General features: G+C 38.6%; 51 protein-coding genes and 5 tRNA genes. 21 read left to right on the forward strand and 35 right to left on the reverse strand.

From position 1 onward, the window contains the following. Positions 1-191: 191 nt before the first annotated feature. The 13 genes from H5084_RS11635 to H5084_RS11695 all read right to left on the reverse strand — a co-directional run bounded on the left by H5084_RS11635 (position 192) and on the right by H5084_RS11695 (position 14,148). Positions 192-674 (reverse strand): CreA family protein, encoded by a 483-nt coding sequence (locus H5084_RS11635; RefSeq protein WP_051369090.1) that lies wholly within the window; start codon positions 672-674, stop codon positions 192-194. Between the two features lie 36 nt (positions 675-710). Beyond that, positions 711-1,487 (reverse strand): Zn-ribbon-containing protein, encoded by a 777-nt coding sequence (locus H5084_RS11640; protein WP_028868354.1) that lies wholly within the window; start codon positions 1,485-1,487, stop codon positions 711-713. Between the two features lie 2 nt (positions 1,488-1,489). Next, entirely contained in the window at positions 1,490-1,834 is a 345-nt protein-coding gene (locus tag H5084_RS11645; protein WP_182690570.1) for a hypothetical protein, read from the reverse strand. A 12-nt stretch (positions 1,835-1,846) separates the two neighbouring features. Next, on the reverse strand, positions 1,847-2,161 hold the full coding sequence (locus H5084_RS11650) for a DUF3301 domain-containing protein (RefSeq protein ID WP_037071322.1): 315 nt from the start codon (positions 2,159-2,161) through the stop codon (positions 1,847-1,849). Positions 2,162-2,179: 18 nt separating this feature from the next. Beyond that, positions 2,180-3,226 (reverse strand): DUF3549 family protein, encoded by a 1,047-nt coding sequence (locus H5084_RS11655; RefSeq protein WP_182690571.1) that lies wholly within the window; start codon positions 3,224-3,226, stop codon positions 2,180-2,182. Between the two features lie 391 nt (positions 3,227-3,617). Further along, positions 3,618-4,022 (reverse strand): hypothetical protein, encoded by a 405-nt coding sequence (locus H5084_RS11660; protein WP_028868350.1) that lies wholly within the window; start codon positions 4,020-4,022, stop codon positions 3,618-3,620. 309 nt (positions 4,023-4,331) lie between these two features. Beyond that, positions 4,332-4,985: a PEP-CTERM sorting domain-containing protein gene (locus H5084_RS11665; protein WP_028868349.1), complete on the reverse strand. Its 654-nt coding sequence runs from the start codon at positions 4,983-4,985 to the stop codon at positions 4,332-4,334. Between the two features lie 422 nt (positions 4,986-5,407). After that, positions 5,408-7,315 (reverse strand): propionyl-CoA synthetase, encoded by a 1,908-nt coding sequence (locus H5084_RS11670; protein WP_310735754.1) that lies wholly within the window; start codon positions 7,313-7,315, stop codon positions 5,408-5,410. A 215-nt stretch (positions 7,316-7,530) separates the two neighbouring features. Then, positions 7,531-8,736 carry a 2-methylaconitate cis-trans isomerase PrpF gene (gene prpF, locus H5084_RS11675; protein ID WP_182690573.1) on the reverse strand — a complete coding sequence of 402 codons (1,206 nt, stop codon included), beginning with the start codon at positions 8,734-8,736 and terminating at the stop codon, positions 7,531-7,533. Further along, entirely contained in the window at positions 8,729-11,344 is a 2,616-nt protein-coding gene (acnD, locus tag H5084_RS11680; protein WP_182690574.1) for a Fe/S-dependent 2-methylisocitrate dehydratase AcnD, read from the reverse strand. Before acnD ends, prpF begins: the two co-directional genes overlap by 8 nt. 11 nt (positions 11,345-11,355) lie before the next feature. Further along, complete coding sequence (gene prpC / locus H5084_RS11685) at positions 11,356-12,498, reverse strand: 2-methylcitrate synthase (protein WP_182690575.1); 1,143 nt, start codon at positions 12,496-12,498, stop codon at positions 11,356-11,358. Between the two features lie 107 nt (positions 12,499-12,605). Next, positions 12,606-13,481, reverse strand: a complete 876-nt coding sequence (gene prpB / locus H5084_RS11690) for a methylisocitrate lyase (protein WP_182690576.1) — start codon at positions 13,479-13,481, stop codon at positions 12,606-12,608. A gap of 4 nt (positions 13,482-13,485) precedes the next feature. Further along, on the reverse strand, positions 13,486-14,148 hold the full coding sequence (locus H5084_RS11695) for a GntR family transcriptional regulator (protein ID WP_051368850.1): 663 nt from the start codon (positions 14,146-14,148) through the stop codon (positions 13,486-13,488). A gap of 366 nt (positions 14,149-14,514) precedes the next feature. On the opposite strand from H5084_RS11695, the gene H5084_RS11700 reads away from it, so the two are divergent. The 5 genes from H5084_RS11700 to H5084_RS11720 all read left to right on the forward strand — a co-directional run bounded on the left by H5084_RS11700 (position 14,515) and on the right by H5084_RS11720 (position 17,437). Beyond that, positions 14,515-14,871: a YqcC family protein gene (locus tag H5084_RS11700; protein WP_182690577.1), complete on the forward strand. Its 357-nt coding sequence runs from the start codon at positions 14,515-14,517 to the stop codon at positions 14,869-14,871. 100 nt (positions 14,872-14,971) lie between these two features. Further along, on the forward strand, positions 14,972-15,751 hold the full coding sequence (gene truC, locus H5084_RS11705; protein WP_182690614.1) for a tRNA pseudouridine(65) synthase TruC: 780 nt from the start codon (positions 14,972-14,974) through the stop codon (positions 15,749-15,751). Positions 15,752-15,753: 2 nt separating this feature from the next. Continuing rightward, positions 15,754-16,587 carry a hypothetical protein gene (locus tag H5084_RS11710; RefSeq protein ID WP_182690578.1) on the forward strand — a complete coding sequence of 278 codons (834 nt, stop codon included), beginning with the start codon at positions 15,754-15,756 and terminating at the stop codon, positions 16,585-16,587. 174 nt (positions 16,588-16,761) lie between these two features. Then, a complete protein-coding gene (locus tag H5084_RS11715; RefSeq protein ID WP_182690579.1) occupies positions 16,762-17,100 on the forward strand; it encodes a hypothetical protein in 339 nt (112 codons plus the stop codon). Between the two features lie 7 nt (positions 17,101-17,107). Next, entirely contained in the window at positions 17,108-17,437 is a 330-nt protein-coding gene (locus tag H5084_RS11720) for an NGG1p interacting factor NIF3 (protein ID WP_310735753.1), read from the forward strand. 161 nt (positions 17,438-17,598) lie between these two features. On the opposite strand, the gene H5084_RS11725 is transcribed toward H5084_RS11720, so the two are convergent. Continuing rightward, complete coding sequence (locus tag H5084_RS11725) at positions 17,599-18,810, reverse strand: MFS transporter (protein WP_182690580.1); 1,212 nt, start codon at positions 18,808-18,810, stop codon at positions 17,599-17,601. A gap of 101 nt (positions 18,811-18,911) precedes the next feature. On the opposite strand from H5084_RS11725, the gene H5084_RS11730 reads away from it, so the two are divergent. After that, complete coding sequence (locus H5084_RS11730; protein ID WP_182690581.1) at positions 18,912-19,781, forward strand: LysR family transcriptional regulator; 870 nt, start codon at positions 18,912-18,914, stop codon at positions 19,779-19,781. Between the two features lie 64 nt (positions 19,782-19,845). On the opposite strand, the gene H5084_RS11735 is transcribed toward H5084_RS11730, so the two are convergent. After that, a complete protein-coding gene (locus H5084_RS11735) occupies positions 19,846-20,349 on the reverse strand; it encodes a YcxB family protein (protein WP_182690582.1) in 504 nt (167 codons plus the stop codon). A 174-nt stretch (positions 20,350-20,523) separates the two neighbouring features. Here H5084_RS11735 and H5084_RS11740 point away from each other — a divergent pair, with 174 nt between their 5' ends. Then, entirely contained in the window at positions 20,524-21,702 is a 1,179-nt protein-coding gene (locus tag H5084_RS11740; protein WP_182690583.1) for a cystathionine beta-lyase, read from the forward strand. 349 nt (positions 21,703-22,051) lie between these two features. Here the strand turns inward: H5084_RS11740 and H5084_RS11745 are convergent, their stop codons facing one another. From H5084_RS11745 to H5084_RS11755, 3 genes are read right to left on the reverse strand one after another with little or no spacing between them, the layout of a single operon-like run. Beyond that, a complete protein-coding gene (locus tag H5084_RS11745; protein WP_028867080.1) occupies positions 22,052-22,558 on the reverse strand; it encodes a GDYXXLXY domain-containing protein in 507 nt (168 codons plus the stop codon). Then, positions 22,548-23,663: a DUF4401 domain-containing protein gene (locus tag H5084_RS11750; RefSeq protein ID WP_182690584.1), complete on the reverse strand. Its 1,116-nt coding sequence runs from the start codon at positions 23,661-23,663 to the stop codon at positions 22,548-22,550. Before H5084_RS11750 ends, H5084_RS11745 begins: the two co-directional genes overlap by 11 nt. Continuing rightward, positions 23,660-24,631, reverse strand: a complete 972-nt coding sequence (locus H5084_RS11755) for a DUF2157 domain-containing protein (protein ID WP_182690585.1) — start codon at positions 24,629-24,631, stop codon at positions 23,660-23,662. Before H5084_RS11755 ends, H5084_RS11750 begins: the two co-directional genes overlap by 4 nt. Positions 24,632-24,960: 329 nt before the next feature. Here H5084_RS11755 and H5084_RS11760 point away from each other — a divergent pair, with 329 nt between their 5' ends. Further along, entirely contained in the window at positions 24,961-26,223 is a 1,263-nt protein-coding gene (locus H5084_RS11760; protein WP_182690586.1) for a hypothetical protein, read from the forward strand. Between the two features lie 85 nt (positions 26,224-26,308). Next, positions 26,309-27,244 carry a CPBP family intramembrane glutamic endopeptidase gene (locus H5084_RS11765; protein ID WP_182690587.1) on the forward strand — a complete coding sequence of 312 codons (936 nt, stop codon included), beginning with the start codon at positions 26,309-26,311 and terminating at the stop codon, positions 27,242-27,244. 160 nt (positions 27,245-27,404) lie between these two features. Here H5084_RS11765 and H5084_RS11770 read toward each other — a convergent pair whose 3' ends face one another. Continuing rightward, complete coding sequence (locus H5084_RS11770; RefSeq protein ID WP_182690588.1) at positions 27,405-27,704, reverse strand: 2OG-Fe(II) oxygenase; 300 nt, start codon at positions 27,702-27,704, stop codon at positions 27,405-27,407. 442 nt (positions 27,705-28,146) lie between these two features. Between H5084_RS11770 and H5084_RS11775 the strand changes: the two genes are divergently transcribed. The 3 genes from H5084_RS11775 (at position 28,147) to H5084_RS11785 (ending at position 30,963) form a co-directional block, all read left to right on the forward strand. Next, entirely contained in the window at positions 28,147-28,902 is a 756-nt protein-coding gene (locus H5084_RS11775; protein ID WP_182690589.1) for a hypothetical protein, read from the forward strand. Between the two features lie 146 nt (positions 28,903-29,048). Then, entirely contained in the window at positions 29,049-30,023 is a 975-nt protein-coding gene (locus tag H5084_RS11780) for a hypothetical protein (RefSeq protein WP_182690590.1), read from the forward strand. Between the two features lie 109 nt (positions 30,024-30,132). Beyond that, positions 30,133-30,963 (forward strand): hypothetical protein, encoded by an 831-nt coding sequence (locus H5084_RS11785; protein WP_182690591.1) that lies wholly within the window; start codon positions 30,133-30,135, stop codon positions 30,961-30,963. A 279-nt stretch (positions 30,964-31,242) separates the two neighbouring features. On the opposite strand, the gene H5084_RS11790 is transcribed toward H5084_RS11785, so the two are convergent. Both H5084_RS11790 and H5084_RS11795 read right to left on the reverse strand, forming a co-directional pair. Continuing rightward, positions 31,243-32,292, reverse strand: a complete 1,050-nt coding sequence (locus H5084_RS11790) for a transposase (protein ID WP_182690592.1) — start codon at positions 32,290-32,292, stop codon at positions 31,243-31,245. Further along, positions 32,289-33,176 (reverse strand): site-specific integrase, encoded by an 888-nt coding sequence (locus H5084_RS11795; protein ID WP_182690593.1) that lies wholly within the window; start codon positions 33,174-33,176, stop codon positions 32,289-32,291. The genes H5084_RS11790 and H5084_RS11795 overlap by 4 nt, the downstream gene beginning before the upstream one ends. A gap of 148 nt (positions 33,177-33,324) precedes the next feature. On the opposite strand from H5084_RS11795, the gene H5084_RS11800 reads away from it, so the two are divergent. From H5084_RS11800 to H5084_RS11810, 3 genes are all read left to right on the forward strand, one after another. Further along, a complete protein-coding gene (locus H5084_RS11800; protein WP_182690594.1) occupies positions 33,325-33,864 on the forward strand; it encodes an ArsR family transcriptional regulator in 540 nt (179 codons plus the stop codon). A 193-nt stretch (positions 33,865-34,057) separates the two neighbouring features. Then, positions 34,058-34,750: a hypothetical protein gene (locus tag H5084_RS11805; protein ID WP_220485951.1), complete on the forward strand. Its 693-nt coding sequence runs from the start codon at positions 34,058-34,060 to the stop codon at positions 34,748-34,750. A gap of 511 nt (positions 34,751-35,261) precedes the next feature. Next, on the forward strand, positions 35,262-36,302 hold the full coding sequence (locus tag H5084_RS11810; RefSeq protein ID WP_182690595.1) for a glycosyl hydrolase family 8: 1,041 nt from the start codon (positions 35,262-35,264) through the stop codon (positions 36,300-36,302). Between the two features lie 296 nt (positions 36,303-36,598). Here the strand turns inward: H5084_RS11810 and H5084_RS19775 are convergent, their stop codons facing one another. From H5084_RS19775 to H5084_RS11840, 6 genes are all read right to left on the reverse strand, one after another. Beyond that, on the reverse strand, positions 36,599-37,291 hold the full coding sequence (locus H5084_RS19775) for a PEP-CTERM sorting domain-containing protein (RefSeq protein WP_259396782.1): 693 nt from the start codon (positions 37,289-37,291) through the stop codon (positions 36,599-36,601). Between the two features lie 844 nt (positions 37,292-38,135). Next, positions 38,136-38,220: transfer RNA gene (locus H5084_RS11820), tRNA-Leu, on the reverse strand. A gap of 6 nt (positions 38,221-38,226) precedes the next feature. After that, positions 38,227-38,301: transfer RNA gene (locus H5084_RS11825), tRNA-Gln, on the reverse strand. Between the two features lie 175 nt (positions 38,302-38,476). Continuing rightward, positions 38,477-38,551 (reverse strand) — tRNA-Gln (locus tag H5084_RS11830). A gap of 55 nt (positions 38,552-38,606) precedes the next feature. Next, positions 38,607-38,691: transfer RNA gene (locus H5084_RS11835), tRNA-Leu, on the reverse strand. 10 nt (positions 38,692-38,701) lie between these two features. Beyond that, positions 38,702-38,778 (reverse strand) — tRNA-Met (locus tag H5084_RS11840). A 245-nt stretch (positions 38,779-39,023) separates the two neighbouring features. Here H5084_RS11840 and sbcD point away from each other — a divergent pair. From sbcD to H5084_RS11860, 4 genes are all read left to right on the forward strand, one after another. Further along, positions 39,024-40,232 (forward strand): exonuclease subunit SbcD, encoded by a 1,209-nt coding sequence (gene sbcD / locus H5084_RS11845; protein ID WP_182690596.1) that lies wholly within the window; start codon positions 39,024-39,026, stop codon positions 40,230-40,232. Next, on the forward strand, positions 40,229-43,930 hold the full coding sequence (locus H5084_RS11850; RefSeq protein ID WP_182690597.1) for an AAA family ATPase: 3,702 nt from the start codon (positions 40,229-40,231) through the stop codon (positions 43,928-43,930). The genes sbcD and H5084_RS11850 overlap by 4 nt, the downstream gene beginning before the upstream one ends. A 152-nt stretch (positions 43,931-44,082) precedes the next feature. Beyond that, positions 44,083-44,868 (forward strand): DeoR/GlpR family DNA-binding transcription regulator, encoded by a 786-nt coding sequence (locus H5084_RS11855; RefSeq protein ID WP_245600336.1) that lies wholly within the window; start codon positions 44,083-44,085, stop codon positions 44,866-44,868. 149 nt (positions 44,869-45,017) lie between these two features. Beyond that, entirely contained in the window at positions 45,018-45,896 is an 879-nt protein-coding gene (locus H5084_RS11860; protein ID WP_182690598.1) for a diguanylate cyclase, read from the forward strand. Positions 45,897-46,021: 125 nt separating this feature from the next. Here the strand turns inward: H5084_RS11860 and ychF are convergent, their stop codons facing one another. The 8 genes from ychF to nadK all read right to left on the reverse strand — a co-directional run bounded on the left by ychF (position 46,022) and on the right by nadK (position 54,501). Then, complete coding sequence (gene ychF, locus H5084_RS11865) at positions 46,022-47,113, reverse strand: redox-regulated ATPase YchF (RefSeq protein ID WP_182690599.1); 1,092 nt, start codon at positions 47,111-47,113, stop codon at positions 46,022-46,024. Positions 47,114-47,136: 23 nt separating this feature from the next. After that, positions 47,137-47,727: an aminoacyl-tRNA hydrolase gene (pth, locus tag H5084_RS11870; protein WP_028866982.1), complete on the reverse strand. Its 591-nt coding sequence runs from the start codon at positions 47,725-47,727 to the stop codon at positions 47,137-47,139. 2 nt (positions 47,728-47,729) lie between these two features. Next, entirely contained in the window at positions 47,730-48,353 is a 624-nt protein-coding gene (locus tag H5084_RS11875; RefSeq protein WP_028866981.1) for a 50S ribosomal protein L25/general stress protein Ctc, read from the reverse strand. A 258-nt stretch (positions 48,354-48,611) separates the two neighbouring features. Then, positions 48,612-49,559: a ribose-phosphate pyrophosphokinase gene (locus H5084_RS11880; RefSeq protein ID WP_028866980.1), complete on the reverse strand. Its 948-nt coding sequence runs from the start codon at positions 49,557-49,559 to the stop codon at positions 48,612-48,614. Between the two features lie 81 nt (positions 49,560-49,640). Next, positions 49,641-50,498 carry a 4-(cytidine 5'-diphospho)-2-C-methyl-D-erythritol kinase gene (ispE, locus tag H5084_RS11885; RefSeq protein WP_182690600.1) on the reverse strand — a complete coding sequence of 286 codons (858 nt, stop codon included), beginning with the start codon at positions 50,496-50,498 and terminating at the stop codon, positions 49,641-49,643. 11 nt (positions 50,499-50,509) lie between these two features. After that, the gene (gene lolB / locus H5084_RS11890) at positions 50,510-51,124 is read right to left on the reverse strand and encodes a lipoprotein insertase outer membrane protein LolB (protein WP_182690601.1); all 615 of its coding nucleotides are present in this window, start codon (positions 51,122-51,124) and stop codon (positions 50,510-50,512) included. A gap of 262 nt (positions 51,125-51,386) precedes the next feature. Further along, on the reverse strand, positions 51,387-53,066 hold the full coding sequence (gene recN, locus H5084_RS11895) for a DNA repair protein RecN (protein WP_182690602.1): 1,680 nt from the start codon (positions 53,064-53,066) through the stop codon (positions 51,387-51,389). Positions 53,067-53,601: 535 nt separating this feature from the next. Beyond that, entirely contained in the window at positions 53,602-54,501 is a 900-nt protein-coding gene (nadK, locus tag H5084_RS11900) for an NAD(+) kinase (protein ID WP_182690603.1), read from the reverse strand. Positions 54,502-54,641: 140 nt separating this feature from the next. Here nadK and grpE point away from each other — a divergent pair, with 140 nt between their 5' ends. Both grpE and dnaK read left to right on the forward strand, forming a co-directional pair. Next, positions 54,642-55,250 (forward strand): nucleotide exchange factor GrpE, encoded by a 609-nt coding sequence (gene grpE, locus H5084_RS11905; protein ID WP_028866976.1) that lies wholly within the window; start codon positions 54,642-54,644, stop codon positions 55,248-55,250. A 413-nt stretch (positions 55,251-55,663) separates the two neighbouring features. Continuing rightward, positions 55,664-57,583, forward strand: coding sequence for a molecular chaperone DnaK (gene dnaK / locus H5084_RS11910; RefSeq protein ID WP_182690604.1), 1,920 nt, complete (start codon positions 55,664-55,666; stop codon positions 57,581-57,583). Positions 57,584-57,671 lie beyond the last annotated feature (88 nt).

The following is a 57,671-nucleotide window of genomic DNA, read 5'->3' on the forward strand; positions in this document are numbered from 1 at the left end:
CTGTAAAACTCTCAATAAACTGTAAAACTCTCAATAAACTGTAAAAGTTAAACAGTAGACGTGACGCAATAGAATTAGGCAATACAAGTTTTACTAAAATCCAATAAAAAACCTCGATTAGTTGTCACTGATCGAGGTTTTTTTATATCCATAAAACGATGCTCAATATGCCTTTTATGACATGATAATTATTATTCTGTTGTTACGTTTTCTGTCACTTGTTTTTGCTCTTGGTAAGCATCTGTACCCCATAGTGGCACAGTTGAAAGACTATGTTTAAAACTACCTGACGTTTCTTTAGTCGAGTATGAAACATACATTAAGGTTTGGTTTTCAGTATCAAAAATACGACGTATCTTCATGTTTTTAAAGAAAATACTTTTTGATTTTTTAAAGACCACATCCCCAGATTTGCTTTTATCAATCTTAGCTATCATTGCTGATGTAATTTCACCTGTTTGACGGCATGAAATCGCACTATCACTTGGGTCTGAAAAGCTTAAATCTGCTTCGATTGACGCAATATGACAGGTGACACCTGACACCAACGGATCTTTTAATATATTGAGTTTAATATCTTGAGTGGTGAATAAGCCTAAGCTGACATCGCCTACTTCATCTTGCGAGCAACCCCTTAGTACAAAGAAGCCAATCACAAGTAGCAATAATACCATTGCCACTAACTTTAATTTTTTTAACATATTCATTTCCTATTTTTTGAAATCCCAAGATAGATTAGATACTAACTGGCATTGATCGCATTTAAAATCAAAAATATCAAACAGTGGTGTTTTTAATCGCCATTCTCCGTTACAGCTAGGGCAAAGTCGGTCTTGCTCTTGTTGTAAGGATTGGCCTGCAACACGGTACAAGTAATAATAAGTAGGCACTTTAGTTATATATTGAATACGTTTGCATAAATTACTACCACGGTGAAAAAATTTACTGCTGACATCACCTAACTCTTTTAAGGCGGCACTTGAAACGGCAGAACCATTCATCTGCAATTCGTCTAAGTTAACCCATTCTTCTTGCCATTTTATTGCGCTTTTACGGTCTCCATTACTAATTTCCTCTGGTGTACGGTAAAGCGGAATAGGGGCTAATGTTTCACCGCAGCGAATAGGTGAACAGGTATCTAAGAAAGTCGTATAAAGAATCTGCCAACTTGGCGTAAAATTAGTTGCGCATTGCTGTGAATTTAAATCTTCTGCAATGGTTTTTATTTTAGGTGAAAGTAGACCTGCTTTGGTTAGTCCTGACAACGCATGGTTAACTTGTGGGCTATTAAAACGTGTACTTAAGCTTTGTTCTTCAGGGCAAACCAATCGTGTTGTAAATATAGCCCCTTGCATGGCGACAGGGAATTCCCTGCCCAAGATTTGCCCATTATAACGTAACATATCTAAGTAGTTGTTAATGGCGCGCTCAACGCTTGCATATTGAGTATCTTGATAACATTCAAAGCTTAATTCTTTAATGAACACAGTTATTCTTCCACAGCGGTAGTTGGGATACTTTTAATCTTTTCTTTGAGCGCTTCAATGTGTAAAGTTAACTCATTGATTTCTTGTTTTAATGGGTTAATTGCTTGCGCAATTTTACTATTGATTATCTCATCGATACTGCCACCAACGGAGTGCATAGTTGTACCAGTTAAAGCCGGCTCAGTCGGTGCCTCTATTTGTTTGTTCGGGTTATCTTGCCACATTTTTAACCCTTGAATAATTGCAGGTAAAGGTATGTTTTTAGGTAAACGGGCTTTAATTAAAGCGGTGTTAGGTGTTTTACCTTCTTTAGCAAGTTGTTGGGCAACTAATATAATACGATCCATGAAATGACCTTTTTAATATAATGTACTTTGATCGTCCACAAGACGATAAGCGGGTAGTTGAAAACGGGGTTTGACTAAACCATTTAAGGTCAATGTCCCTTGGTAGTGATTGGTGCCATCACTACTAAACTCGAAAATAAAACTAGCTTGTAAAAAGTCACTGCCTAATTTGAAATTAAACCGAGAGCGAGCGACGGAGAGAAGCTGTAAATCAAGTTTATTGCAATGCTGTTCGATCAAGGTTTTGGCTAGCTCTGATTGTTGGCGTAATTTCCATACCGTGGTACCAATAAAAACCATACCGAGAATAAACAACAAATCCCACATAATCATCCTTAAGTATTTTTAAGTGTCAGCTTTTAGGCCAGAAAATAATAAACCAATTGCCTCCGATAATGCGGGTGAACGGGCCGTTAAACGTAATTGTTTTAATACTTTATCTCTTAATGACGGGATAGCAACTAAGTCAGCAAAAAGTTGTGGAAACAGTGCTTTATGATGGTTTGCTAATGCCTCAAAGTACCGGTTCAACAAGGTTTCATCTTCTAACTGCATCCAGCAACGTCCGGCTATCGTGATGTACCAATCAGCTTGGTGCACGAGTGGTGATGAAAATTGATCATTTAAAAGCTGTTTCGTGATCCCTTGTGCATTGGCACTGGTTATTGCTCTTAATAATAAAATAGCGGTGCTTTCTTGACCTTGTTGCAAACGTTTATTTGCTTGATTTGCAATATGAGTCGCGAGCTCAGTGCTTATTTGCGTTTGGTTTTCAAGGCATAAAGATAACGTTTGTAGAGGTTGCTCAGGTAAAAAATCCAATGCATCTATTATTTTTTTCTGGTTATTATCATGATTTAAACGTGCCGCAAGATCTGCAAAACCTTGTAAACCTAAGTTTTGCCATTGTTGCCAATCAGATTGATCCGAAAAGTAATGTTGAATAGCGGCATAGAAAGAAGAAGGTGGACGAATAAATGCGCTGTTTATATTGGCATTAAAAATGGCCAGTTTTTCTGCACTAGGTTTAAAAACAAAGGGGTTGCTGGCTAACCTTTCTTGTAATTTATCACTTATATCAGCAGTTAGGTCTTCGCCCATCGCTTCAACTACCATGCGAATAAAGCTTGTCTGCGCGGTTATCTTCATCAAACCTTGTTCATCTAAAGGTAATTTTAAAAACCAAATAAAATGTTCTTTCTGAGCGGCTACCTGCCAAAAAGTTAATGCAATAAAAGCATGTTGTTGAATAGGGAAAGGGTAGGCCATTTCATTTTTAGCTATTTTTTGGAATTCGCTGTTATTAATTTTTTGCACAATACGTCCTAAATCATACGCTCGATATTGGCATTGGGCTTGTTCTAAAAAATCAGTCAGTGTATTCATGCTCATAAAAAGGCTATCTTAGTAATTAATGGTGGGGCGATTATATACAGGTCTGCACAAGACCTCTATCCTGTTATGTCTAACTCTCAGTAATTTGAAATAAAAAGCCGAACAATCAATACCGGTAACTATTATGGTTAATCAATACCAGCAGACATTTCACCCAAATAAAGGATTACATTTGTGTATACCTAATCGGGCAGTTTTGACGTGCTCTATTATATCAATCCCGTTAAATCGTTGTTCAATATTTCTGTCTTAAATTGATACATTTTTTCCTTGCCAATAATTGATCATATACATAATGAAATTTGTATTAATTTGGCTAAAGAGAAAATGCTTGGGTACAGGTATCAACTTAACATATTGTTGTCGGTTGATTGTTAACGGATCTAAATTAAGATAATGACTTTAATGAACGAAGAAATAAGCCTAAACCTCCGATCGCTAACACTAGAATGACAATCAGGTCAAAAGAAGACATGCTATGTAAACTAAAGCGAATTGAAGAAATAACACCAAAAATTAAAGCAGTGATAGAGCCTATAGCGAGTAACCAGCCTAGGATGTTTTTTGCATTATAAAAGATCATGCCGATCCCTAGTATAAAAGGGATCATAATCGTACCGCCAGTAATACCTATGCCACTTCCGAAACTATGTAGATTATAAATACGCGAACTCAAGCCAAAATTTGATGAGACAGTGATTGCATTAAGTAACATGTAAAAGCCACCACACATCATGATTAAACCAATAAAAAAATGTCCAATACCACCAGTATTTCCTCCTGCTCCATTCATTGTTTACTTCCTTTTTATTTTGTTCTTTATATTATCGACACTAGGGATATTGCTATGATTTTAAATCAGCCAAAGTTTAAATTTAAAGCATGCACAAAGAGTAATTTACATTGCTATCACTTTCAAATTATTATTTTGGAACTGATTGCGCTTATTACTTAAATTCAAGGCTACAATTGTCTGATAAATGTTGTCTTTTTAGGTTTGTGGATAAAGTAACGACAGGCAGGACATATTGAACAGCAGGTATAAAAAAGCCCCGTTAAATAACGAGGCTAAAAGAATATTATTAACTGAATTCAGCTTTATTTAGGCTCTTTTTTTACGAGACCAGCCCAAACCAACTAAACCTATCCCAAATAATGCAATTAAAGCAGGTTCTGGAATTGATACTTTACCGAATATTTTTTGTGCAATTTGATCATTCACTTTATTAGTTATTCCTGCAAAATCAGTATTATAAAATGATGAAATATTTCCTGTACCAGCAATAGTCAAGTTCGTTGCTTGTGAAAAATCATGATGTTGGGCTAAAAAATAATTACCTGCAGATAATTCAATATCTAAATTTGAAATTAAAAATGAAGTAACATTAATAGTCCCACCAAATGCGTCTGTAAATAGAGACTGAGATGTTGATGCCTGAATTGTAGCTTCATAAGTTGCCGTACCTAAATTAGCGATACCAGTTGTACTTGGTGCTTCAAATATTTTCCACGTTGTTGATTGATAATTTGCATTACCTACCGATTTTGTATCAACGGCAAAAAAATTAAAACCAGTAATAGTCCAATCAGTAGACGCTGTAAAAGCAGATACTGCCCACCACTCTCCTGTACCATTACAACCCTGTGCTACACACTTTCCAGAATCATAAAATGGGTCACCTGAGTCTAATAAAATACCAGCATTAGCGGTTATGCTAGCAAATAACAAAACAAACATACTTGCGATTCTATTCATAATTTAATTCCTTGGTTTTTGTTTCTACCCTAATAGTAATATGCTTTGCAATTATTGTTCCTATTTTTTAAGTGCATGATTCTAAGCGTCTTAATTTATTTCTATATTAAATACTAATAATGGTGTAAAAATAACTGACACTTTATGATGGTGATATTCGTTTTTTTTACTTTTAAAGCCAAACGCAAATCAACCATGAAGACATGAAGGATAAAGAAGGTTAGATCAAAACAATAATTTCTATACTTTTAGGTTTTTTTCGTGCTCTTCGTGAAGCGTAGCTCTTCGTGGTTGCTTATGCTCTTTTAAAATCAAAAGCTAAATAACCACGAAGGCACGAAGGGTAAAGAAGGTAAGCTCAAAACAATAAATATAACAGCAACTACTACAGCGTTTATTGTTTAGTTTTTCTTCGTGTTAATCTAAATTTTCCTATTTTGATTAAATACATTCTCTATTTCAGTCAAACTCGTTGGATCGTCAATGGTTGATGGCGTGACGTACTGTTCTCCATCTGCAACCTGTTTAATTGTTCGACGTAATACTTTTCCTGAGCGTGTTTTAGGCAAGCGGTTAACAATCACCACTTTTCGAAAGCTTGCCACCGCGCCTATTTCATCGCGCATTTTTTGTAATAACTCTTTTTCTACATTGCCATCTACTGAATAGTGGCCATCTTTGAGTACCACAAAACCAAAAGGGATCTGTCCTTTTAATTCGTCATGAGCTCCAATCACGGCACACTCAGCGACATCATCATGGGCACTCAGTATTTCTTCCATCTCGCCGGTAGATAAACGATGCCCTGCCACATTAATTACATCATCGGTCCTGCCCATCACAAATAAGTAACCGTCAGAATCAATATAACCACCGTCACCGGAAACATAATACCCAGGAAACTGTGATAAATAACCACTTTGGAAACGATCATGGTTACGCCAAACCGTTGCTAAACAACCCGGTGGTAAGGGGAGTTTTATCACAATAATGCCCTGTGTATTAACGGGCACTTGCTCTCCTAGTTCATCTAAAATTTGTACATCAAAACCTGGAGTTGGTTTAGTTGAAGAACCTGGTTTCAATGGAAATTGTTCTAAACCAAGAGGATTACCTGAAATAGCCCAGCCCGTTTCTGTTTGCCACCAATGATCGACCACTGGTCGCTGCGTTTTTTGTTCAACCCATTTTAACGTGGGAGGATCTAAGCGCTCGCCCGCCATAAAGATAGTACGTAATGCAGGCATCGGATATTGCTTAATTAATTCGCCCTCAGGATCTTCTTTTTTAATCGCTCTAAAGGCTGTTGGAGCAGAAAATAAAATATTAACATGGTGTTCTTCACACACTCGCCAGAAAGCCGCTGGGTCAGGTGTTCTGACCGGTTTTCCTTCATACAATATAGTGGTGCAGCCGTGAATAAGCGGAGCGTAAACGATATAGGAGTGTCCTACTACCCAACCCACATCTGAGGCCGCCCAAAATACGTCGCCCGGTTTTGCGTTATAAATTGTCGACATACTGTATTTCATTGAGACAGCATGCCCGCCATTTTCACGTACCACGCCTTTCGGTTTTCCCGTTGTACCGGAGGTATATAATACATAAAGCGGATCATTTGCATTCACGGGCACGCAATCATGTGCCGTGGATTTTTCTAATTGTAACGACCAATCTAAATCACGATCTTCTACTCCTGGGCTGCTGTTAAGTTCAGCTGGGCATTGCTCTCGCTGCAATACAATCACTTTTTCAGGTTTCCAGCGGCTGTCCATGATCGCTTTATTGACCATTGGCATATAAGGAATGATTTTTTGTACTTCGATTCCACAGGACGCAGTCATAATCACTTTTGGCTCTGCATCTTCGAGCCTAATCGCGAGTTCATTGGCAGCAAAGCCGCCAAAGACCACTGAATGTATAGCGCCTAAACGTGCGCAGGCTAACATGGCCATCACGGCTTCTGGTATCATCGGCATATAAATGATCACACGATCACCTTTACTAACCCCCATGTCAGCAAGCATACCTGCTGTGCGTGCAACTTGATCGGTCAACGCTTGGTAAGTGTAATGTTGTTTTTGCCCTGTAACAGGGGAATCATAGATAAGCGCTGTTTGCTCGGCTCGGCCATTGATAACGTGATAATCTAAGGCGAGAAAACAGGTATTTAATTGACCATCTGCATACCAACGGTCTATGCCGTTTTCATCTTTTTGTAAGATGCTTTTTGGGAATTTATACCACTCAATCGCTTTTGCTTGCTCTTCCCAAAATTTCTCTGGGTTGTTTTTAGCTTGCTCAAATTCTTTTTGATATGCAGACATAATTATCTTCCTTTTAATTAATCATGATAAAGAGGCGTTGTGATTGCGCTATTATTAATAACTTCTCATCGCTATAAATTAACCTCGCAATAGCCATTAACACCTGATAATGATGATAACGACCTCTCTTATCTGGCCTAATTTTCTGTTGATACGTTTCCATTGCATGCTAGCCATTATTGTTAATGGCTGTCTGCCGATTGATGCTAAAGCGCCTTTTATATCGTTGATGCAGGCACTCTTACCCAACCTTCCATTAATATACGTGCGCTTCGGCTCATGGTTGCTTTTTCAACAATCCATTGCCCTTGTTGCTGAATCGCTTTTGCACCGACTTTTAAGGTGCCGGATGGATGTCCAAAAGTGATTGATTGATGTTCACCTCCGCCAGCTGCTATATTGACTAGCGTGCCTGGAATCGCTGCAGCAGTGCCAATAGCTACCGCAGCGGTGCCCATCATTGCATGGTGTAACTTACCTATTGATAACGCACGAACATTAAGGTCTATCTGCGCTTTATTAATGCTTTTACCACTTGAGGCCGTGTAGTCTTGAGCTGGGCTGACAAAGGCTATTTTAGGTGTATGTTGACGTGAGGCTGCTTGTGCTAGGTCATCAATGAGTCCCATTTTTAAAGCTGCATAGGCTCGGATTGTTTCAAATTTTTGTAATGCAGCTAGATCTGAGTTAATCGCTTCTTGTCCTTCTGTACCAAGGTAGCCTAACGCTTGCGCATCTAAAAAAACGGTCGCAATGCCGGCGTTAATCATGGTCGCCTTAAAAGTACCAATGTCAGGGACATGTAATTGGTCAACAACATTTGACGTTGGAAACATTGCATTGCTGGCGTCCGAAGGGGCGACAAACTCTACTTTAATTTCTGCAGCAGGGAAGGTCACACCATCTAATTCAAAATCACCAATCTCTTGTACTTGTCCATTACAGATAGGGATATGAGCAATAATGGTTTTACTAATATTCACTTGCCAAATACGCACCACTGCAAATCCATTATAGGGAATACGCGATGAGTCAATAAGACCGGCTGCAATGGCAAAAGCACCGACAGCTGCGGATAAATTGCCACAATTGCCACTCCAATCAATAAAGGCTTTATCAATAGAAACTTGACCAAATAGATAATCTACATCGTGATCTTCTTTGTCGCTTTCAGAAAGGATCACTGTTTTACTGGTACTTGAAGTGCCTCCGCCTAAGCCATCGGTTTGTTTACCGTAAGGATCAGGGCTACCGATAATACGTAACAACAGGTTATCGCGACTTTCACCCGCTTGTTGCGCTGCTTTAGGGAGGTCATGAATATTAAAAAATAGCCCCTTACTAGTACCACCACGCATATAAGTAGCGGGTATTTTTAGCTGTGGTTGAAACGCAGTCGCGTTAGTTGATGGCGAGTTACTCATGTTCCGCTCCTTGTGATGATTGAAGAAAATCCTCTGCGAAACGTTGTAAAATACCTCCTGCATCATAAATCGACACTTCTTCAGCGGTATCAAGACGGCATTTTACTGGGGCATTAACAACGTCTCCATTCACTCGATTGATCACTAAAGTCAGTTCAGCACCGGGACTACGATCGCCAATCACATCAAAGGTCTCTGTGCCATCTATCGCATAACTGTGACGGTTTTCATTATTAATAAACTCTACCGGTAACACTCCCATACCTACTAAGTTGGTGCGATGAATACGTTCAAAGCCTTCTGCTACAATGACTTCAACTCCGGCTAGGCGGACCCCTTTGGCTGCCCAATCACGCGAAGAACCTTGTCCATAATCTGCGCCAGCAACAATGATCAAAGGTTGTTTACGTTGCATGTAGGTTTCAATGGCTTCCCACATTCGTTTAACTTCACCTTCTGGCTCCACGCGTGCTAATGACCCTTGTGTGACTTCACCATCTTTAGTGACCATTTCATTAAATAACTTAGGGTTAGCGAAGGTTGCACGTTGTGCCGTTAAGTGATCACCTCGGTGAGTGGCATAGGAGTTAAAATCAACCTCAGGTAGTCCCATTTTATCGAGGTAAGCGCCAGCTGCACTGTCTAACATAATGGCATTAGAAGGTGATAAGTGATCCGTGGTGATGTTATCGCCAAGCACTGCGAGTGGACGCATGCCTTTTAATGCACGAGCACCTGCTAAGGCACCTTCCCAATAAGGAGGTCGACGAATATAAGTACTTTGTGGTCGCCAGTCATAAAGTGGGTTAATAGCGGCAACGTCATTACCATAATCAACCTTGATATCAAACATCGGCTCATAAACGGCTCTAAACTGTTCAGGTTTAACGCTTTCTTTAATCACTTGATCAATTTCGGCATCGCTTGGCCAAATATCTTTTAAAGTGATGTTATTGCCTTGAGCATCAACGCCTAGCGCATCTTTCTCAATATCAAAACGTATTGTGCCTGCAATAGCATAAGCCACTACAAGAGGCGGCGATGCGATGAAAGCTTGTTTTGCATAGGGATGAATGCGGCCATCAAAATTACGATTACCAGAAAGTACAGCGGTACTATAAAGATCTCGGTCAATAATTTCTTGTTGTATTTTCGGGTCTAATGCACCGCTCATACCGTTACAGGTAGTACAAGCAAACCCCACGATACCAAAACCAAGTTGTTCTAGTTCCGTTAATAAGTTAGCTTCTTCAAGGTATAATTGTACTGCTTTTGAGCCCGGTGCTAAGGATGTTTTAACCCAAGGTTTACGGGTTAATCCCAGCTTATTGGCATTTCTTGCTAATAACGCAGCGGCAATGACATTACGCGGGTTGGAGGTATTAGTACAACTGGTAATTGCTGCAATAATACAAGCGCCATCTGGCATTTTACCACTTTCATTTTCTACTACTCCTGAAATGCCTTTGTTAGCAAGGTCGGCCGTTGCAACGCGGCGATGAGGATTAGAAGGGCCCGCGATATTGCGTCCCACGGCAGATAAATCAAAGCGTAATACACGCTCATATTCAACGTCTTTTAAGGCGTCAGCCCACAGGCCAGTTTGTTTTGCGTAGTTTTCAACTAATTGCACCTGTTTTTCATCTCGCCCTGTGAGGCGTAAATAATCGATAGTCTTTTGGTCAATATAAAACATGCCAGCAGAGGCACCAAATTCAGGCGTCATATTAGAGATAGTAGCGCGATCACCTAAGGTTAAATCTGCGGCACCTTCGCCAAAAAATTCTAAATAACAGGACACTACTTTTTGTTGGCGTAAGAATTCGGTGATGGCTAAAACGATATCTGTCGCGGTAATACCTTCTTGGCGTTTACCAAATAAATTAACACCGACAATATTAGGTAAACGCATATAAGAAGGGCGGCCTAGCATAACACTTTCTGCTTCTAAACCTCCGACACCCACGGCAATCACACCCAGTGCATCAACATGTGGTGTGTGGCTGTCAGTACCAACTAAAGTGTCAGGAAAAGCGACACCATCTCGGCTTTGAATCACAGGAGACATTTTTTCTAAGTTAATTTGATGCATGATGCCGTTACCCGGTTGGATCACATCAATATTTTCGAAGGCTTTTTTGGTCCAGTTAATAAAATGAAAACGGTCTTCATTTCGTCTGTCTTCAATTGCTCGGTTTTTATTAAAGGCATCTTTTTCAAAACCTGCGTGTTCTACTGCTAATGAATGATCCACAATCAGTTGAGTGGGCACCACGGGATTAACTTTCGCAGGGTCACCGCCTTTTGCTGCAATAGCATCGCGTAAACCAGCGAGGTCCACGAGTGCGGTTTGCCCTAAAATATCATGACAGACAACACGTGCAGGGTACCAAGGAAAGTCTAAATCTTGCTTACGCTCTATTAATTGATTCAATGCATCATGTAAATCTTTAGGTTTACAACGACGTACTAAATTTTCTGCTAATACGCGCGATGTATAAGGCAATTTTTGATAAGCACCGGCTTTGATTTCATTTACGGCTTGCTCGGTATCAAAATAATCTAATGTGCTGCCAGCTAATGGTTTGCGGTATTGAGTGTTGTTCATAACCTTTATCCTTACTTCGCTGTTGCTTGGTCACGCGTTTCAATAGGTGTCACTGTGCGCGGTTCGCTACCTGTATAATCAGCACTTGGGCGAATAATACGGTTATTTGAGCGTTGCTCCATCACATGAGCGGCCCAGCCTGTTAAACGTGAACAAACAAAAATGGGGGTAAATAATTTAGTTGGAATGCCGAGGTAGTTGTAGGTGGAGGCATGGAAAAAATCGGCATTACAAAATAGCTTTTTGCTGTCCCACATAAACTCTTCACAGGCCACCGAAATGTCATATAAACTGCTGTCGCCATTTTCTTGAGCAAGTTTTTCTGACCATTTTTTAATAATTATGTTGCGTGGATCTGAGGTTCTGTATACGGCATGACCAAAGCCCATGATTTTCTCTTTGCGTGCGAGCATTTCTGCCATTTTCACTTTAGCGTCCTGTGGCGAATTGAACTTTTCAATCATATCCATGGCTGCTTCATTGGCGCCACCATGAAGTGGGCCACGTAAAGTACCGATCGCACCTGTGACACATGAATACAAATCAGAGAGTGTTGATGCACAGACACGCGCGGCAAAAGTTGACGCATTAAACTCATGCTCTGCATATAAAATAAGGGAAACGTCCATGACTCGCTGATGTTGCTCTGAGGCCGTTTTGCCATTCAATAATTTTAGAAAGTGACCACCGAGACTGTTTTGGTCTGTGACACAGTCTATTTCAACGCCCTCATGTGAGTATCTATACCAAAAACACATGATCGCAGGGAATGCGGCTAATAGACGGTTTGCCGCGTGTGTTTGTTGAGAAAAATCTTGTTCAGGCTCTAAGTTGCCTAAAAATGAACAACCTGTTCTCATCACATCCATTGGGTGTGCATCAGCAGGAATAAGCTTTAATACTGCTTTTAAAGCGGGTGGTAAATCACGTAACGCGAATAGCTCTTTTTTATAAGCATCGAGTTGTTGTTGGGTAGGCAATTCGCCATTAAATAACAGGTAAGCAACTTCTTCAAATGTTGCATTTTCAGCAAGATCTGCAACATCATAACCGCAATAAGTTAAACCGCTTCCAGACTGTCCGACTGTACATAACTTTGTCTCACCAGCGCTTTGTCCACGTAATCCTGCACCGCCAATATTTTTATCACTCATCTTATCTTCCTTAATCGTTGTTGGTCATTTACTTATTGCGTCACTAAAAACTCACTTGTTACTGATTAACTATTACTTATTAACTGTTAATTATTAACTAATACTTGTTACTTCTTTTCACTTGAAAAGAGGGCATCTAACTTCTGCTCATAGTCGTGATAACCTAAGTAATCATAAAGCTCCATACGTGTTTGCATGGTATCGATAACGGCTTTTTGGTCACCGTCAGCGAGCAGCGTTTTATAAACTAGTTCAGCGGCTTTATTCATTGCTCTAAAAGCTGAAAGTGGATACAACACCATTGCACAACCCCATTCACCAAGCTGTTTTTTGTTCCATAATTCGGTTTCACCAAATTCAGTGATATTCGCTAGAATAGGTACGTCTAATGCTTCAGAAAATGCACGATAATGTGCTTCTGTTTTTATTGCTTCTGCAAAAATCCCATCTGCACCCGCTGCAGCATAAGCTTGTGCACGTGCGATCGCCGCTTCTAAACCTTCTTGAGCAAAAGCATCGGTGCGGGCCATAATAAAAAAGTCTTTATCAGTGCGAGCATCAACTGCTGACTTAATGCGATCGACCATCTCCTGCGTTGAAACAATTTCTTTATTTGGGCGATGACCACAGCGCTTTTGTGCCACTTGATCTTCAAGGTGAACCGCTGCTGCTCCTGCTTTTTCCATATCACGAATGGTTTTTGCAATATTAAATGCACCACCCCAACCTGTATCAATATCTACTAATAACGGTAAGTTAGAGGCAGATGTAATACGTTGAACGTCTGCAATTACATCGTTTAAAGAGGTCATGCCTAAATCAGGTAAACCATACGATGCATTAGCGACACCACCACCAGAAAGGTAAATAGCTTGATGACCCAATTGCTCTGCCATCATTGCGCAATAAGGATTAATAGTGCCCACTATTTGCAGTGGTTTATTATTATTAATGGCTTGTCTAAATTTTTTACCTGGACTCATGGTGTTACTCCTCTAACAATTCGTTTTCAATTAATAGTCGGCTGTTCTTGATATGTCTGCGCATCAACATTTCTGCTAATTCCGGATCGCGTGCTTTAATAGCGTTCAAAATAGCAAAATGTTCATATAAGGCTTTTTCTGGGCGAGCGTGTGAACGAGGGGATTGGTAACGATACATTCGCACTAAGTGATAAAGCTGGTCGCATAACAATGCAATCAATTGGTGGTTTTTACTGGCTTGAATGATCAGATAATGAAAGTCAAAATCACCCTGTTGATAAAAATACGACGCGCCATCAACTTCTTCTATATGTGATTGGTGGCGGTTTAATAATGCTTCTAATACTTCTATTTCTGAATCGGTAATATATTTACAGGCTAAATTTGCCGCCATCCCTTCTAATGCTTCACGTACTGCATAAATTTCTACTAATTTCTCTAAACTTAGAGTGACAACACGTGCTCCTACATGGGGAACGCGCTCTACTAGGTTTAATGATTCAACGCGCATCATTGCTTCACGTAAAGGGCCTCGGCTCACGTCAAAGACACGTGCTAATTCAGGTTCAGATATTTTACTGCCCGGCGGGTACTCGCCATTAACGATCGCTTCTATCAAGCGAGCCGTTAAATTATCTGATTTTATTGGGTCTTTGTTTTCTATCATAACTCTTCTTATTGTTGACACTATTTACGATTTATGGACAAATAGTAACCTTTTAAATATGATTATCAACTGTATTGTCAACAATTGTGGGTTTTTAGTTGTTTTGATTTTAAAAGAATCTACTTGATCACAAAATGGGCTGTTATCTTTTTTATATAAAACATTAATCATCTTAAATGAGAGTGAAAGATGCAGCATTAATTATCAATTTGATAAAGAGTAAGAAGGAACTACAACGTGGCGTAAACAGTTGCGGGAATGATATTCATCTGGTTGGAGGATAGAGTGGGTGTTAATTTTCATGCTGACTTTGCATCTTGAGGTATCACGGGTATATTAGCCGCTTATTATATAGGCGCCTAAAACATGTCAACTGCAAATACACTGAATCAATCACTACCTGTAACGTCTGCACTGCTAAAATCGCAACAACTGTTGGACTTATTAGAACAACTCATTCTCCTGTTAAAGCACCGGGGGTACTGGCAAGATGAAGCGCCCAGTCAAGAAAAATTAGCCAGTGTTCAACCTTTTGCAATTGATACTTTAACCTTTCCACAATGGCTACAGTTTATTTTTTTAGTGCGTTTTAAACAGATGCTAAAGCAACCCTCAATGTTACCATCGACACTATGTATTGCGCCGATGGCGGCACAGGTTTTACCTAATGAAGTAGCCATTTTTAAATTATTATCGAAAATCGATTTATTAGTAAGTGAATAATATGACGCAACAAACAATACCAGCAGGCATTGAAGGCCTAGATAACGTTAATCAAGCAGAAAGTTTTGACCATCTAGACAACCTAGATGATATAGAAGGGATGTTAGCAACGGTTGCTGAGCAACAAGATATTAGTGTGCAAAGCAGTACACCTGAATTAGAAATTTTATACCAAGATGATTATGTGGTTGCGATTAATAAACCCTCTGGTTTACTGGTCCATCGAAGTTGGTTAGATACTCACGCCACCGAGTTTGCAGTACAAAAGTTACGTGACCAAATTGGTCAGCACGTTTATCCAGTACATCGTTTAGACAGGCCGACCTCAGGTGTATTGTTATTTGTATTAGACAAAGACAGTGCAAGGCATTTAATGCAGCAGTTTATCGACCAAACCACTGAAAAAAACTATCTTGCCGTGGTTCGAGGTCATCTCGACCAAGGGATTTTAGATTATCCTCTAAAATATCAGTACGATAAAATAGCAGATAAAAAAGCCGATATGACCAAACCTCCTCAGGAGGCAGTTACTGAATACCGTTGTTTAGCTAAAACTGAAATCCCAATTGCTGTTGGGCCTTATCAAGCTTCTCGTTATTCATTGATGGAGCTAATACCTAAAACCGGACGTAAACATCAATTACGCCGACATATGAAGCATTTACGTCACCCTATTGTTGGTGATACCTCACATGGTGATGGTAAACACAATACTATGTTCAGAGAGAACTTTGCTATTCATCGTTTATTATTACATGCTGCATACTTAAGTTTTACTCACCCTAAAACAGAGCAAAAAATTGAGGTACATGCGCCAATAACCGGTGACTTTTTGCGCGTGTTGTCTGATATCAATTTACCTTATAAGTTTAGAGAATAACTATGTTTACAACCTTGAATAAAGTATTACTCGGGCTAGTGTTGATTGTGATAGTTGCTTACTTCTTGCAAAATCGCGCTAACACTCCGGAAGCCTGTGCCAACATTGATGGATTATGGGACGCACAGGAAGCTGTGTGTAAAACCCCAACACAACAGGTGATATTTCAATCTTTATCTAAACCTCATCCGGTTGCTATTGTTTACCCTGATAGTGAACGCTTAGTAAGCTTGGATAAGGTCGAACAAATAGAGGATTACGTTTATTTTCGTGGTCATTATGAAACTTTAGTAAAAGCGGCTAGCGACGCTAATGAGGCCGTTTATGATCGTGGGTCTGTTTACCTCAATATCAGCAAATTAACATTGTTAGATAAGCACACCAAAGACCTCACTTATTTTGCAGCGCCTTTTATTATCAATACTGCTGGGAATAGTGTGTTTGTTTATGTTGGACTTTTTTCTTATGATTTTACTAGCCAGCAAGCCAAACACCTAAGTTCTGCGTTATTGGGGAAGCGCATTCGAGAAGAAGAAATTATATTAAAAGAAAGTAGTGTGGTGAAAAGTAATGTATTTGTACAAGAAGGCTCAATCCAGGTTAACTTTAAAAGTCTAGGGCCAAATCAAACGGCAGCGGAATATCCAACACAACAAAATGAAATAACATTGCAGCTGGTGGCGTTAGATCCCAAGGATGATAAAAATGCGATCTTTAGACGCATTGTTGAGCTCCATGAAAGTTGGGATCTTGACCATGATGGTATTAATGATTGCGAACAACAGGGTAATTGCGATCATACTGTTGATTATTCAAAAGCTAAAGTCGAGTACTAAAGCCGGGTAATAAAGCCGAGTACTAAAGTAAAGCCTGAGCGCTAAAGTGAATCTTAGCTCTATCATTAAAACACAGCAACAGGACACTAGAGATAGTTTAATATGTTAGCGATTATTGCCGATTTGTATTCACCTCTGTTAGCGCTATTTTGTGTGTATTATTTAAGAGCAAAGATGAGTAAAAATTTAGCGTTCTCTTTTATCGTTGCTTATTTGGCTGTGTATGGTTTTGCTTTCATAGAGTTTCATTTTGGCTGGTGGTTAGCAATGGGGGCTAACTTTAGCTCACATACCGCCGTGGTTATGGTGATAGTCTGTGCGCTATTAAGCTTTAGTTTTAGCGTTGGATTTTATGCGTTTATCAGTGTCTTCATCTATGGGTGGTTGATGACCGCTTTACATTACCATTCATGGTTTGATATTTTCTCGACGATGATCCTTTGTTTACCTTGCTGGGGGCTGTTTTTTATTGCTAAGCGAGCAAGTTCTCAACACGCTAACGTAAAAGTATAGGACGTGTATGCTGTATCAAATTTATTTTTATGTACCTGAAAACGCACTCGATTTAGTGAAAAAAGCGATGTTTGATGCGGGAGCAGGCGAAGTTGGCGAATATCAACAATGTGCCTGGCAAATATTAGGGCAAGGGCAATTTAAACCATCAGGAAATGCGACTCCACATATTGGGCAACCAGAACAGTTAACCAAATTAAACGAATACAGAGTTGAAATGGTGTGTAAACAAAATCAACTTAAAGCAGCACTAAGCGCATTAATTAAGGCACATCCTTACCAAGAAGTCGCCTATGGTGCGCTGCCTATCATTACCTTAGATAACTTTAATGAATAACATCAATACAGAGTCTAAGTGAATAACCTAAGTAGGCAACCTAAATAGAGAGCCTAAGCAGAGAAGTTAATAAATAGATAAGCTTAACAACGATAGCTGCGTAATATCAATTAAGTCAACGGTGTTTAGTCAGCAGTATTTCTCCCCTTTAGATCTATAAGTTACTGTGCCGCCTGCAAGGTGTGCTCTTTTTTGTCATGTACATAATGACCTAAACGCCAGCATAACCAAAATACGACTGCGTATAATAACCCTGCACCGATCATCACCTGCGTCCATCCCCCATGTTGCCAACAGTAAATTAAATAGAAACCGCCCAAGCTGCCACAAACATAATAATGAACTAGGTATAATGCAGTGGCTGTTGCTTTAGATTTTTTTGCCTGTTGGCTAACCCAACCATATGCTAAAGAGTGGGTGAAGAAAGCCCCAAAGCTTAATAAATTTAAACCAATGAAAATGACTACTAAGGAATCATTGCTAGCGACTAACATGCCTAATAACCCCATTATTGCGCCAGCCAACATGCCTGTAATCGGGCTAAATCGTTGACACCATATTCCCACTAGGCGAGAGCTAACCGTTCCCGATAAGTAGCATAAGAAAATCATTGCCGCGATACTAACAGGCATCGCATAAGGCTCACTGACTAAGCGAAATCCTGTGACCGTATATAAATTAATAAAAATGGCAAAATTTACACCACCAATTAACATTGCAAAATAGATTTTTTTATTCTTTAAATGTTCAATAATAATATGGTGGTATTGAGATAAAGGACTGCTTTGTACTGTATTTTGCTGATTAGGTTGAGGTAATACCCAAGCAACCACCACCGCACCAATTAAACTTAACAGCGCCATACAAGCTACCGCCGTTTGCCAATCGAAATAGTCCGTGAGCATGCCGCCAAATAAACGCCCTGAAATACCACCCAGAGAATTGGCACTGATATACGCACCAATGCCATGACTAAAAGCTTTTGCTGAAAACTCCTCTGCCATATAAGCAACCGCGACGGCGGTAAATCCAGCCAGGGCCATGCCCATTAAAGCGCGGCTAATGATCAGTAATAATAAACTATCAGTCAATAATGAAGTTAAACCAATGGCAGGTAATAAAAACAAACTAATCAGCAGTACTTTGCGTCGGCCTATTCGTTCAGAGGCAAAAGCCCAAGGCAATAACATTAATGCTAGGGTCAGGGTACCTGCAGCTAATAACCAGTTAATGTGGGTAGCAGAGACAGCAAAATGATCCGCTAAAACGGGTAACATAGGTTGAAATAAATACAGATTACAAAATACTAAAAATGAACCAAAAGCGAGTGCTGCACTGACTTTATAATAGGCTTTACTACGAAACTCAATCATCAACGTGATCACCAATAGGAAACGAGAGCAAAACAGTAGCAAGTTACTTAGAATAGTGAAAATATATAATAATTATCACTTCAATAGTTTTTGGTTATAGTATGGATACACGACTTCTCACCTACTTTGCCGCAGTAGCAAAGTATCAAAACATCACCCATGCCGCTAATGCACTGCATATCGCACAACCTGCATTAAGTGTTGCAATTAAAAAATTAGAAGCACAACTAGAGCTGGATCTATTTCGTCGTAATGAACGAAAAATAACGCTTACTCATGAAGGTGAAATTTTGTTGGTTCATGCCAAACAGATCATTCAACAATTAGATGATGCAACGCTCGCCATGAAAGAGTTAAGAGGTTTGGAGAAAGGGGAGGTGAGATTAGGTGTACCAAGTATTATGGGCACTTATTATTTTCCCGATGTACTAATGGCATTTAAAAGCCGCTACCCTAAGTTAAAACTGGTGATGATTGAAGCTGGTGCGCAGTCGATACAAAAAATGTTACTCGATGGCGATATTGATCTAGGCATAATTCAAGCGCGTAACTTACCCGATGCATTAGATTCTGAACATCTGATCCGTTCACAAATGGTCGCTGTGGTGAATACTGAACATGAGTTTGCCGATAAAAAGTCACTTTCCTACGCAGAGTTCTTTTCTCAGGAATTGGTGATGTTTAAACAGGGGTATTTTCATCGTGAGAAATTAGATGATATTTGTCGCCAAGAAAAATTGTCTGCGAACTTTTCTTTTGAAACTAACTTATTAGCGGTGATCCTTAAGATTGTAAAACGTGATTTTGCTATCTCAGCATTACTTGAACTCGCCACAGAAAAAGAACCGGATATTATTTCTATTCCCTTTGAAGAGCCGATCTTTTTGGATATTTCAATTGCGTGGAGAAAGAAAGGCTACTTGTCTAAAGCTGATAGAGCATTTTTAGAGTTTGTGAAACAAAACCACTAACTAGATTAAGCGGCTATTGTTTCACTCATTTTTTGGTTTATTTATAACAGTCGGCCTCGATTAATTACTTGGCTGATAAAGGGAACGCCTGCTTTTTGCCACTTAATTGTTGCTGAATATAATCTTGTATTGAATCGTCTAAACAAGATTTACTTAAATATTGCTGACCACCTTGATGCAAGTTCAACATAAAACCAGTGTCTGTTTCATAAAAGCTATCGATAGATTGCCATGCTAATTGGTTATTGATGTAAACGCTTTTATTTTCAATGCCTTGTTCATCAAAAATAAGGGTAATTTTATTACCTGCATTTTTACTCATCATTTGGCGCATTAACCACCATGGACGTTTATATTTAAAACTGAAGTATTCCAATAGCGCAATGCCAAAGAAAAACCATGCCAGTAAACCTTGTACTTCCGTTGCAAACAAGAAAAACAAACCCGCTAAAATTAAACCCGTGATGAAAACAAAGCGTGGTTTTTGTGGCCCTTTTAATAACATCGATTGATCAAAGCATTCGCCATAATGTGCTCGATCTAATATAAAGTGCGTTTCAAACTGCATGTTTAACCTATCTTGTATAAAAATATAAATGAGGATTATACCTTCTTCTCTCCACCGTAAGCTAATTTATCGAGACTATCTTATGACAATTTTGTCGCTGTTTATCTTCATTTGAAGTGGTAACATATAATCATATTCTTCAATGCTTTATTAATAATGGGATGGATTGGTAAAATGAAAAAAGAAACGCAGATAGTAAGTTTAGGCCGTGATAAGAAATGGACCAACGGAGTCATTAATCCCCCTGTAGTACGTGCTTCTACCATGACATTTGAAACCATGGAAGATATGCATTTTGCTGCAAAAAATAAAACCAACGGTGCATTATTTTATGGTCGCCGTGGTGGACCAACACATTTTGCATTCCAAGCCGCGATTGCTGAGTTAGAAGGCGGTGTTGGCACGGCTTTATATCCATCAGGCTCTGCAGCTATCAGCAACTCATTAATGTCATTTTTAAAAGCTGGCGATCATTTATTAATGGTCGACAGTGCTTACGAACCAACACGAGCATTATGTGACAGCTTATTAGCAGGTTTTGGTATCGAAACTACTTACTATGACCCAATGATCGGCGCGGGTATTAAAGATCTGATTCAAGACAACACCAAAGTATTATTTTTAGAGTCTCCTGGTTCAATTACTATGGAAATTCAAGATGTACCTACTCTCAGTAAAATAGCGCACGAGCATGGTTTAGTAGTGATGTTAGATAATACATGGGCTTCACCGATTAACTCTCGTCCATTTGAGATGGGGGTTGATATCTCAATTCAAGCGGCAACTAAATATATTGTTGGCCATTCAGATGTGATGATGGGCACCTCGACGGCAAACGAAGCACATTGGGACCAGTTGCGTGAAAACAGCTATCTAATGGGGCAATGTACGTCACCAGACGATGTTTATTTAGCAAGCCGTGGTTTACGCACATTAGGCGTGAGAATGGCGCAGCATGAAAAGAATGCATTACAAGTGGCTAATTGGTTAGCAACACGTCCTGAAGTGGACCACATTCGTCATCCTGCCTTTGAAACTTGCCCAGGCCATGAATTCTTCAAACGAGATTTCAGCGCCGCCAATGGTTTATTTTCTTTTGTATTAAAAGAAGGGAACAGCAAGTCACTAACGGCTTTAGTAGAAAATATGCATCACTTTAAAATGGGCTTTTCATGGGGCGGATTTGAAAGCTTGATTTTGAGTGTGTCGGGTATTGATAAAATTAGAACTGTAACTAAATGGGATAGCAGCAAACCGCTTATTCGTTTACATATCGGTTTAGAAAGCCCTGAAGATTTAATCGCCGATTTAGAAGCTGGCTTTGAGCGTTTTAATGCCGTATTGAATAAGTAAGATTTTCCAGATTTAACGTTGTTATTTAACGTTGTTATCGAAGGAGCCTTTTGGCTCCTTTTTTATATTTTTTATTAAGCTATTTATTTTCAAAGTCAAATGCGGATTAACCATGAAGTCACGAAGGGTAAAGAAGGTTGGATTAAAAACATTACTAATCAATATATTATGTGTTTTTCTTCGTGCTCTTCGTGCAGCGCACCGGCTTCGTGGTTGGTTACGGTTTTTTAAAGTCAAAAACGGTTTAACCACGAAGGCACGAAGGATAAAGAAGGTTAGGTCAAAAACATTACTAATCAATATATTATCGGTTTTCTTCGTGCCGCCGTTTAGTGGTTACTTACCATTTTTACTCTGCTTTAATTTCTGTTAGCTGTTCTGTGAACATGGCATTCAATAATAATTCTCCCTGCTCATTCACTTTGAATTCCCCATAACGCGCTTTTTCATAACGTTCTGCGGTGCCTTCTTCAAAAAAGAAGGCATTAGTAGCAAATTTTATTTGATCATAACGTACACGATAATTAAGTCGTAGTTCATTTTCTTGCAATGCTTGGCCTTGGTAAATACTTTGAAAAGTACCGATCTTGTTTTCATCTAAGCGCACGACTATTTGCCCATCATGGGTACTTGTTGATGTATTGTTTGCTAGCAATTGCAGTGCGTCAGAGAGTTGATTCGCGGCATCAAAACGTAGCGCCATATAATCGCCCTGCATTAATGAACGCGGATCCACTGGTGCTAGTTTTAAATACACCGTATCGCCTGATTTTAAATGTTGTTCTTTACTGAAAATTGAAACGTTCATCAGCGCTAAAATGATTAGCAACATGCCTATTACGATCTTAGATTGCATCGTTATCTCCTTGTGGCGTTGAGCCAACCTTCACAGGATCAATCTGTATCGGATCAAACCATTTTAATAGCACCAAACGAATCGCTAATATAAACAAACCCATTATTAATAAAATACCCGATTTTTCTAATAAAGTGAGCGTTAATAAATAGTAATAACTAGAGATATAAAAGAGTAAGGAGATCATGCCTAACCCTTGTAATAGTTTATTGCTGTTTGAAAAGCCCAATATCAATAGGGCAAAACCGATAGTAATACCAGAGGCTTGCATAGATAAAAGGCACAGGCTAATAGTGGCACCCATAATCACCAATTTAGTATTAAAGGGTAATTGATGCTGACTACGTAATATTAAGGTGATGACCAAATAAAGCATGGCAACGAGCAATAACAGCTCATCTAAATAGTAAAACCATGAGGGTTGTAACCTACTTTCATTTAACCAATATGAAAGATCGTAGCCAATGATATAAGAAGCTTTGAGCGGAATAAGCAACAACACAACCCCATAACTGATCGCTTCAAAAGCAGGTTGCCACTTCACTGAACGCCATTCATTGAGTACCAAAAACAGCACTAACAGTAATAAAATTGCAGAAGTGAACGCTGAAAGATGCAAATAATAAAGGCAAATAGTCAATGCGATACTGGCAAAAAAAGCACAACAAACGCGGTGTACATAGTTTGGCATAACTAGGCTCAAACTACTTTGCATGACCAAAATAGCGAACCAAAGTAATAGGTCAGAAGGGTGACTATCATAGATGAAAATAGCCCAAGCGATCAAAGCTTGTCCGGCAAAACTAAAAGCTAACATCAGATGTTCACGGAATTCAGAGGGGTTATTTTTTAGTACATTATACGCCATGGTTATCATCACGGCACCGACCAGAAAACAAATGATGCCGTTATCCACTAAGTCTTGTAGCGTGAGCAATAAAAAACCTAAGATAAATAATGAGGCAAACCAGCCTGAAAAAGCCAGTAACAGCTTTATGAACCAAGGTGATTCTATTTCCTGTGTTGACTGAAACTCACCGCTCACTAAGTCTTTGTCTTGAAGCTGTTGCCACAATCTTTGTTGTTGGGGTTGCTGCGTACTCATGACAACATCTCCTTATTGACTTTCTTCAACCAAATCGTGGCTAAGCTAGTGAGACCAATAATTAATGCTGAAATAAGCAGAAAGAAGATCTCAATAAAATCTTCATTGAGACATTCGATAGAAAAAGTCACTATCATCACAATGCCTGATAAACAGCCTCCTGCTAACATAAATAGATCACATCGGAAATGTCGATATACCACGTATAGCGAGACAATAAAGAGGCTCCAAAATAAGAAAGGCCATAGGCTAGTATCCTGTGAATCTATTATTGTATCAATCGCAATAAAGGTGATCGTAAAACCTGCTAGCGAGGCGATGCAGCGGGCTAACCAACGAGGTGATAAATAGGTAAAACGGCGGCTACTCAGTTCTAATAAAGTTAATGCGATACTGTTGAATAGGAAGAGGGCAACCCAAAGACTATCATCAGCGGAGAAAAAATCAGTTAAGGGCAGGCCAAAAGTGTCAATGTAGAGGCTCAATGCCACATTTAATAAACCTAACCAACTTAACCATAACGGTGCAAAGCGCGCAATAACTACCCAAGGGGTGATCAATAAAGCCCAATAGAAAAACAATGTCCAAGGGTCGGCGCCGGTTTGATAAGTTTGACCAAAAAAGGCCATTAAAACTCCCACCATTAAACAGCCCACTAATAAGCTCATTTGTGCTTTAAGGGTCTCTTTTGGAGATCGCCAGTAGAGAAATATCGTCATAGCGAGCAGTGACTCTATTAACGTGAATTTTCCAAAACGTCCCCAATCATCCCAGTTATATGCGATAAAAAAGAGTACTGAAAAAGCGAGGCTTAATGCTCCTAAACACAATAACAATCGGTCAATAAACTTAACCCAGTTGTTGATAGTCGGATAAACTTGCGTGCAATTAAGTGCATCATTAATTTTCGCTGGTGGTACGTCACCGCGTTTTATAAAATTACTAATAATGTGGCGTGATGATGGCATTGCCTCTTCCTGATCATTTTTTGTCTGGTTGATATCAAAGATAACTTAAATTCAAACAAGAAGTACAACTTTTTAGATTTGCTAGAGAACGGTTATAGTGAACGACTTCCTACTTATTAATGAATAGAATGACTTTGATCTGTTAGCTGTATCGATTTGATGTATTTTTCCATACAGTAAAGTGTCAATCATAAACATACTTTGGCCGTGGTTGAACATATTGAGTATTAAAAATTCTCATCACTACTTTGGCATTTATTGTGAGCATATAAAATATGTTTATTACTGTTAACTCAATTGATTAAATAACCATTATAAATAGGCGTTCGATGATAATAAAAAACCAACTTAAATGTACCTTACTGTTTGTCATTACTACTGTTGGCATACTTGGCTGTAATAGCACGCCTGCTCAATCTAATGATTCAGCCTTAGATATTGAAGAAGAGTACAGTGACGAAAAGTACAGTGACAAAAATGCAAATTGGTTAGCAAGTTCTTGGGGCATCACTCAAAGGGTTGATGGCGGCTATAAGCTAGATCAATCTGTCGATGCCGGATCTGCTCACTGGGTTGCTGGTGCAGAAGAGATAGTTAAAAATCTTCCTTCATCAGGACATGTCATCACTTCTTTCACTCATCCTGCTCATGCTTTTCTTTTTACATTACGTGATAACGACAATGTTGATGTAGCCGCTATCCATCCAGATATGGTGCCTCGACTTGAAAATGAACAAATCATTTTTGATGTGATTAATGTTTATCGAAAGGCGGGCAAAAAAGTTATTTTGTATTTAAATGCAGCAGGGCCCTCAATGATCACAGATAGTGATCCTGAAAATGAGCGTGAAATAAAAGCTGCATGGGAAAAATATTATAATACTCAATGGGGTGGTGATGAAGGTGCTGCTTGGCGCTATTTAGTAGAGGGTTATGCCAAAAGGTTTGATGGTTTAGTGGATGGTTATTGGTTAGATAATGTAAGGAAATTACCAGGTTCACTATCTGATTTTGTTGATACGTTACGCAGCGTCGACCCAACGTTAGCGGTTGGCATCAATGAAAAGAAAGCCTATTTTACAGATGCCAATGACAGTAGTGGGTATCTTTATGTTGATAGCGACGGTTTAGATGACCAAGATGGCACTGATTATAAAATCATAAAACATGTACCTACCAACAAATACGAAGACTTTACTGCTGGTCATATCACACCGCTAGGACGAGGCGCACCCCCTAACTCTTGGGGGTATGAAGAATATACGATTCCAGATATGCAAGAGAGCCCTTGGGATAGTTACAACGGTAACAAAAAAGTACTTAAACACGGTTGGTTTCCCATTAGAAGTACATGGAGTAGTTCAAGGTCTAATTTGGTCTTTGGGATCGAGCAAGCCTATCGTTTTACACGTAAGATTACTGATGCTGGCGCGGGACTTACTTGGTCAACCACTCAAGATAAGGGATATATGAGTGCTGATGAAATGGATATCATGATAGAAATTGAAAATAGAATGATTCAAACCCCAAAAGCAAACTATGAAACTTATCAAAGGCCAGTAGGTGCTTATTTACTGGGTGAAACACCTTAATAGTAAAATCGGCTGTTAAAAAACAGCCGTTAAAAATCGGTCAATCTAACAGCGTAAAAACAACCAATAAGCAGTAACTAATAAAATGACTTTTTATCTATTAGCGTTATCGATTTTATGTGTTTTTCCATACGGTAAAGTATCAATCATCAAACAACCGCTCTGGCTATGGTTAATGGGCTTGAGTGTTGTTAGTGGTTATGTTGAACAGCATATAGAGGCTTTGGGGCTGGTGGGTATCGTGGTTTATGTCGCTTTATATCATGGCGCGCTTTACATAAAACAGCCTATCATGCGGGCAATATCCAGCACTGCTTTTATCACCAGTTCATTGGCATTAGCCATGCATGTCGTACCCGGTTTTAATAACTTACCTATTGTCATCAATGAGCTGATCACCAGCGATGCCATCCCTTACACCCTTTATGCCAACTTTGATAAAGGTATGGCAGGGTTGTTAGTTTGTGCTTACTTTTTTTCTAAGAGCCAAACAACTAAAGCCTTAGATACAACTACACCCTTAACTACAGCCTCAAATACAACTACTGCAAATATAGTTACAGTAAAAACCAGCACGATAACAATGCTTAAACAGCCTTTTTTCATTATTATTTGTACCGTGTTAGCGACGTTGACGGTGGCTTTAATGATTGGGTTAGTAGGATTTAGCCCTAAAGTGCCAGACTTTTGGTTAGCCTTTATTGCTATTAATCTTTTGTTTACCTGTGTTGCTGAAGAGGCGTTCTTTAGAGGCTTGTTACAAACTAAGTTGTCGCAATTAATTACCGTTAAACGTTTAGCTATTTTTACACCGCTTATAACGGCAGCCATTTTTGCCTTGGCGCATTTTATAGGTGGATGGAGTTATGTGTTGGTGTCAGGTGTAGCAGGTTTTGGTTACAGTTATGTTTTTTATAAAACACAGCGCTTAGAATGGGCGATTTTGTGTCATTGGTTAGTGAATATTTCACACTTCTTTTTGTTTACTTATCCGATGATAGGAGAGGTGGCTCCTCTTTGATTTTTTAGATATTTCGTCTGCGCTCATCCGATCAACTTAGGTTTTATTTACAGTATTGTTAGTCTGAACTCATTGAAACATTTAGAAGTCTATTTGCTTCGTGTTTCGCCTTAGCGGCGATCTTGCTTTTTTTACTTGTAGGTAAACCTTTTTACAAAGTTTATATATTGAGTGCAAAACTGAGCAGGACACGTTTCCCTGATTCGATTTTAGTCACGCTGTGTTCGTACTTGTCGGGTCTAAATAAATACACGCGATTAAATAAGTTAATAATGCATTTTGTACACTTAAATACACCACCCACTTTTGGTTGTACCAAAATTAAATTGAGTTTGTAATAACGCCCTTTTTGTACATTGTCGACATGGTTCATCACACTGTGGTTGATAGGGTAGGTCACTAGGTTTATTGAAAATAGCTTACTATAAAGAATGGTTTTATTTTGAATGGTTGCAGTCATATTGTCTCCATGCTGTTTACACCTTTATTGTAGCATTGAGTCACCTTGTAATACGTTAGCTTAGTGATATCAAAATACGATGAGATATAACCAAATAGTTTGTTTGTTATGGTGTGAAAAGGATTTACTAATTTGGAAAATCCTAAGTATAAAGGGGAAGCGTCATTACATTGAATGATGCTTTAAGCTTTCAAAAAATTAAACGACGAATAAATTCTCATCTGTTTTTTCATTTGCAGTCTTTTCACCACAATTATTAGAGTCTGCTGCCTTTTGTCATGATTAATAAATCATAACTTTATTATATCTCTTTGTTTTAATGTTAAATCAACGTAAAGTTATGTAATATTTTAATCATTAACTCTTGTCGTGTTTTCGCGGTTAAAGTGACATTTTGTGAGTTAATAAAGCTGTTAAAAGTAAATTTCTAGGAGCAGAGTATATGTCAGGCAAGTTAGAGCAATGTTTAAATGATTACTATGAATACCATCATTCTATATTGTTGCCAACATTGCGTGATATAAGTAATAAAGTAGAAGAAAACACTCTTAAACTTCATCAGGCTATTGGTTTTAATATGGTCATTGCTCATGCTCTTGATTATATGCTCGCAATAGAAAACGCACGTAGTGATGAGCCTGTAAGTAGAAAGTCTATTATGCAGAAACTAGATCATAGCTATAAAGTTGAAGGTGGTAAATTTATTAACAATAAGTTCCAATTAATCGATGCCGTGAATAATTCGATGAAGCATATTAACCTTCACCCTGGACGCTATAAAAAGCTAATCGAAGAATATGGAAATATGAGTTTTAGATTGCTAATTGAGGAATCTGGCATCGTATACATGAAGACAGAGCATTATCAGTTTGATTACGGAAGAATTGTTTTACGTAGTATATGTAAGATTCTTAATTTTTCGTATGATGATCATGAAATTATTCTAGGAACTATAGATGGTGAAGATGGATGCATTGAAGTATATGATCCGAGTTTAGATCCAACAGACCCATCAACTGCAATTGATAGAATGATTGAATATTGCAACCCCACTTGTATTGATTGCGATGAGGGCGAAGAAGAGTGTACATGCGAGGAGTATGTATACGGTAATACCGCTGGTGAATTTTCTCCTGATTTTGATAGTGAGTTTGATGTCAACTCTACGATGTCTGAGATTGGTTCAAGTTGGAAGTGATTGTTTAGTTCAGCGTAGTATTACTTTTGACAATGTACTTAAACAGAACTAAAACAGTTGGTTAGGTTCCGCTTCGTTTCACATTATAACCAAAAATTTTAGTCCGCTTAGTGCGGCGCTATACGAATACAATAGGAATCTAACCGATGGATGGTTATTTACAAACAGGGCTAGGAATACTCGTATCTTTAATATTATTTGTAATTGGATACAGGCAAACCATTGGCGCTAGAAAAGAAAGAGCAAAAAATGCAAATAGCTCAGTTCATAGAGCAATAATGCGTAGAATGGTTTTAGAAAACTACGCTCCAGCCTATATTGATGTCACTAGACTAATCGAGGGAAAGGCAAGGGAATTTCAAGTCTCAGGAAATTCCCTTTACTCTGAAGAACAAGTTTTAAACAGCCTATATACCGAAGTTTTTGATAGTGACCTCATATCACCTACTCAGAGAGTTGAAATAGAAAAACAATTAAGTGAATGCTTCACTAAGCTTGAAAATGAGCCATCTAAGCCTTCATTTTCTGAATTTCAGCAATTGAGAGTTGAACGAAAAAGCACGAAAGATGGCTTAACAGCAATGGTATTATCTGCATCATTACTTGGTGCATTAAGCTCTATCCTGTTCAAGTTTATAGAAACGAAAACCCTTGAAGTTGAGTGGCTTTTTAGTGCCATAGGAGTGTTAGTTGCTAGCGTTGCGGTATTGACTTCGTTGAGTATGTTCAGAAAAAGTAAAGACGTTGAAGCGTTACCTTCAAGAGGTGCTGCACAATTGATGTCGTCAGAATTTGAATCAGATATCGCCAAAATTCTTATTAAAAATAATTTCGACTTCTCTATAGAGCCACGTATTGGAAATTTAACCCCTGACTTTCTAGTGCGCCATAATGGTAAAGTTATAGCTATTGAAGCAAAATCTTGGCACAAATCAATGCCTTTACAATTTATGCGTCGCACAATTGATTATATGAATCAACTGGTTAATGCTGAAGGTATTGATAAAGCCATATTAGTAACAACTAAAAATATTGTAGTCCCTATTGGTAGGCTAGAAAACGATAATGTGTCTGTAGTTACTATTAGTGGCCTTGTTACAGCGCTGAAGAACGCGGCATAATTCGTATAACAAGTTACACAAGCAGCTGGTTGTGCTCGTACCACCCAAATTATAGCTAGCCATTTTTAGCCGCTTAGCAAAGCGTTAGCACTACAAGGAGTATTTTTCAGTGCAATTTGAAGAAATTGAAAAACAATTAGACTTAATACCAAAAGTTCTTAAGATTGCAATGCAATTTGGACTAGGAGTCGGTGCGCTAATTATCCTTGTATATTGTGGAGGAGTTGGTTATTACCCGTCGGGGTTGACTGTTGGAGATGGCCTTCTTTTCATTGCAGTAGCCTTGAGTTTTGGATTTTCATACTCAATTGTTGTGTTCTTGTTATTTTGTACTGCTATTGTACTGACACCATTTTGGCGAGTATTGCAGGTAATTATTGTTCATGCGCATAAGTTGTGGTTAAAAATAAATAGAAGATCTACAGACGCAGATAATTTAGAGTTCCCCCCCTTAACTTCAGATCAACTGGGTATAGCTGTCATTGGTATTTTAGGTATTGGGTTTATTCTAATCAGCTTTTTCCAAAACTTTGAACTGTTTATTGGTCTAATTTCATCAGTCGCATTGATGGCATTTTGTTATTTATTGCTAAATTCAGTGTCTGAACATGAGGATGATACAAATCCCCAGAAAAAAACAAAAAAGAAAGTAAAGTTAGCATTCATGCTTTCAATCTACCTTATTCCCCTAGTTATTGGTCGATTTCAAGGTAATGTCCTTGACCAAACTATGCGACTGGTTGGGGTAAGGACTGAAAATGCGGTTGTACAGTTTCAAAAAGATTATAAGTCCTTTGTTGAGTCATCCTTAGGCAATAAAGGGGAAAACCTTTACGATGCAAAAGTTTTATTTAACGGTTTCGGCACTAGTAGTGTATTAGAAATAGAAGGAAAAAAATTCGTAGTACCAAATACACAGTACTTTCTTCGATACGATTAAAGTCCTAACAAACAAGGATAGGTGTCGCGCAGCCGACACCTTATCTGGGTGTTGGATAAGCCCGAATGAGACTCTTTGCTTTATATAGTAAATAGTGGAATGGGTTTTGGGCTGGCTCAATAATTCAACTTTCTTTAAGGCGAGTCTCACTAATATACAATTGATACCTCAATTATATCAGTATGTTATATTTTATATGTTGGATGCTATATCACCTCTCTGGCTTGTTAATCTTTCATTTGTGTCAATTATCTGTTTAAGACCGTACGTTTTCACGCATTAGTTTCTCAGTCGACTTAAGCCCATAAAATGCATTTCATGGTGACAGCATGGGCAAATACAGACAGCACGCTTGCGTTTTACTGGTGTCGCCATTGTGCTTATATCGCCCCCCAATATCAGCAATATTTGTAGTCGCAATTGTTTGGCATTGCCTCTTAAAAACCCGTAATCTCTCACCCGTTGCAGACCTTTTGGTAACACGTGTTGTAAGATTAACCACAAGAATTCGAGCACAGGTAAAGTACGTACTTTAGTCATATTAGTGCTGCTTTCTTTATACTTAAATGTGACCATTTCTTCGGATAGATTAATAATGTCTTTATCGGGTAACACGCCACGATACAGATAGCGTGATAAGTATTTAAAAGCAGAAGCACCAAATCCGACCTTACGGCAATCGACCATCCATTTTTTAGGCGTGTCAGTGGGCATGGTTAACTTCGCGCTCTGGTTAATCGCATCAATGACTCTTGCTCGCCATACTTTAGCGAGTGCAAATTCATTAAACAGATATTGCTTATCACTTTTACACCACTGTTTTTTCACAGCATTATATCGTCCGCAGGGCACAATAATATGCACATGAGGGTGACATTCACGTCGCCGATTATGCGTGTGTAATACGCTAGTAAACCCTAAACTGCCTTTATTCTCTCGCTTGGCAAAGTCTTTTAATATGCCCGCCGTCACTTGTAACATCAATTGATACAGTGCTTTGGGATGTTGACGAGCCAGCACTCTCAATTGATAGGGTAGCGTAAAGGTGACCATAAAATAGTGTACGGGTAATAGTTTATCGGTCTGTTTAACTAACCAATTTGAAGTGGTTTGATGCAAACATTGTGGACAACTTCGATTCCCACAGGACGCAGGGAGTTGTTGGTCATGCTGACAATGGCCACAATGCCATTGGGTCGTTCGATTTACATCGTTTTTACAGTGCAGCATATCAGTGATAGCGCGACGAATATCTTGATTCAACAATCTACCATATTGTTGCTCCAGTTTTGCTTGATAGCGCTCAAGTAGTGCAATAAATTGGCTCATGATGCCTCCCATTGAATTGATAACCTATTGGTTAATTGGTTCAAGGCGGTGACATTATCTTTTTGTTTGAGTGGGGTAAGTTGAGTGTATTTCGCTGTCGTATTCAGGCTGTGATGTCCCAATAGTATTTGCAGAGAGCGTAGGTCAATACCTTGCTCTAAGAGATGAGTTGCAAAGCAATGTCGTAATGAATGTGGACTGATAGATTTATTAATACCCAATTCAGTCATCACTTTTTTCAACGCTTTCTGCACACTGCCTTCATCCATCGGCACTTGTGTGTTTTTACCAATACTTGGAAATAACAACTGCGGATGACGATGCGTTGACCAATAGCAACGTAATGCAGAGAGTGTTCGTTTGGGTAAAGGGAGCAAACGGTCTTTACCTCCTTTATCTTCGCGAATATGCACTTGCATGGTATGGCTATCAATGTCTTTCACCATCAAATCAAGGGCTTCACTTAAGCGTAATCCCATGCTGTAAAGGACAAGGAAAAACACCTGATAACGTAACGCACGAGTGTGGCTAATCATCAATCCAACTTGTTGTGGCGCGAGAATGTCAGGAATGCGTTTTACTTGTGGTGGTTTGACAATATTGAGCCATTCCCACTGTCTATCGAGAGTATGTTTATAAAAAAACTGTAATCCATTTCGGTCTAATTTAATGGTACTCCATGAGTGAGTTTGAATGAGTTGTGCAAAGTAACACTTTAAATCTGCTTTGGTTAATGTGTCAGGTGTGCGGTCAAAAAAGGTAGTTATTCTACGTACTGCACGAGAGTAGGCATCAATCGTGGCAGGTCTCATGCCTTGCAGTGTTAGGTTGGTCAAATGCTGTTGATATAAAAGGTTAAAGTGTTGTTGCTCTGAAGTGTTCATGGCTTATACTCCTATTAGATATCACCGAAAAGTGATATAAATATAAGTATGAACGTTATTGGTATTTTGTTTTTCTGCCGCACAGCGGCTTCGTTCAACAAGGCGCTTAGCGTGACGTTATGTTTTTAAAAATCAGGTGTCTAAATAAATGAAAGTAAGTAATCCATTAACAATTATTGCTATTTTTGCTGGTACGGCAGAGGCTTTTGCTACTGGAGCTTTAATTGCGTTACCCCCCGAAATTCAGTCAAAATTTGTTTATTTTGTCATGTTATTCCCACTACTCATTGTTTTGATATTTTTTGGTGTTCTTATTTTCAAGCATCATGTCTTGTACGCCCCTAGTGATTTTGATGATCAGGCTGATTTTCTTCTAATAAATAACATAAAAAAGGCAGTTGCAAACGCAACTGAAAAAGCAATTTTAGATGCAACGGCTAGCGGTAAAGAAATAGACCCTAAAAAGGTTGCAGAATCAACGATCGAAGAAATGGAATCAAGCCTAACTTTGAAAGTGCTCAACTATCTTACAGAACATCCAAATGAAGCATTCACCTCAAGAGGTCTAGCTCATATTCTTTCAACAAGTACATGGCTAGTTAACTCAACACTGTATGATTTAGAGGGTACAGATTATATAAAGAAAGGTAAAGATGGTACGACTTTAGTCTGGCAAATAAAAACATAACAAGCATTTTAAATCGGAACAAAAAACAGTTGCTATGTTTCGCTTCGCTACACTATTTTAGCCAACTATTTCTGTCCGCTTAAGTGGATGTTGTGGTTGTAGAATAGCTCATTTTTTGTAAATTCATGATAAATTTGAATTTTTAACTTGTTGTTTTATTTGATTAATAAATTTTAAAAATGGCTGTGTTTTCTTGAAAAAAGAGAAATTCTACAGCCTCGTTATATTTTTTAAGGCACCTATGTATCGCATCATAAGTAAATCATTTGATAAAATGATCTCAAATTACATTCATACATTAAATCGTTTCTATCCTGCTAGGGAAAGTACGGGCTTTACTGAAGCAAACCAAGTACATATTTATATAAATGCGCTTATGAGCTGTCTTGATGATGAATGTGCAGTATCCTGGTTGGAATTACCATGGGAGCAAAAAAAACACCATATTGACGGATTTATATATTCCCCTAAACATAAAACTGTATTTTATATAGAAGCGAAACGACTATCGCATAAAAAGAAAAAACAAGAAATAATGCGAGATATTGAAAGGTTGCATGTTCGTGACAAGTCCTTTTTAAATGATTATGGGGTTGTGAATTTTGAGCATGAATATGCAATAGCCGTATCTGATGTGTGGTTAGAGACAAAATGGAAGAAATCAATACCGGAATGGTGGTGTGGTTTGAATAATGTTCCAGAACAAGTCTTACTTTGGGAAAAAAATAATGGCCCATTAATTAAATCTGAAAAAACAATACATGGAGAGTTAAAACTAGATCGAAACATTGATTGGTCTGAGAGTTCTTCATATGTATATTGGTTAGGTGAGAATGTTAGTGATGCAAATAATTACTGCTTACTATTAGCCGCATCAAAAATATAATAATGCAATTAAACGAAATTAAAACAGTGAATTACGTTTCTCTTCACATTATAACCCACTGCTTTAGTCCGCTTATTGCGGTGTTTAGGCTATAGAATTTCTCCGAAAAGAACGTTTTTACGTTCTTTTTTTATAATCTCTCATTGTACAAAAAAACAACCTTCATTGAGCTGGTCGAGTTTGAGCTAATAGCTATTATTCGTTCTGAGTTAAATATGATGGCATCCTTTTTAAATAAAGAGGTAAAGCTGACTTATCTTGCCAAAGTAAATTCATCCCTATTGATTCCTCACTGCAAATTATCCCCTTTGAATATGAATATCCACTTTTCCATATTGTTGAATACTCCTTTAGCAAAGTACCTTGATTTAAGTTCTTTTGATAATCGCTATGACAAGGATGAGGGTATTAGTTAGCTGTTATTGTTGGTGATTTTTATGCTGTTCACCTTTATGATGGCGGCCTATTTATCAATACCACTGCATTAAAAAAGATTAAGGAATACTGGGAAATGAAGAAAATTATATTCATCGGAATACTCTTGTTTTTGATTGCGATTTCATTTATCCCAAAATTTATTTCTTTTGAGCGAACGCCTTTTCAAAAAAATTGGATTACTTACAAAGCACAGTTTATTGATACTAACCGAGCACTTGATACTAAGAATGACAATATATCAACCAGTGACGGGCAAGGATTTGCTTTATTGTTTGCTGTCTTTTCTAATGATAGAAAGCAGTTTCAAGACATGTGGGCGTGGACACAACAAAACATGCAGCGTGAAGATCATTTATTTCGTCAGCAATATTCACCCTCAGAAAAAGGGGAGTGTGATAAAAAATGTATCTCTGCTCAAAGCAACGCAAGTAATGGCGATATTATTATTGCTTGGGCTTTATTAGCTGCAGAAAATAAATGGGATCGCCAAATATTCCTTGTTGAAGGTTTGCGTGTGTTAGATGCCATTAAAGCTAAACTTATTCGTCAACAATTTGGTTATCAGTTGATATTACCGAGCGAAACAGGCTTTGAGTTGCCTGATGACCGTATTCAAATCAATTTATCCTACTGGGTATTTCCCGCTTTAAATTTATTTACTGAAGTAACAGGCGATCCGATTTGGGCTGAAATATATCAATCAGGTACTTCCCTGATGACATCAGCTCGTTTTGGTGATTGGAATTTACCGTCAGATTGGTTGATCTTGTCGGAAGATAAAGCAACTTTAGAAGGCGCTAACTCTACAGAATATGGAGAGGAGGCTAATCGATTACCGCTCTATTTAATACTAGCGCAAGATTATCAAACCCAATTAATCGCACCATTTATTGGCTTTTGGGCTCAGGAAACGATGCCAGCAACACTTGATTTATTGACAGGTCAACGTTCAGAAACATTAGCTAACGCTGGAATGAAAGCGATTAAAGCCGTTACAGAAGCTAAAATGAATAATGAAGATGCTGATGTTACATTGCCTCAGATAACGCCAGAAACAGACTATTATTCTGCCACTTTTATTTTATTATCACAGCTTCCAATTGTGAAAAGGTAACGTTGTTGGGCTTTGTATTTTTAAAATCAAAAGCGGTTTAACTAAGAAGATATCAGCGCTAGCAAAGATAAAATCAAAAGCGGTTTAACCATGAAGGCACGAAGTGTGAAGAATATAAGGTCAAAAAATAAGTTTACATATTTTTAAAGTCCTTACTTCGTGTTCTTCGTGAAGCGTAGCGCTTCGTGGTTGCTTGATTTTTTAGAGCCAAAAGCTGTTTAACCACGAAGGGTGAGGAAGGTTAAGTACTTAACTTCATACGATTTTAAGTCGTTATTAGTAAAGTATAAAGTTGATTAAAGTTTGTGGGTGGCCTGCACTTTTGCTTTACGACGACTGAAGCCAAGGCTAGCTAAGCCGAGGCCTAGTAGTATGAATGAGCCGGGCTCAGGAACACTCGTCGCTTTACCGAAAGTGAATGCATGCCAATTTTCCCCAGGATTAGTGTCGAAAGTCATAGTTGTGACTGGTGCATCGAATAGTAACGTGCCGTGAAATTCCTGCATTGCCAGAGTATCGTTGGCACCAAGCACACCATTAGTTGCATCATTACCCCAGAATCCGCGACCTTCACTGTCAATTGTGAAAGACTGATCGAAATCGTAAGTGACAGTATAGTTAGGACGGCCGACGCTCAGTAATGCCATGTACAGATTATTAATCGCAGATCCGAAAGTTACAGTAATACTGTTAGCTGTGTTTAGTCCAACTTGCTCACTTGCTGTTGGGGCATTATCAATTGTGCCACCAGTATAGGCGAGGTCAGCAGCATCTGGCTCCGTCCAGTAATTGGTACCTGTACCTGTTTGCGATACACCATTCAAACCTGCAGTACCGGTTACCGTGACGGCAATACCCTCTATCGTACCTGTGGCAGTATTCCCACTAACGCTTGTCCAGTCGGTCCAAGCTACCGGAACTGCTAAGGCAGAAGAACTAGCTGCCAATATAGTCCCTGTTACCAAAATCCCTTGTATAATGTTTTTCATTTTAATCTCCTTATTAATTCGTGAAATTTTAATAAACTCCACCTTTGTAAGACTAAAAATAATGCATATTATGATCCAGTGATTAGAATTTCATATTTATTATATGCTTATCATTAACCTTGGCAGTGGGAATTGTAAAAGTTGTAAACATTGTCGACACTGATTTTTGAATCTCAGACATACAAAAACCAGCAATCAGCTGGTCAATTTCTTTCTTAACTGGTGTGGTTAAGAATGGTGCGGAAAGAGAGACTTGAACTCTCACACCTTGCGCGTTCTATACCAATCTAGTTGAGTAGTTGACCGTAATATTACGCAGGAAAAATAAAAAGTAGCAAGGCGTTTGATTGAGTAATAGCTAGCTATTGGGATTGAAAGCGGTATTAATAGCTGAACCTAATTCTAGCGCGTTTATCAATTACACCACTTTCCTAAGTTTAAATTTGAGAGCCTTTTGCAACCCTTCAAATTTCAGACATAAAAAAGCCAGCAATCAGCTGGTTAATTTCTTCCTTAACTGGTGTGGTTAAGAATGGTGCGGAAAGAGAGACTTGAGCTTTCACACCTTGCGCGTTCTATACCAATCTAGTTGAGTAGATGACCGTAATATTACGCAGGAAAAATAAAAAGTAGCAAGGCGTTTGATTGAGTAATAGCTAGCTATTGGGATTGAAAACAACGCAGGTAGTTTTGATTTTAACCAGTAAGGTAGGTTAGATAGTTAACTACATTGGTATTAATAGCTGAACCTAATTCTAGCGCGTCTGCCAATTCCTTGAATTTCAGACATAAAAAAACCAGCAATCAGCTGGTTAATTTATTTCTTAACTGGTGTGGTTAAGAATGGTGCGGAAAGAGAGACTTGAACTCTCACACCTTGCGATACTAGAACCTAAATCTAGCGCGTCTACCAATTCCGCCACTTCCGCAAAATTTGGCTGGGATAAGAGGATTTGAACCTCTGAATGCCGAGATCAAAACCCGGTGCCTTACCGCTTGGCGATATCCCAGTTGTAAATTTTAAAGAGTTTATTCTCTTTTAGCATAATGCCGAGATCCTATATTAAAATCTCGCGGTGCAATACCGTTTAGCAATATCCAAGTTGTAAATTTTAAAGAGTTTATTCTCTCTCAAGGTTAACCTTCTTCAAGGATTCCAACCCGTTAAAAACGAATTAGAGAATGTGGCTGGGATAAGAGGATTTGAACCTCTGAATGCCGAGATCAAAACCCGGTGCCTTACCGCTTGGCGATATCCCAATTGTGTTTTTAAAGAGTTTAACTTCTCTGATTGGATTCTTTATTGAATAAAGAATGGTGCGGAAGGAGAGACTTGAACTCTCACACCTTACGATACTAGAACCTAAATCTAGCGCGTCTACCAATTCCGCCACTTCCGCGTAAAGTAAATGGTGGCTACACCGGGATTTGAACCTGGGACCCCATCATTATGAGTGATGTGCTCTAACCAGCTGAGCTATGTAGCCATTTTTTACTTTAATCTCAACAACCACTGCAGAACAGTACGTCGTTTCGATGGGGCGCATTATGCGGATATCAGTGAACCTCGTCAACTATTTTTTAATAAAAAAAACGTTTTTTTGTTTTTTTGCTTAATTGCTAATCAAGTTGTTTTTATTTTGTGCAAACATAATCAAAAACAACGCGGAATAGAGTTTTATATGGCTGAAAAAGATAAACTGGCTCTCATTTAATCCAAGAAAAGTGAAACATGAAAATATTACACACCTCAGATTGGCACCTTGGCCAGTATTTTATGATGAAAACGCGTGAGAAAGAACATCAGCAATTTTTATCCTGGTTAATCAAAACAGTGAATGACCAAAAAGTAGATGCTGTGATTGTCGCGGGTGATATTTTCGATAGTGCTTCACCAGCTTCTTATGCGCGTAAGTTGTATGCGGACTTTGTGGTGCAATTACAGCAGAGTTATTGTTCACAGTTAGTGATTGTTTCGGGTAACCATGACAGCGTTGCGGTGTTAAATGAAAGCAAGTCTTTATTAAACGCGTTAAATGTCGCTGTGCTTGCAGGTTTAAGTGAAGATTTAAACGACCATATAATTGAAATAAGTAATAGCAAAGGTGAAAAAGGGCTGGTTTGTGCTTTACCCTTTTTACGTGCAACGGATGTGATGAGTGGCGAGCATGGGTTATCCGCTAAACAAAGGCAGATGAACCTTCAACAAGGTATTGCGCAAACCTATCAAGACATATATCAGTTAGCAAAAGAAAAACAAACCGAGCAACACCAACTACTAATGGCAACCGGCCATTTAACCGCCGTTGGTTGTTCGGTGACTGAATCTGTTCGTGATATTTATATCGGTACCTTAACGGCTTTTCCTTCAACCTTATTCCCTGCGTTTGATTATATTGCGCTCGGTCATCTTCATCGTTCTCAAATGGTGCAAAAAAATAATACTGTTCGTTATTCAGGTTCACCGATCCCATTAAGTTTTGATGAAAGTAAACATCAAAAACAAGTGGTTATTATTGAAACTGATGGCTCTGAATTGACTATTAATGAATATCCTATTCCTTGTTTTCAGCCATTGATGGTGATCACCGGGGATTTAAAACAGGTAAGTGAGCAACTAACGAGGCTAGCTGATGAGTCAAAGGATGATGAAATTTGGGTTGAAGTGAAATTAAAGCAAGCTTACGTGGAGATAGATTTACAGTCGATATTAAACGAAATCGTAGTTGATAGTGGTATTGATATTTTAAAAGTGAGCAGCCCGCAGGTGAATGAGTCAAGTCAATGGAGCGAACAGCAAGGTGTGACGCTTGAAACGTTAACGCCTACGCAGTTATTTGAATACCGGTTAAGCAGCGAAGAGCATCTCAGCGACGTGCAGCAGGAACAATTAACCTTGTTATACAAACAAGTGCTAGCGGATGTGGAGGCGCAATCATGAGAATTTGTAGCTTACGTTTTAAAAATTTAAATTCATTAAAAGGCCATTGGAAAATAGATTTTCAATCGCAAGCTTTTGTTGATAATGGATTATTTGTGATCACAGGGCAAACGGGCGCGGGTAAAAGTACTATTTTAGATGCTTTATGTTTGGCTTTATATCAACAAACTCCGCGCTTGGATAAAATAACCCACAGCAAAAATGAGTTAATGACACGTGGCACTGGGGATTGTGAAGCAGAGGTTGAGTTTGCCGTTAAAGGTAAAAAGTATCGAGTTTTTTGGGGACAAAGCCGAGCCAGAAAAAGTGCGTTAGGTAAGTTGCAGCCTCCCTTTGCTGAGTTAGCCGATGACAATGGAAAAATTATTGCCAGTAAAGTCAGTGACGTTTTAAAGCAAGTGGTAGAGATAACTGGATTAGATTTTTCTCGCTTCACAAAATCTATGTTGTTAGCACAAGGTGGGTTTGCTGCTTTTTTAAATGCTCCGGCCAAAGAGCGTGGTGAATTATTAGAAGAGTTAACGGGCACAGAAATTTACGCGCAAATCTCTAGACACGTCTTTGAGCAAAATAAAATTGTGCAAGCTGAGTTGAAAGTACTAAGTGCACAGTCGCAAGTATTGACCTTACTTTCCGAAGAAGAGATGGCTCAGTTACAGGCAAATATTACATTGTTAGAGACTAAAAAATCAGAGAATGATAAATCTGTTAAGGCATTAGAGTTAGCTATTCGCTGGCATCAAATGGCGCAGTCATTAACTAAAGAGTTAGCACAGCAACAACAACAATTCGATCAAGCACAAACTGCAATGAATGATTTTGAAGTAGATAAAGCCCGTTTACAGTTAGCTGAAAAAGCACAACGTTTAAAACAAAGCTTCGAATATTTGCAGGCTGTGACTGAAAAATGCCTGCAGTTACAAAGCACGCTCACAGTTAAACAGCAACAAGCGGATCAATTAGCAGAAGAAATAAAGTTACAAGCGTTTAAGGTCTCTGAGCTTTCTGAAGCTAAAGAGAAGGTTTTTACACGTAGTGAAAAACAGCTGACCGAGATTAATAAGTCGTTGATTCCCCTTGATTTAAGTATCAAATCAACGGAACAAAGTTTATTAGAGAAAACTCAAGCGGCGACGTCCTATATTGAAAAAATCGATCAACAGCAAAGTACATTATTACAGGAACAATCGACTTTACAGGATAAACAGAAACACTTAGCGGCCCTAGCGTTGAAAAATGCTGCGCAGCCTACGCTTGAGCAGTTACAGAAAAACTTACCTTTAGTTGAGCATCAGATAAGTGATTTCATTAAGCATCAACACAATCAATTAACACTCAACAATAAAGATAAACAATTAGCAGAGCATTTAAGCACACAGCAGAATATTCACGCCACCGAGCAAGAAAAAGGCACTTTACTCGGGCAGCAGCTGTTACAAGCTGAGCAGTGGGTCGGCGATAAAAAACAACAGATTGAGCAATTATTATCTGCACATCAGTTAACGGATTCAAGTCAGCTTAATAGCGCTATTAATCAGTTATACAATGAACAACAAACTGTTTCTCAACAAATTCAATTAGCTGAAAAAATGGCATTGAATGATCAGACTAATACAAAGAAAACGCAGGCAGTTAATCTTTTAAAGACACAACATCAGGAAACGATCCTGACGCTACAGAAGTTAAAAGATAAAGGATTAATCCTTAAGCAGAATGTTGATGATTTAAAGCGTTTGCTTAAACAGGAACAGATTATTTTAAGCTTGGCCGGCTTACAGCAACAGGTTCAACCTGATCAAGCTTGCCCGTTATGCGGCTCATTAGATCATCCTGCACTAGAAAATTATCAGCCTGTAGATGATGGCAATACTGAAAAACGTTTGCAAAATAAAGAGGAAGAATTAATCGCTGCACGTAGTGATTACGCGGGAGTACAATCAGCTTATAAAGCGCAACAGGATCAGCTTTCTGACTTGATCAATGAATTAGAGGAGCTGAACACCACCCAACAAGCTTTATTAGCAGAATGGAAAGCTGCGTATCAACAGCCTTACCTTGAACAAAGTTTAAATCAATTACGTGAGCAACTGCCTGAGTTAAAGCAAACGCTTGGTAAACTTAGCAATGTGCAAATTTTGTTACAACAATTCAATGAACAATTACAAAAAGCACAGAATGAAGCGCAGCAGTTACAGCAACAGCTAAGCGCACAGCAACAAAAGCTTAATAGTTGTGAGCAAAACATCGCCAGTGCAAAAGCCGATATCAATGCCAATGCACATCAGTTAGTGCAAGAGAGTGAGTTATTGGCGACACAAAAACAAAGTATTACTGCGTTATTGAGCGAAGAAGAGGCGATGCAATTATTTGATTCGCCGCAAACTTGGTTAATGACACAACAACAAAAAATCAAAGAATTTGAACAGGATAAACAACAGGCAAAAATGTTATCTGAAGAGATACAACAACTTAATCAAAGTGTGCTGTTAAAGGATCAAGCGTTAAATCAAATCAAAGCGGCTTCAAGTGAGTTAAGCGCAGCTTTGGTCTTGATTGATGCACAGTTATCAAAAGATAAACAACAACGTCTTGAACAGTTTGGTGATAAACCACAGCAAGTATTAGTGGATGAGATCAAACAAGCGCAAGTTGCAGCGGAACAACAGCGAGATCAGGCGTTGTCTACACAGCAAACATTATTGAATAAACAAAATGAATCATCTGGCCAGATATCATCGCTTAACACTCAACTTGAAGAACAACAGTTAGAGAAGGAACATCAACAAAGTTTGTTTGCTGAAAAACTTGCAGCCAGCGATTTTGATGACCAAAAAGCGTTGCTGGGAGCAATGTTAACGGAATCAGAAATTAATCAGTTACAGACTTTACAAACAACACTCAATGAACAGCTCATTAGTCATCGAAGTAAATTAGCAGCGTTAGCTGAGCGCCATCAAGCGCATATTAAACAGCAAGTGAGTAAAGACTCGCTCACTGAATTAGAGTTAAAACTAGCGAGTTATATGCAACAAAATGAAGACATTAATCAGCAGTGGTTAACGGATAAAGCAACGCTCAATAGCGACAAAGTTAATCAACAGAAGCAAGCGGGCATTATCGCTGAGCAACAAAAACGTCAACAGCATGCGGAATATTGGCAGCTCTTAAACACGATGATTGGCGCTGCAGATGGCAATAAATATCGAGAGTTTGTACAGGGGCTAACCTTAGATAACTTAGTGCAATTAGCAAATCAAGAAATGGGGAATTTGCACCAGCGTTATCAATTAAAGCGTAATCAAGAAGACAAACTAGCGTTACAAGTGGTTGATTTATGGCAAGCAAATACAGTGCGAGATGTGAAAACATTGTCTGGCGGTGAAAGCTTTTTAGTGAGCTTAGGCTTGGCGTTAGCGTTATCAAACTTAGTAAGTCATAAAACGCAGATAGAATCGTTATTTTTAGATGAAGGGTTTGGCACGTTAGATGGAAATACCTTAGAAGTCGCTTTAGAGGCGCTTGAGCGTCTTAATGCTTCTGGAAAACTGATTGGTATTATTTCTCATGTGGATGCACTAAAAGAGCGTATTAATCATCAAATTCACGTCAGTAAAGGCGCGTCTGCCGGATTTAGTCAATTAGCCCCTGAATATCATTTTATTGGTAGTACTGCTTCGAGTGATTGGACTGATTCGTAATAGGTACAGGGCATCGGTTAGGAAAGCCGGTTGTAGGTACATAACGGTTAGGTATCAAAGCAAACAGAGTACGATTTAACGGTTGAAACAGGTGTTTTCGCGCACAACACACTGAATAATTAATAGATATTACTGCATAATCAAGTAAGATCATGAAAAAAAACGCAGGGGATAGTATGTTACAACAACAAAGGCACAGCAAGATTCTTGAATTATTAAGTCAATTGGGCCGTGTTTATGCAACTGAATTGAGCCTGCAATTAGGTGTGTCAGAAGATACGGTACGCCGGGATTTAAAGTTATTAGATGAACTTAAACAATTGCGTCGTGTGCATGGTGGCGCTTTACCTTTGCAGCATGAAAGCCAAGAGTATCGTCAACGCCATGAAGAAGTCGACCCCTTAAAGCAACGTGTTGCGCTAGCTGCTATTCCATTAATTAAAGAGGGACAGACGATCCTTATTGATTCAGGAAGCACTTGCCTACAACTTGCAATGAATTTACCGACGCATTTTAATTTCACCGTGGTCACGCCAAGTCCGCTGGTGGCGACTAAGCTTATCCATCATAATAATATTGAGCTTATTTTATTGGGTGGGAAAATATTTAAACCTTCAGTAATGGCGCTTGGTGCAACCACCAATGCTATGTTAAGAAAGATTCATTTTGACTGTAGTTTTTTAGGTGTGTGCGCCTTGCACCCAAGCCAAGGTTTAAGCATTAATCATATTGATGAAGCGGAGACATTATCCACCATTATTGAGCAATCAGAGCAAGTGGTAACCTTAGCGTCCTATTTGAAATTAGGTAAAATGGCGACGCATAAAGTGTGTGATGCGCACAAAATTGATTGCCTAGTAACGGATTCAAGCTCAGACCCTAAGCTATTAGCATTATTTTCAGAGCAGGGGATTGATATTAAAATTTGCGCAGATTAACTCGATCAGCTGCAAACTAGTTTAAGTTATATCGGGCTATACTTGCCAATAAATTGCAATATTGGTAAATGGAATAAAGTAAGGATGTTTTATTTTAAACTGACTAATAGTAAACAATATTCAAAAAATAGAAGGAAGTTTAGTAAATAATGTCTAAGAATGAATCTGTGTTGATTGTTGATGATTCGCAAGTCAGCTTAAAAATAATAGCCTCTTGTCTAAAAGATTTGCATCAAGTTAGTATCGCGACAAACGGCGCGGCATGTTTGCAAATAGCACAAACACACCCTCAGCCTGATCTTATTTTATTAGATGTAACTATGCCGAATATGGATGGTTATGAAGTCTGCGAGCAGCTTAAGAAAAATCCACTGACGGCAGCTATTCCAGTGATCTTTCTGACGGGGTTAGACGCAGAGAAAGATGAAGAAAGGGGGTTGTTAATTGGCGCTGTTGATTACATAACTAAACCGATTCGACCTGCGATTGTGGTGGCTCGCGTTAAAACCCATTTAACGCTTAAATTGCAAAGAGATAAACTCAATCAAATGGCTTTCCATGATCAATTAACTGGTTTATATAATCGTCATTATTTAATGGATATTGCTGAAAGAGAGGTGCTGACCGCGAAACGTCATCACTTTGCGCTTTGGGTGTTAATGATAGATATTGATCATTTCAAAAAGATCAATGATACCCATGGCCACGCGGTTGGTGACATTGTTTTACAAGCCGTTGCAGAAACATTAGCGCAGGATTGTAGCGATCAAGATTTGATTGCTCGCTCCGGTGGTGAAGAGTTTGTGATCCTATTTGATCCCTGTGAAGATGAAGAGGCATTTAATAAAGCCGTGGGTTTATTGGATGCGATTGAATCACTTAATCCACACAGTATTAATGTCACTATCAGTGTCGGTATGGCAAAAATATCAGAACAAGATGAAAATTTTGGACGTTTTTTAAAGCGTGCAGATGATGCTTTATATCAAGCGAAAAAGAATGGCAGAAACAGATTAGAAATTGCGTAATTAAGGCTTTTATCAACTTATCGTTATTAACGGTGGCCGGCAAAAGCTAAGCAGTAAAAACAGTATAGTAAAGACAAAAAAGGCAACCGAAGTTGCCTTTTGATGTTTAGTAAGCAGATTAGCCTTTAAACATTAAAGCGGAAGTGAATAACATCGCCGTCTTTAGTGACGTACGATTTACCTTCTAAACGCCATTTACCTGCTTCTTTTGCGCCAGCTTCACCTTTAAATTCAACAAAGTCATCAAAGCTAATAATTTCAGCGCGGATGAAACCACGTTCAAAATCAGTATGGATTTTACCCGCTGCTTGCGGTGCTGTTGCACCAACAGGTACAGTCCAAGCGCGCACTTCTTTAACGCCTGCTGTAAAGTAAGTTTGTAGGTGTAATAGTTCGTAACCGCTGTAGATAACGCGGTTTAGGCCTGGTTCACTTTGACCAATACCTTCTAAAAACTCAGCTTTATCTTCATCATCTAATTCTGCAATTTCAGATTCAATCGCAGCACACACTGGTACAACAACCGCACCTTCTTTTTCTGCAATTTCACGTACTTTATCTAAGAATGGGTTATCTTCAAAACCATCTTCAGCAACGTTAGCAATGTACATAGTTGGTTTAAGTGTTAAAAAGCTTAGGTAGTCTATTGCCGCACGCTCTTCTTTTTCAAACTCTAAACCACGAACCATACCATCAGCTTCTAGATGTGCTTTGATACGTTCTAGAATAGGTAATTCAAATTTAGCGTCTTTATCGCCGCCTTTGGCTTTTTTACCTAAACGTAAAATAGCGCGGTCACAGCTTTCTAAGTCAGCTAGTGCTAATTCAGTGTTAATAATGTCAATATCTTCCTGTGGGTCTATTTTACCCGCTACATGAACGATATTGTCATCTTGGAAACAACGCACAACATGTCCGATGGCATCTGTTTCACGAATGTTTGCTAGGAATTTATTACCCAGACCTTCACCTTTTGATGCGCCTTCAACTAAACCGGCAATATCAACAAATTCCATGGTCGTTGGTAAAACTTTCTGCGGATTTACAATCGCAGCCAGTTGATCTAAACGTGGATCAGGTACAGGAACGATGCCAGTATTTGGCTCGATTGTACAAAAAGGAAAGTTAGCCGCTTCAATGCCTGCTTTTGTTAATGCATTAAAAAGGGTCGATTTACCAACATTGGGTAAACCAACGATACCACATTTAAAACCCATGATTTTATCCTATTAATTAACTGTTATTGTGCTTTGAAGCTATGTAAGCGATTCATCGCTTTTTCTATGCCGTCAACACCTAAAATGTGTGTGCAACGCGCAGCTTCATCGATACTTTGCTCGATCAAATTCTGTTCAGTACTTGTTGCTTTACCAAGTACATAACCGCTAACACGGCTTTTATCGCCCGGATGGCCGATGCCGATACGTAAACGGTAGAAATTTTTATTATTGCCTAACTTGGAAATGATATCTCGCAAACCATTATGTCCACCATGACCGCCACCCAGTTTAAACTTTGCTACTCCCGGGGAAATGTCTAACTCGTCATGGGCTACTAAAATCTCTTCTGGTTTAATTTGGTAGAATTTTGCCATTGCGATAACAGCTTTACCACTAAGATTCATAAAGGTAGTTGGAACTAATAAACGAATGTCGTTACCCGCAAACTGAATACGACCGGTAAGACCAAAAAACTTTGCTTCAGGTTTTAGCTGAATGTTTTCTTGTGAGGCGAGTTGTTGTATGTACCATTGTCCGGCATTGTGTCGAGTATTTGCATATTCGGGGCCTGGATTAGCCAGGCCCACAAGCAATTTAATCGTAGTTGACACGATTACTCAGCAGCGTCTGCTACTTCTGTTGCTTCTTCTTCGCCTTCAGCAGCTACTTTCTTAGCTGTGATAGCTAGTACTGGTAAATCATGCTCTTCGCCTTTAGTAAGCTCAACAGACTCAACACCTTTAGGTAATGTGATGTCAGAGATGTGAACTGTTCCGCCGATTTCAACATTTGCGATATCAACTTCGATGAACGCAGGTAAATCAGCTGGTAAACAAGTTACTTCTAACTCATTTGCTAAGTGAGCAATAACGCCACCATTTTTAACAGCTGTAGCAGTTTCTTCGTTTAAGAAGTGAAGTGGTACAGTTGTTTGTAATTTATGTGTTGCATCAACACGTAAAAGATCTAAATGTTGGATACGCTCTTTGAAAGAGTGACGTTGAATAGCTTTAAGCAATACTTGCTCAGAAACACCATCAATTTCTAAGTTCAATACTGAAGAGTAAAATGCTTCAATAGATTCAACTTTCATTAATTCTTTGTGTTCGAAAGTAAGAGATACAGGATCTTTTCCTGAACCGTATACAACACCAGGTGTTTGGTTTGTGTGACGTAGGCGGCGGCTCGCACCTTTCCCTAAATCTGTACGGCTTGTTGCTACTAATGTAATTGACATGGTAAAACTCCATTGTTGAAAAAACAAAATGTCTTTTCAAATTAAAATAGATTATCGTTTGCGACCAGCGATAACCGCCTTTTTCCCCGTTAGGGTGTATAAAAAAGGCGCGCCATAGTAACTCAGTAAACGCTTTTGTACAAATTAAATGCATAAAAAAAGCGCTTATTTATAACAAATAAGCGCTTCTCAAAATAGAACACAAAGAGAGGGTAACTATCTCATTGCTTCCTTAGTTATAAAAGTAAAACATGAAACCTAGTAATGGAACATCGCAGAAATTGATTCTTCGTTGCTCACGCGGCGTATAGCTTCAGCTAACATACCGCTTAAAGTCAATTGCTTAACTTTACCAGTAGCAAGGATTTCATCTGTTAATGGGATAGAATCCGTAACAATAAACTCATCAATTACAGAGTTTTTAATGTTCTCAACAGCAGAACCAGAGAATACCGCATGTGTTGCGTAAGCATATACAGAAAGTGCGCCACGTTCTTTCAGTGCAGCAGCTGCTTGACATAATGTACCACCTGTATCGATCATATCGTCCACAATGATACAGTTACGACCTTCAACATCACCAATCAAATGCATAACTTGAGCAACATTTGCTTTAGGACGACGTTTATCAATGATTGCTAAATCTGCATCATCTAATAGTTTAGCGTGTGCGCGTGCACGTACTACTCCACCGATATCTGGAGAAACAATCATTGGGTTTTCTAGTTTTTTCTCTAACATATCTTCTAATAGCACTGAGCTACCAAATACGTTATCAACAGGCACATCGAAGAAACCTTGAATTTGTTCAGCATGTAAATCAACAGTCATTACACGGTCAACGCCAACATTTGAAAGGAAATCAGCAACTACTTTAGCAGTAATTGGAACACGGCTTGAACGTACACGGCGATCTTGACGAGCATAACCAAAGTATGGAATTACGGCTGTAATACGACCCGCTGATGCGCGACGAAGTGCATCGATCATTACAATCAATTCCATTAAGTTGTCGTTGGTTGGTGCACAAGTAGATTGCACGATGAAAATATCATCACCACGAACATTCTCATTAATTTGCACGTGAATTTCGCCATCACTAAAACGACCTACGTCTGCGCTTCCTAATTTGATGAAAAGACGATCTGCTATTTTCTGAGCTAGATCGGGTGTTGCGTTACCTGCAAATAGTTTCATGTTTGGCACTTTGAGGACCTCTTTCATCCTGTTGATTTAGTCAATAACGTAATGTCATTAACAAGTGTAATTAATTGAAATTTCAACTAATTAGTCTGATTTTTTTGTAGATAATAATTCACGTAGAGGTGAAGTATTTAAGCCTTCCGCGGTGAAGCAATTCAACCATTTTGGCGTTTGTTGTGCTAATAACTCAGCTTCATTAGCATGGTCAAATGTGCTAAACACACATGCCCCTGTCCCTGTCATTTGAGTTGGTGCGTATTCTAGCAACCAGTCGATGGTATTAGCAACCTTAGGATAGTGTTTTTTGACGCAAGGTTCGCAATCATTTGTCCATTTATTGGTCATAAGTTGCTCATGTTGAAGCTTTTTTGTATCCCTTTTTAAATATGGATTTTTAAATACTTCAGGAGTGGAGATATGGCAATCTGGTATCGCCACTAAATAATGAGCTTGTTTCGGTTGAACTGAATGTAAGATTTCACCTACACCTTCGGCAATCGCGGCTTTTCCATGAATGAAAATAGGTACATCAGCGCCTAATGATTTGCCGAGTTCAGCTAGGGTCTGTTCACTTAAGTTTAAATCCCAATGGTAATTGAGTGCGACTAAGGTTGTCGCTGCATCAGATGAACCGCCGCCTAAGCCGCCACCCATTGGGAGATTTTTCTCTAAATCAATATTGGCTCCCAATGAACAACCTGTATGTTTTTTTAATAACATCGCCGCTTTATAGATCAGGTTACTTTCTAGGGGCACATTCTCGAGGGCAGGGCTGATGCTAATATTGCCACTGTCATTCGCGGTTATGGTGAGGTGATCACAACGATCGATAAACTGAAATAAGGTTTGTAATTCGTGATAACCGTCGGCACGTTGCCCGGTGATATATAAAAAAAGGTTTAACTTCGCTGGTGCAGGCCAGCGGATAGATTCAATTCGCATAATAAACTCGATTAGTTTGCTACTTTCCATTGATTAATAGCTATTTTGACGCGAATATCATCGCGCTTAAGGTTTACTTTGGTGGGTAAAACCGTGCCAGAGAAAACTTGATATTGTTGGAAGTCAACCTCCCAAAGGTTTTGGCTTGCATCTAAACCCACTAGTTCACTGACTTGCTGTTGATCATTTAGTTGGTAAGATGCATTAGCAGGGTTACCTTTGATCCATTGTTGTAAAGCAGCGATAGGGAGATCTAAACCTGGGGAGAGTTGTTTAATTAATGTGTTGGCATCTTGCCCTGTAAACACTTCATCATCATTATTGATTATCTCAACACCTTGTTTATCTTTAGTTACCTGTAAAATACGGGTACCAATAAAAGTAGTTAGTTGAATTGAATAATCATCACCTTGTTGTTGCCAATAAATATTGGCACTCTGGCGATCCGTTTCAAGGAAAATAGCCAGCTTACCGGTGAGTGTCCAGTGATCAAGTTGTTGTAATGTTTGTTGTTGCTGTTCCCAAGTCAGATTAGTTAATAGCGCGTTGTCGTCGGAATCTGAGTTATTAAATTGAGAACAACCAGAGAGGGTAATAATAAATATCAGTGAAAGTAATTTTTTCATTATTAAAGCCAGCCAAGAAAAGTGGTTTTAATATATCAAACTATTTTAGTGATCGCTTTGTTCTTTTGTTTCGCAGATTCAACATTCATTATTTTATTCGTTCATTTTATCTGTTGGCTGGATTTATAGTTCGTTGTCATTGGTAAATTAATTGAAAGCGAAATAACGCATAATGGCTAGATGAAAGGTAATGCATTACCTTGAATAAGTAATGCATTTTATTGGTAATGAATGAGTGCAGACAATTAACCAATCAACTTATCTATGAAATTAGCAATTCTTTTGCGTTGGCTAATGTATGTTCGGTAATACTATCTCCGCCTAATAGCCTTGCGAGTTCATGAATACGTTCTGATTCATCTAATAATTGCATATTAGTATTGGTACTTTTACCATCACTATGTTTATTAACAATCATATGTTGATGACCATTACCAGCTACTTGCGGTAAATGAGTAACACAAAATATTTGTGTGCTTTCACCTAATTGACGTAATAAATTACCAACTACTGCGGCGGTTGCGCCACTGATACCTACATCAACTTCATCAAAAATTAGCGTTGGTGTTGAAACGCGTTGGCTGATGATCACTTGAATCGCTAAGCTGATACGTGATAATTCACCACCCGATACAACTTTACCTAAATTTTGTAAGCCTTGCCCTGCATTAGCTGCAACCTGGAATTCAATGCCATCAATACCAAGAGGACTCAGGCTATCAGCACCGTGTTGAGTCATTGCGACTTCAAATTGACCATCGGCCATATTAAGTTTCTGGATGCTCTTAGTAATTTTTTTACTTAGTTCTTTTGCGTAACGTTGACGGCTTTGGCTGAGTTTTTGTGCATGTTTAATGTAATCTTGTTTTGCGTTATCAAGATCCATCGTTAGCTTCTCTATCTGTGCTTCACTATTATTAAGTTGTTGGTATTCTTTGCTTAGTTTTTGGTGGAACGTATATAACATTTCTGGCTGAACTTGGTGCTTCCTTGCTAATGTCAGCGCCTGGCTTAAGCGTGACTCTAATTGCTCAAATTGCTCTGGGTCCAGCTCTAGTTGTTCGCTGTATTGACGTAATTCGTAGCCTGCTTCTTCAATTTGAATCACGGCTTCCTGTAGCGAAGTGACAATACTTTCAAGCTTGCTGTCGTGCTGTACTTGCGATTCAAGTAATGAAATGCTTTTTTGTAATAGCGTTAGTGCATCGACTTCATCTGAATCCGTTAATAAATTTAAGCTAATTTGTGTGTTTTCTAGCAGCGCGCCACTGTTGGCTAATTTTTTATGCTCGGACTCTATTTCTGTAAACTCGTCCTCTGCTAATGCAAACTCGTCTAATTCAATAATTTGGTATTCAAGTAACTGTTTCCGAGCTTGTTTTTCTTGTTGACTTAGCTGTTGTTGCTGCAATTGTTTTTTTAGAAAGTGGCAACCTTGGTAAGTGTCTTTTACTTTTTGTACTAGTTGTTGATGATTGGCATATTCATCAATAATCGATAGTTGTATATCAGGGCGTAATAAACTTTGGTGTGCATGCTGACCATGAATATTGACTAATAGCTGACCTAAACTTTTTAATTGAGAAAGCGGTACCGGCGTTGCATTAACGTAAGCACGCGAGCGTCCTTCTTTGGTAATAATACGACGTAATAAACATTCGTTAGGGTTATCGCTGAGACTATTTTCTAAATCGTTATTACTTAACCAAGCAAGTGCATTTGGTGTGTCACTTAGGTTAAAGCGTGCGCTGACTTCTGCTTTATCCGTACCTTGTCGGATCATGCTTGCATCCGCGCGGTCACCAAGACATAGGCCTAATGCATCGATAGCAATTGATTTACCTGCGCCTGTTTCACCAGTGATTGTGGTCATGCCTTGGTGAAAATCAAGCTCTAGAAATTTCACAATTGCAAAGTTCTGAACAGTTAATTGGCTTAGCATAAAATAGATATCCTATGATTATCTTAACGATTATATTAACAACGAAATGACCATTAGTTAAAAACAGTGGTTTAAAAGCACTGTTTAAAAACACAGCTTATGATTGTAGTTTAATACTGTTTTTTTAAACAGTAAAGTGCTGTTTGTGTAATTTTCGTTAATTTTTTAATGCTGTTCATTTTCCGATGTATTCAGAAATGTTGTTTTGGTTAATAACAAATAAGTATGAAAGGGGAGGTCGAATGGTAATGGTGATTGATTTGGCTAGAGGGGATTACTTATTCTGGTCTAATTGAACTGAACACTTTAATTTTGGTTAATGAAAGTGGAATTGAGGTTAGTTAAAATCATAACGTCATAAGATTATATTTTTGGCTATTAAATAGTGCCGTTAGTTTTGCGTAGTTCAAGGCGAATTATCGAAGAAATCCGCTGGAATAACGGTGCGATATCGCTTTGCTTATCCAGAACTTAGGTTACTTGAATCAGTACATTCCTAGGATGGCCTGTACTGATTTTTAGTCAGTTAAATATATTAAAAAAGTTTATTACCCCAACCAAATTTAGTTTGAAGTACGTTAAAGTAGTTGTAATTTTGAGGGTGCACCAAATGCAATTTATGCTGTGTCTTTTTAATAATGACTTCATCACCGGGTAACACTGATAAATTAACATGACTGTCGCAGCTGATTTGCATTTCTGTCGTATTTGATTGCGCCATTTTTAATCGCACAACACTATTGGCATCAATAACGATAGGGCGGCTGTTAAGGGTGTGAGGAAACATTGGTAATAAACTAATTGCATCCAGTTTCGGCGTTAAAATCGGGCCGCCTCCTGACAGCGAATAAGCTGTTGAACCGGTTGGAGTCGATAGGATCAAGCCATCTGCACGTTGGTTGATCATAAAGTTGTCGTTAACATATACTTCAAATTCGATCATATGTGCAATTTTATCAGGATGTAACACCGCTTCATTAACCGCTGTACTACTGCTTTTCATATGACCGTGGCTATGCACTTGTGCTTCTAATAAAAAGCGATGTTCAGTTTGATAGTTACCTTCTAATACCTCACTAAGTGGCTGTTCGAAGTTATCAGGATCTAAATCTGTCAAAAAACCTAAATTACCTCTATTTACACCAATTACTGAAATATCGAATCGTGCAAGCACTCTAGCGGCGCCTAACATATATCCATCACCGCCAACGACTATTGCTAAATCGCATTTTTGACCAATCCCCACTAAATCTTCATAGCGTATTTGTGGTAGGTCTAAGTCATCAGCTAAACGCAGGTCAACAATGATTGAATGACCACGAGCTTCTAAAAAATAGTACAGGCTAGTTAGTGTCTGTAGCGCTTCACTGTGTTGTGGTTTGCCGATTAACCCAATGGTTTTAAATTCAGATTGTTGCTGATTATCCTGACTCATAGAATGCCTACTTGCGAAAATGTGATGATTTTCAGTATACCTGTTATAAATGTTTTTATTAACAGGCTTGAAACTATTATTACTATCCCCATAATAGAACTTATAAAATTGACCCAAATAATATTAAGTAGGATTGAATTATGAGCGAAGAACAAAAAAAGACTGTTGAAGAAGCAATTGAAACTGTTTTAGGCGAAGAAGCTGTCGAGCAAAATGCAGAAACAATAACTGAAGATGTTGCTGTTGAAGTTGTTGATGAGCAAGCTGTTCAAATTGAAACGTTAACTAAAAAATTAGCTTTGGCTGAAGAAGCATTAGCTGAGCAGAAAGATCTTGTTATTCGTGCTCAAGCTTTCTCTCAAAACGAAATTCGTAAAGCAGGCATTGATGCGGAAAACCGTCGTAAATCTGTTTTAAGAACATTTGCGAATGCATTAACGCCAGTTGTTGATCACTTAGAATTAGCGATTCAACACGCAGATAAAGAGAATGAAACCTTGAAACCTATGGTTGAGGGCGTTGAAATGACTTTAACTGAGCTATTGAAAGCGATTGCAAGCATCGGTATTCAACAAATCGATCCGATCGGTGAAACATTAAATCCTGAAAAGCATCAAGCAATGAGTATGCAAGTGGTTGAAGGTGTTGCGCCTAACCAAGTTGTTGCTGTTATGCAAAAAGGTTATGAGTTAAATGGCGGTCAAGTTATTCGCCCTGCCATGGTTGTGGTTTCAAAAGCTGCAGAATAATTTTTTTGAAAGCTAAAAGCTTGTAAAAATATCGGCTCAAATAAAAATGAATAAAAAGGTGCGTTAGCACCTTTTTTTATGGCCACATCGCCCTAACTATTAAATGTTAGGCAGGGGGCTGTTAAAGAAATTGCTTTAAATGATATTGATTAAATCAATATTGTGCATAGAGACAAGTGGGTGATTGCCTGTTTATTTATCAATATTCAGCGTTTTAATCATCTATTTTAATCAATAAAGCGGCTTAGTAGTTTCTTGCAATAAGCATTATTTAAAAAAAAGTCATTTTTTTTGCTTGTAGCCCTTGAAACAAAAAAATAGCCCCTTATATATAAAGTATCGAACAGACACTGCCAGCGTGCAGTTAGTCAACTAAACAAGTAACAACATTAACAAGTGTGGAGAGAGTTAAAATGGGTAAAATTATCGGTATTGATTTAGGTACTACGAATTCATGTGTTTCTGTACTGGATGGCGATGTAGCTAAAATCATTGAAAATGCAGAAGGCGAACGTACTACTCCTTCAATCATTGCTTATGCAGAAGATGGCGAAATCTTAGTAGGTCAACCTGCTAAACGTCAATCTGTAACTAACCCAACAAATACTTTATTTGCTATCAAACGTCTTATCGGTCGTCGCTTTGAAGATGAAGAAGTACAACGCGATATCAAAATCATGCCTTACAAAATTGTAAAAGCTGATAATGGTGATGCATGGGTTGAAGCGCGTGGCAATAAAATGGCACCTCCACAAATCTCTGCTGAAGTATTGAAAAAAATGAAAAAAACAGCAGAAGATTACCTAGGTGAAAAAGTATCTGGCGCTGTAATTACAGTACCTGCTTACTTTAACGATGCACAACGTCAAGCAACTAAAGATGCTGGCCGTATTGCTGGTCTTGATGTTAAACGTATCATCAATGAGCCAACTGCTGCTGCATTTGCTTACGGCGTTAATAACTCTAAAGGCGACAGTGTTGTTGCAGTATACGACTTAGGTGGCGGTACTTTCGATATTTCAATAATTGAAATCGATGAAGTAGATGGCGAAAAAACATTTGAAGTATTAGCAACTAATGGTGATACGCACTTAGGTGGTGAAGATTTCGATAACCGTCTAATTAATTTCTTAGTTAAAGAGTTCCAAAAAGACCAGAACTTCGATCTAACTAAAGATCCATTAGCGATGCAACGTGTTAAAGAAGCGGCTGAAAAAGCAAAAATCGAGCTTTCTTCTGCACAACAAACTGACATCAACCTGCCATACATCACTGCTGATGCATCAGGTCCTAAACATTTAAACATTAAAGTAACTCGTTCTAAATTAGAGTCTTTAGTTGAAGATATGGTTAAAGCAACACTTGAGCCATTACGTATTGCACTTAAAGATGCTGACTTATCTGTTGGTGACATCGATGATGTTATCTTAGTAGGTGGTCAAACTCGTATGCCTTTAGTACAAGCAGCAGTTGCTGAGTTCTTTGGCAAAGCGGCACGTAAAGACGTTAACCCTGATGAAGCTGTTGCAATGGGTGCTGCGATTCAAGGTGCTGTACTTTCTGGTGACAAAACTGACGTTCTATTATTAGACGTTACACCGTTATCTCTAGGTATCGAAACAATGGGTGGCGTATTAACGAAAGTTATCGAGAAAAATACAACTATCCCAACTAAACAGTCACAAACATTCTCTACTGCGGAAGACAATCAAAGTGCAGTAACCATTCACATTCTTCAAGGTGAGCGTAAACGAGCTGCGGATAATAAATCTCTAGGTCAATTTAACCTTGAAGGTATTCGTGCTGCAACGCGTGGTGCACCACAAATCGAAGTTACTTTCGATATGGATGCTGATGGTATCTTGCACGTATCTGCTAAAGATAAAGATACTAACCAAGAACAAAAAATTACGATTAAATCAAGCTCTGGTCTATCTGACGAAGAGATTGAAAAAATGGTAAATGACGCAGAAGCAAATGCTGATGCTGATAAAAAGTTTGAAGAAATGGTAACTGCACGTAATCAAGGTGATGCATTAGTACACTCTACTCGCAAACAAATTGAAGAAGCAGGCGATGCACTACCAGCTGACGATAAAGAAAAAATTGAAGCTGCGTTAACTGAACTTGAAGCTGCAATTAAAAGCGAAGATAAAGAAGCAATTGAGACTAAAACGCAAGCGCTAGCTGAAGCATCACAAAAACTAGCTGAAGTTGCTCAACAAAAAGCACAAGCTGGTGAAGCCGGTGCAGAACAACCAGAAGCACAAGCTAAGCAAGATGATGATATCGTTGATGCTGAGTTTGAAGAAGTAAAAGACGAGAAAAAATAATTAGGTAACCCCTAAATAAGTAAGATCGTTTCAACTCGCGGGTTATGGATTTATCTATAATCCGCGTGTTTGTTTTCAATAAACAGAG

The sequence above is a fragment of the Psychromonas sp. SR45-3 genome (assembly GCF_014163575.1).
GTDB classification, from domain to species: Bacteria; Pseudomonadota; Gammaproteobacteria; order Enterobacterales; family Psychromonadaceae; genus Psychromonas; species Psychromonas arctica.

Coding starts and splice junctions, on each gene's coding strand:
- H5084_RS11635 (WP_051369090.1), bottom strand. CDS start 674: ATGGTATTATTGCTACTTGTGATTGGCTTCTTTGTACTAAGGGGTTGC.
- H5084_RS11645 (WP_182690570.1), bottom strand. CDS start 1,834: ATGGATCGTATTATATTAGTTGCCCAACAACTTGCTAAAGAAGGTAAA.
- H5084_RS11650 (WP_037071322.1), bottom strand. CDS start 2,161: ATGTGGGATTTGTTGTTTATTCTCGGTATGGTTTTTATTGGTACCACG.
- H5084_RS11655 (WP_182690571.1), bottom strand. CDS start 3,226: ATGAGCATGAATACACTGACTGATTTTTTAGAACAAGCCCAATGCCAA.
- H5084_RS11660 (WP_028868350.1), bottom strand. CDS start 4,022: ATGAATGGAGCAGGAGGAAATACTGGTGGTATTGGACATTTTTTTATT.
- H5084_RS11665 (WP_028868349.1), bottom strand. CDS start 4,985: ATGAATAGAATCGCAAGTATGTTTGTTTTGTTATTTGCTAGCATAACC.
- prpF (WP_182690573.1), bottom strand. CDS start 8,736: ATGAGTAACTCGCCATCAACTAACGCGACTGCGTTTCAACCACAGCTA.
- acnD (WP_182690574.1), bottom strand. CDS start 11,344: ATGAACAACACTCAATACCGCAAACCATTAGCTGGCAGCACATTAGAT.
- prpC (WP_182690575.1), bottom strand. CDS start 12,498: ATGAGTGATAAAAATATTGGCGGTGCAGGATTACGTGGACAAAGCGCT.
- prpB (WP_182690576.1), bottom strand. CDS start 13,481: ATGAGTCCAGGTAAAAAATTTAGACAAGCCATTAATAATAATAAACCA.
- H5084_RS11695 (WP_051368850.1), bottom strand. CDS start 14,148: ATGATAGAAAACAAAGACCCAATAAAATCAGATAATTTAACGGCTCGC.
- H5084_RS11700 (WP_182690577.1), top strand. CDS start 14,515: ATGTCAACTGCAAATACACTGAATCAATCACTACCTGTAACGTCTGCA.
- truC (WP_182690614.1), top strand. CDS start 14,972: ATGTTAGCAACGGTTGCTGAGCAACAAGATATTAGTGTGCAAAGCAGT.
- H5084_RS11710 (WP_182690578.1), top strand. CDS start 15,754: ATGTTTACAACCTTGAATAAAGTATTACTCGGGCTAGTGTTGATTGTG.
- H5084_RS11715 (WP_182690579.1), top strand. CDS start 16,762: ATGAGTAAAAATTTAGCGTTCTCTTTTATCGTTGCTTATTTGGCTGTG.
- H5084_RS11720 (WP_310735753.1), top strand. CDS start 17,108: ATGCTGTATCAAATTTATTTTTATGTACCTGAAAACGCACTCGATTTA.
- H5084_RS11725 (WP_182690580.1), bottom strand. CDS start 18,810: ATGATTGAGTTTCGTAGTAAAGCCTATTATAAAGTCAGTGCAGCACTC.
- H5084_RS11730 (WP_182690581.1), top strand. CDS start 18,912: ATGGATACACGACTTCTCACCTACTTTGCCGCAGTAGCAAAGTATCAA.
- H5084_RS11735 (WP_182690582.1), bottom strand. CDS start 20,349: ATGCAGTTTGAAACGCACTTTATATTAGATCGAGCACATTATGGCGAA.
- H5084_RS11740 (WP_182690583.1), top strand. CDS start 20,524: ATGAAAAAAGAAACGCAGATAGTAAGTTTAGGCCGTGATAAGAAATGG.
- H5084_RS11745 (WP_028867080.1), bottom strand. CDS start 22,558: ATGCAATCTAAGATCGTAATAGGCATGTTGCTAATCATTTTAGCGCTG.
- H5084_RS11750 (WP_182690584.1), bottom strand. CDS start 23,663: ATGAGTACGCAGCAACCCCAACAACAAAGATTGTGGCAACAGCTTCAA.
- H5084_RS11755 (WP_182690585.1), bottom strand. CDS start 24,631: ATGCCATCATCACGCCACATTATTAGTAATTTTATAAAACGCGGTGAC.
- H5084_RS11760 (WP_182690586.1), top strand. CDS start 24,961: ATGATAATAAAAAACCAACTTAAATGTACCTTACTGTTTGTCATTACT.
- H5084_RS11765 (WP_182690587.1), top strand. CDS start 26,309: ATGACTTTTTATCTATTAGCGTTATCGATTTTATGTGTTTTTCCATAC.
- H5084_RS11770 (WP_182690588.1), bottom strand. CDS start 27,704: ATGACTGCAACCATTCAAAATAAAACCATTCTTTATAGTAAGCTATTT.
- H5084_RS11775 (WP_182690589.1), top strand. CDS start 28,147: ATGTCAGGCAAGTTAGAGCAATGTTTAAATGATTACTATGAATACCAT.
- H5084_RS11780 (WP_182690590.1), top strand. CDS start 29,049: ATGGATGGTTATTTACAAACAGGGCTAGGAATACTCGTATCTTTAATA.
- H5084_RS11790 (WP_182690592.1), bottom strand. CDS start 32,292: ATGAGCCAATTTATTGCACTACTTGAGCGCTATCAAGCAAAACTGGAG.
- H5084_RS11795 (WP_182690593.1), bottom strand. CDS start 33,176: ATGAACACTTCAGAGCAACAACACTTTAACCTTTTATATCAACAGCAT.
- H5084_RS11800 (WP_182690594.1), top strand. CDS start 33,325: ATGAAAGTAAGTAATCCATTAACAATTATTGCTATTTTTGCTGGTACG.
- H5084_RS11810 (WP_182690595.1), top strand. CDS start 35,262: ATGAAGAAAATTATATTCATCGGAATACTCTTGTTTTTGATTGCGATT.
- H5084_RS19775 (WP_259396782.1), bottom strand. CDS start 37,291: ATGAAAAACATTATACAAGGGATTTTGGTAACAGGGACTATATTGGCA.
- sbcD (WP_182690596.1), top strand. CDS start 39,024: ATGAAAATATTACACACCTCAGATTGGCACCTTGGCCAGTATTTTATG.
- H5084_RS11850 (WP_182690597.1), top strand. CDS start 40,229: ATGAGAATTTGTAGCTTACGTTTTAAAAATTTAAATTCATTAAAAGGC.
- H5084_RS11855 (WP_245600336.1), top strand. CDS start 44,083: ATGAAAAAAAACGCAGGGGATAGTATGTTACAACAACAAAGGCACAGC.
- H5084_RS11860 (WP_182690598.1), top strand. CDS start 45,018: ATGTCTAAGAATGAATCTGTGTTGATTGTTGATGATTCGCAAGTCAGC.
- ychF (WP_182690599.1), bottom strand. CDS start 47,113: ATGGGTTTTAAATGTGGTATCGTTGGTTTACCCAATGTTGGTAAATCG.
- H5084_RS11875 (WP_028866981.1), bottom strand. CDS start 48,353: ATGTCAATTACATTAGTAGCAACAAGCCGTACAGATTTAGGGAAAGGT.
- ispE (WP_182690600.1), bottom strand. CDS start 50,498: ATGCGAATTGAATCTATCCGCTGGCCTGCACCAGCGAAGTTAAACCTT.
- lolB (WP_182690601.1), bottom strand. CDS start 51,124: ATGAAAAAATTACTTTCACTGATATTTATTATTACCCTCTCTGGTTGT.
- recN (WP_182690602.1), bottom strand. CDS start 53,066: ATGCTAAGCCAATTAACTGTTCAGAACTTTGCAATTGTGAAATTTCTA.
- nadK (WP_182690603.1), bottom strand. CDS start 54,501: ATGAGTCAGGATAATCAGCAACAATCTGAATTTAAAACCATTGGGTTA.
- grpE (WP_028866976.1), top strand. CDS start 54,642: ATGAGCGAAGAACAAAAAAAGACTGTTGAAGAAGCAATTGAAACTGTT.
- dnaK (WP_182690604.1), top strand. CDS start 55,664: ATGGGTAAAATTATCGGTATTGATTTAGGTACTACGAATTCATGTGTT.